This window comes from Corynebacterium sp. HMSC074A09, from assembly GCF_001811545.1.
In the GTDB taxonomy this organism is placed as follows: Bacteria; Actinomycetota; Actinomycetes; order Mycobacteriales; family Mycobacteriaceae; genus Corynebacterium; species Corynebacterium hiratae.
In genome coordinates this window covers 1-55,479 of record NZ_KV805124.1, presented here as the reverse complement: position 1 = coordinate 55,479, position 55,479 = coordinate 1, and the positions used below count along the sequence as shown (strand labels likewise).

The following is a 55,479-nucleotide window of genomic DNA, read 5'->3' as shown; positions in this document are numbered from 1 at the left end:
ATAAGGTCGCCTACTTTCCCGCGTGGGAGACGTTGCCGCATGAGCGGCTGTCGCCGGCCCCGGATATCGTCGGCAAGCGCGCGCGTGTGCTCGACCTAGTGGGGGCGGGCAAAGCCCAAGTGGTGGTGACCTCTGCCCGCGGGTATTGCCAGCCTATCCTGAGCAAAGTGGAAGGCCGCGAGCCCATCTTCCTGAAGGAAGAAGCTGAGCACGAGCTCTCACATATCCTTTCGGAGTTGGAGTTTCGCGCCTACAAGCACGTGGATATGGTGGCCAAGCGCGGCGAGTACGCCACGCGCGGCGGCATCCTCGATGTTTTCCCCACCACCTCGGACTACCCGGTGCGTGTGGAGTTCTGGGGCGATGAGATTACCGATATCCGCCAGTTCTCCGTGGCGGATCAGCGCGCCATCCCGGAGATTGAGGTCGGCGAGGTCGCCATCTATCCCGCTCGCGAGCTGCCGATTACTAATGAGGTTGCCGCACGCGCCCGTGAGCTGGCTCAGAAGTTTGGCGGGAATGCGGCTCTGGCAGAACTGCTGACCAAGGTAGGCGAGCACATCCCTGCCGACGGTATGGAGGCGTTGCTTGCCGTGCTAGCCGACGACCCCTTTGTCACCCTCCCCGAACTCCTCACGGCGGGCACGCACGTGGTGCTCGTGGCACCGGAAAAGATCCGCACGCGCATTGCGGACCTGGAATCCACCGATGCGGAGTTCTTGGCTGCTGGCTGGGAGGCCGCCGCGATGGGCGCGGATGGTCCGCTGGCTGCCGAGGGCTTGGATACCTCGGCGTCGAGTTACCGCTCCTATGAGTCGCTTGAGGCGACGTGCCGGAATATCGAGGCCCCGCTGTGGACTTTTGCCCCGCCGGGGATGTTCGCCGCCGCTGAATCGGAGACTCTGCCGCTGGATTTTGAGCCCGGACCTACCCCACGCGGTGATATCTCAGAGATTGATGCGATGATGGCGCAGCTTCTAGCGCACACCACCGCCGGTGGGCGGGCTGCGTTTATTGCTCCTGCCCAGGGTGCGATCAAGCGCATGGTGGAGCGTTTCGCGGAGAAGGGGATTCCCACCAAGGTGGCCACGCCTGGGTGGGAGCCGAGCCCCGGCGAGGTCACCCTCTATCAGGCCTTGTCCCATGCGGGTCTGGTTTTCCCAAAGGTGCGCAAGCTGAAGGATGCTGAAGCGCTGCCGCTCGTGGTTATTACGGAAACTGATCTGACGGGTAACCGCGTCGGTGATATTGCGGGTGCGAAGCGTCGCCCAGCAAAGCGCCGCAACCGCGTGGATCCCCTCGCCCTGAAGCAGGGGGATTACGTGGTGCATGAGACCCATGGCATCGGCAAGTTCCTCAAGATGGCCGAGCGCACCGTACAGTCCGGTGATGAGACGTCGCGCCGCGAGTACATCGTGCTGGAGTATGCGGCGTCCAAGCGCGGTCAGCCGGCCGACCAGCTGTGGGTGCCCATGGATTCGTTGGATCTGTTGAGCAAATACACCGGCGGTGAGGCGCCGACGCTGTCCAAGATGGGCGGCTCGGATTGGAAGAACACCAAGAAGAAGGCGCGTGCCGCGGTGCGTGAGATCGCCGGTGAGCTGGTGGAGCTTTATGCCAAGCGCCAGGCAGCCCCTGGCCACCAGTTTGGGCCCGATACGCCGTGGCAGGCGGAGATGGAGGATAATTTCCCCTTCGTCGAGACTGAAGACCAAATGCTGGCCATCGATGCCGTCAAGCAGGATATGGAATCCACGGTGCCGATGGACCGCGTGGTCGTCGGCGATGTGGGCTATGGTAAGACCGAGGTTGCGGTGCGCGCGGCCTTCAAGGCCGTGCAGGACGGTAAGCAGGTGGCGGTCCTCGTGCCCACGACTCTGCTGGCGCAACAGCACGCCGATACCTTCCGCGAGCGCATGCAGGGCTTTCCGGTGGATATTGAGGTCCTCTCGCGCTTTACCTCGGCCAAGGAGTCCAAGGAGATTCTCGCCGGCTTGGCGGATGGTTCCGTGGACATCGTCATCGGCACCCACCGCCTGCTGCAAACGGGCGTGCAGTGGAAGAACTTGGGCCTCATCGTGGTGGATGAGGAGCAGCGCTTCGGCGTGGAGCACAAGGAGCACATCAAGGCGCTCAAAGCCAGCGTGGATGTGCTCACCATGTCCGCGACACCGATTCCACGCACCTTGGAGATGTCCATGGCGGGCATCCGTGAAATGTCTACGATTTTGACGCCTCCGGAGGACCGTCACCCGGTCCTGACCTATGTGGGCGCGTATGAGGATAAGCAGGTGGCAGCGGCCATCCGCCGCGAGCTGCTGCGCGACGGCCAAGTTTTCTTCATCCACAACAAAGTCGCCGACATCGAAAAGAAGGCCCGCGAACTGCGGGACCTGGTGCCGGAGGCGCGCATCGTCGTCGCACACGGCCAGATGAACGAGGACGTGCTTGAACGCACCGTCCAAGGTTTCTGGGACCGCGAGTTCGACGTGCTGGTATGTACCACCATCGTGGAGACCGGTCTGGATATCGCTAATGCGAATACCCTCATCGTGGAAAACGCCCACCACATGGGTCTATCCCAGCTCCACCAGCTGCGCGGGCGCGTGGGCCGCTCCCGCGAGCGCGGCTATGCCTACTTCCTCTACCCGAAGGGCGCCACGCTGACGGAGACCTCCTATGACCGTCTGGCCACCATCGCCCAGAACAACGATCTGGGCGCGGGCATGGCCGTGGCCATGAAGGACCTTGAGATGCGCGGTGCCGGCAACGTGCTGGGCGCGGAGCAGTCCGGCCACATCGCCGGCGTGGGCTTCGACCTCTACGTGCGCCTTGTCGGTGAGGCGGTGGAGACCTTCAAGGCGCTCGCGCGTGGGGAGACCCCCGTGGTCACGGACGAAGGGCCGAAGGAAATCCGCATCGACCTGCCGGTGGACGCCCACATCCCGGAGTCCTATATCAACTCCGAGCGCCTGCGCCTAGAGGTTTACCGCAAGCTCGCAGCCTCCAAAGACAACGCGGACCTGGCACACGTGGTGGAGGAAATGCAGGACCGCTACGGCCCCGTTCCGGAGCCGGTGGAACGCCTTCTCGCCGTGGCCCGCCTGCGCCACCAGGCCCGCCGGGCTGGGGTCAGCGACATCACGGTGCAGGGCACGCGCATCAAGGTCCACCCGGTGGAGCTGGCGGATTCGAAACAGGTACGCCTCAAGCGCCTCTACCCGGGCTCCAACTACCGTGCGGCGGCTAAGGCCATCCAGCTCAGCTTCCCCAAGGCAGGACGGAATGTCACAGACCCCAAGCTGCGTGACATTGAGCTGCTGCAATGGGTGGCGGATTTCCTAGCGTCGATGTTTGAACTCGAGCACGTTGACGTCAGTGGTGCTAAGACTAAGAAAAACGTCATTAGCGTAGGAGAGAAGTAATGGACGCCGCGAACAACCGCCTTGGCTATCCTCGGGCGAATCAACGGATCGTCATGGTGGCGGTGTGGATGTTCGCGGCGTTGATCAGCATCCCCGTCTCGCTGGTCATAAAGTTCAGCGGCGAGAACGGTGGTTGGCTCACCTTCATGTTGATGATGTTTGGGGTAATCCTGGTTGGTGTCTGGGTGTTGCTTGGGCTGCTGCCGCTCTTTATCCGCAGTGATTACGAGAGCAAGCTGGAGTGGGCGTGGGTGTCCATGGCCCTGGTGTTCATCGGCTTCATCCTGGGCAACGCCAACCTGCCGGATTTTGGAGATATCGGACCGGCCACCGTACCGACGTGGTGGTTTGGCAACGAGGAAGCGGCCACAATCACCGGCGGCATCCTCCTCGTTATCAGCGGCATCGGCCACGTGATGTGGCTCGCAAGCTGCATCACGTACGCGGTGCTCTCGCACCGCTCAGCACCTGAGGTGTTCTAGAGAACGAGACGCCCAGTGCCCAAGCCCCACACCGCGGCGACAGCGCCGACGATCACCAGCGCCACAACGCACCATTCGAAGGTGTTAAACACGCGCTCCTTCTTGTGCAAGCGTGTGGCCACGTAAGGGATCATGCTCGGGACCACAGCCAGCGCGCCAAGCAGCACGTAGACCGGGTCGGCGGCGTAAATGAGCCAGACGGAATAAATGAAGGCGACGAGGCCGATGTAGAGGTGGCGGCGGTTCTCACGGCGGCTCACCTCCGGGCCAGACAAGTCGAAGCGCACCCCGGCGTGCGGGTGGGTTAGCCCCTTGCCGCGCACCGCCAAGAGCACCAGGTACAGCGAGGAGAAGATGTAAGGCAGCAGGTACATGATGGTGGCCAGCTGCACCATTGCGTTATAGGACGTCTCGTTGAGGAAGAAGACGATGACGAAGAGCTGAATCGTCAGCGTAGAAATCAGCTGCGCAACCCAGGGCGCGCCGGCGATGTTCACGGTGCCGATCTTGCGGGGGAGAAGACCATCGACAGCCATCATGACGATAGGCTCCGCGCACAGCATCTGCCAAGACACATAGGCACCAAGCACGGAAAGGCACAGGCCGAGGGAGATGAGCGCGCCGCCCCATTCACCGACCGCTGCGGTGAGCACGGAGGCCATCGAGTTATCCGGAAGCGCTGCGAGCTCTTTCTGGGTAAGGACGCCGAAGCTCAGCGTGGACACGGAGACCAGCAGTGCCAAGACGCTGATGAAGCCGATGACGGTGGCGCGGCCGACGTCGGCACGCGTGCGAGCCTGCTTGGAGTAGACCGAAGCGCCCTCCACGCCGATGAAGACCCACACGGTGAAGAGCATGATTCCCTGCACCTGCTCAAAGAGGGACTTATCAGAAGCCTTGCCCCAGATATCCAGGGTGAACTTGTCCCAGCTAAATCCCACGAAAGCGAGGATGACGATGAAGGCCAGGATGGGCACGATCTTGGCCACGGAGGTGACCATGTTCATGATGGCCGCCTGCTTAATACCGCGGGCCAGCACCGCAAAAATACCCCACGACAGCAAAGACACCGCAATGGCGGAAACCCAGCGGTGGTCGGCGTCAAAGAGGGGGACGTAGTGGCCGATGGTGTTGAAGAACAAGGTGGCGTAGCCCACCTGGGCCATCACGGAGCCCAGCCAGTAGCCCCAACCGGAGGTGAAGCCGATGAAATCACCTAAGCCGGCGCGGACATAGGAGTACACACCGGAGTCGAGGTGCGGCTTGCGGTGCGCCAGGATTTGGAAGACGAAGGCGACGGAGAGCATGCCCACGCCGGCGATGAGCCAGCCGATGAGCATGGCGCCCGGGCCGGCGACGGAGGCGATATTTTGCGGGAGAGAGAAGATACCCGCGCCCACCGTGGAACCGATGATGAGCGCGACAAGCGTCCACAGCGTCACGGAGTGCGTGCGCGGCGATTCGGTGAGATTGGAAGTGGTCATTGGTTAAAAATACCCCTTAAGGCGGGCTTTTGTGCAACTGCAGCGAAAGCTCATGGAGCCCGGGACCTATACTCGTTGCTTATGACTGTCCTGTTGTTAGATCCGCGCTGGCCCACCCTAATCCCTCTAGAGGCCGTTGGAAAACTGCAGGGACCTGTTGTTTTTACCGATGAAGTACCGGTGAAGGTGCGGTGGAATTTCGACCAGCTCCTGTGCGGTGAGGATCCGGCGGGCCACGGTGTTGTGGTGAGCACAGATCCGTCCCACCCGCAGGTGCGCGCGCTTATCGACGCCCACGCGGAGCTCATCCTTGCCCCCTCCCTGGAGGAGCCGATGTGGCAGGCGCGCGAGGTGATGACGCGGGCCCGGCGCATCGGGGAGTGGGAGCGCGATCAAACCCATGAGAGCTTGCTGCCGTATCTGGAGGAAGAGTCCGCGGAGTTCGCCGAGGCGGTGCGGGAGCGCGCCTCTGACGCCGAGCTGCTCAAGGAACTCGGTGATGTTTTCTTACAAGTCCTTTTCCATGCCGAGATAGCGGCGCGCCGCGGAGCTTTTAGCCTCGATGACGTCGCCATGTCCTTCGTCAACAAAATGCGCTCCCGCGCGCCCTACCTTTTTGACGGCACGGAGGACGTCGTGGAGGTAGGGGAGCAGGAGCGCCTGTGGGCCGAAGGCAAGGCCCGAGAAAAGGACTAGCCCTTCTGGATAATGGAGGACAGCAGGGGAGCGTAGTCGGTGAGCGTGGAGGACAGGCCAGTGCCGCCGGTGGCGATGGTGTCTTCCTTGACGATCTTGCACTCGAGGGCGCGGTCAGCGGTCTGGCCGGAGTACTTCACAGCGGCGAGGGCCAGCGCGCCGAGATCCTCGGAGTTGCCCAGAGCCATGAGGTTCTTCGACAGCTGGTTGCGGGTGGTGTCCGGGCCGAGCAGCTCGCCCTCGGTCGCCTGATCCATCAGCGTCAGGGTGCTGCGGAGGGTGTTGCAGTCAGCATTCTGGATGCCTTGGGAAAGGAAGCCGCCCAACTCCTCGAGGGATGCGGCGGACGCGGTGGCGGGCACGACAGCACCCAGGGTGACAACAGCGGCAGCGGTGGCAGCGATACGGCGGATGAACATGGAACTCCTTGAGATTGAAGAAAGGGCGTTGAAAGAACGTGCAGGACCGGCGTAGGCGCGGCGGACCGTTCATCGGTGCAGTGTAGCGCACAATGTTACGCATGGGAATACTTTGACATAATTACTCAAAATATTTTTGCTTAGCTAGGTTCCTTTCGTCGCCAAGCGGCGCCCTCTGTGTCGGTCTAACCCACACGTGAAACCGTCTGTAGTATTCACCTTTATGACACAGGGGCTACGGAGGATTGGGGGCTGTGGCCTCGGCATTGTCTTGGCCATCATTCTGATCATTTCCCTGGTGGCGTGGAGTCTTTCCTTCCTTGATAAGCCTTCCCCGTTCCGGCAGCTGTCCCCCGTTCCGGAGGATCTTCCACCCGTCGGTGGGGCAGAGGTGCCCAATATTGATGTCGAAGCGCCAGGGCGCACCGCGGACAAGTTGACGTGGTGGTCTGATCAGCTTGCCGACGCCACCAGCATCCCCGCCCAAGCTTTGCGGGCCTATGGCAACGCCGAATTGATCGCGCGGCAGTCGTGGCCGAACTGCAATCTGCGCTGGAATACCCTCGCCGGGATTGGCTGGGTGGAAACCCGTCACGGGACCTATAACGGCAATATATTCCACCGTTCTTCACTCGATGAGAACGGTCACCCCGAGCCGCCCATCGTGGGTATCCCTCTCGACGGTACGAACAACACCACCCACGTTCCGGACAGCGATGGCGGCGTGTTTGATGGCGATACTGAGTTTGATCGGGCGGTAGGCCCCATGCAATTCATCCCGTCTTCGTGGGAGCATTTTGGTCGCGACGCCAACGGTGATGGCGTAGCCGATCCAAATCAAATCGATGATGCCGCGCTGGGCGCTGCCGCCTTGTTGTGTTTCGGCGATAGAGACCTTTCGACGCCGGAAGGCTGGCGCTCAGCCATCCTCAATTACAACCAATCCGAGGATTACCTGCGTAAAGTGGCCGCTGCGGCGAATTCCTATGCCATCGAACAGCCTGCGACGTCCTAGCGCCTTTCTAGATCTTTATCACGTTGTCCGTTTCCGCCCGACACGTTCCGAAGTTTTCTGGAACAATTGGCTGCAGGTGGTTTGGGAGCCCCTCCCAGAACACGAACCCAAGATCAATTTGGCTCTATAGGAGTGAAAGCAGCATGGCTGACATCATCCACGTAATGGCACGCGAAATTCTTGATTCCCGCGGTAACCCCACCGTTGAGGCTGAAGTATTCCTCGACGATGGAGCACGCGGTGTGGCCGGCGTTCCGTCTGGCGCTTCCACCGGTGTTCACGAGGCTCACGAGTTGCGTGACGGTGGTGACCGCTACTTGGGCAAGGGTGTTCTCAAGGCAGTTGAGAACGTCAACGAAGAAATCGCTGATGAGCTTGCCGGCTTTGAGGCCGATGACCAGCGCCTGATCGACCAGGCCCTCATCAAGTTGGACGGCACTGATAACAAGTCCCGCCTCGGCGCCAACGCCATCCTGGGCGTCTCCATTGCCGCTGCCAAGGCTGCTGCCGAGTCTGCTGGCCTGCCGCTCTACCGCTACGTCGGTGGCCCGAACGCTCACGTCCTGCCCGTTCCGATGATGAACATTCTCAACGGTGGCTCCCACGCTGACTCCGGCGTGGATGTCCAGGAGTTCATGATTGCTCCGATCGGCGCGGAGTCCTTCTCCGAGGCGCTGCGTCAGGGTACCGAGGTCTACCACGCCCTCAAGAACGTCATCAAGGACAAGGGCCTGTCCACCGGTCTGGGTGACGAGGGCGGCTTCGCTCCGTCCGTCGAGTCCACCAAGGCTGCACTCGACCTCATCGTTGACGCAATCAAGAAGGCCGGTCTGAAGCCGGGCGAGGACATCGCCCTGGCACTCGACGTTGCTTCTTCCGAGTTCTTTAAGGACGGCAAGTACCACTTCGAGGGCGGCGAGCACACCGCTGAGGAGATGGCTAAGGTTTACGAGGATCTCGTTGCCAACTACCCGATCGTCTCCATCGAGGACCCGCTGCAGGAAGATGACTGGGAGGGCTACACCAAGCTCACCGCAGCCATCGGTGACAAGGTCCAGATCGTGGGCGATGACTTCTTCGTCACCAACCCGGCCCGCCTCCAGGAGGGCATCGAGAAGAAGGCAGCCAACGCACTGCTGGTGAAGGTTAACCAGATCGGCACCCTGACCGAGACCTTCGACGCCGTCGAGCTGGCTCACCGCAACGGCTACCGCACCATGATGTCCCACCGTTCCGGCGAGACCGAGGACACCACCATTGCTGACCTCGCGGTTGCCCTCAACTGCGGCCAGATCAAGACCGGTGCCCCGGCACGTTCTGAGCGCGTGGCCAAGTACAACCAGCTGCTGCGCATCGAGCAGGAGCTCAGCGACGCAGCCGTCTACGCCGGCCGCTCCGCATTCCCGCGCTTCCAGGGCTAATTTCTAGGAGTAGCCGGGAACCGGCCACTCGCTGAGATAGCGTCGAAGCGAAAGGTGTCACAGGAAACTGTGGCACCTTTTTTCGTCGGGGTGGCCTCCATAGCGCTGTGGCGCATGTTATTTCTGAGACACGACGCGCGCCGCGCACTACCTGGGCTGTAGCGGGATACAATGACTTCCCGATGGCACGCACTACTTCTTCCCGCACGAAGCGCCGGAACACCGTTCCGGTCCACACGCGTGCCCGCGACGCTCAGCGCACCAAGCCGAAGAAGAATCCGTCCCAGCCTAAGGGGCTCGACATTCTGGGAGTGGGCGTCATTATCGCCGTCGTGCTCATAGTCCTCTTATCCATTGCCGTTCCGCTGCGCAATTACTACCATGGCCAGTCGGAGATAGCGCGCCTGGAAAGCTCTATTGCCGCCAAGCAGGAGCAAAAGGAAAACCTCCTCACCGAGATTGATAAGTATCGATCCGAGGAATACGTCAAACAAGAAGCACGTCGTCGCTTCGGTGTGATGGATGAAGGAGAAACCGCGTTCCGCATCATGGATCCGCGGATGGACTCAGGCGATACGGTGACCTCGGAACGCCGCGAGGACGTCGACGAGCGCGCGTGGTACACGGTGCTGTGGGATTCGGTGTCACAGGATGCTGAGACCCCACCGAACACTGAAACCCCACCGGAAGCGGAGAACCCGCCGGAAGACTTAGTCGAAGCTCCTGCTGAATAGGACGCACCCGCGCCTCCGTGTCACAATGGTTCCTATGACCGTGACCGATGCTGATCTTGAAGTCGTCCGCGAACAATTGGGCCGCACTCCGCGCGGCGTCGTGGACATTGCTTACCGCACCCCCGACGGAGCTCCTGCCGTGATTAAGACGGCGCCTAAGCTTCCCGACGGCACTCCGTTTCCTACCCTCTATTACCTCACTGATCCGCGCCTGACCGCCGAGGCATCGCGCCTTGAAGTTGCCCACGTCATGAAATGGATGGAGCAGCGTCTCGCGGCGGATGAGGACTTGCAGAAGGACTACCAGGCAGCGCATGAACACTACCTGGAAACCCGCAATGCCATGGAGGATTTGGGCACTGATTTTTCCGGTGGCGGCATGCCTGAGCGCGTTAAGTGCCTCCACGTGCTTATTGCTTATGCCTTGGCAGAAGGCCCGGGCCGGGTCCGCTTTGGCACCGAGGCCGTCGCGATGGCTGCAGAACACGGTAAACTCCGGGGAAGCGCCATCCCGGAGGATTGGCCCACCGTGGGGGACCTGGGCATTGATATGACCCAGTTTGATTTTTCTAACGCCGGTTAAGAGAAAGGCTAGCCTTATGACTCGCGTCGCTGCTGTCGACTGCGGAACCAACTCCATCCGCCTGCTCATCAGTGAGATCCAAGAGGATGGCAAGATTCGGGATATCTCCCGCACGATGGAGATCGTCCGCCTCGGACAAGGCGTCGACGCCACCGGTGAATTCGAGCCAGAGGCACTCGCGCGGACTCGTGCAGCCCTCGAAGAATACGTCAAGCAGATGAAATTTGAGAAGGTTGAGCGCGTGCGGATGGTGGCAACCTCGGCAACACGTGATGCCAAAAACCACCGCGAGTTCTTCGATATGACCGAGGAGCTTCTTGGTCAGGTCCAGCCGGGTGCCCGCGCGGAGATCATTTCCGGGGAGGAGGAAGCACTGCTGTCCTTCACCGGTGCGGTGGGGGACCTGCGCTCTGAGAAGGGGCCCTACTGCGTCATCGACTTGGGCGGCGGTTCGACGGAGTTCGTCGTCGGGACAATCGACGGCGAGATTCTCGGCTCCCACTCTGCGCAGATGGGGTGCGTGCGACTCACTGAGCGCATGATGCGCAACGATCCGCCTACCGAAGCAGAGATTGAGATCGCTACTGATTACGTCGCTGAACGCATGGCTGAAGTGGAAAAGATCGTGCCCATCGACAAAGCCCAAACCTTTGTCGGCTGCGCCGGTACCTTCACGACGCTCTCGGCGCTGGCTCAGGGCATGGAACGCTACGATGCTGACTCCATCCACGGATCCGAGCTGCGCTTCGACGCTCTGCGGGTACTCACCCGGCAGATGATCGGTTTGTCCTCGGACGTGAGGGCCCTCAACCCCGTCATCCACCCGGGCCGCGCCGATGTCATCGGCGGCGGCTGCGTGGCCGTGGAGGGCATCATGACGATGATTGAGCGCAACAGTGATGCTCGTTCCTTCTTCATCAGTGAGAAGGACATCCTCGATGGCATCATTAGCGGCCTTGTCGCAAACTAAGCGAACTAGGCCGGTACCGTCCCGCGGACCGGCACAGTTCTACGGTTGCCGACCCTATTTTCGGCATGTGTCCACCCGTGCCCTAAGATAAGTGGGCACGGTTTGGCCCCCATAGCCCAATCGGCAGAGGCAGTCGACTTAAAATCGATTCAGTGTGGGTTCGAGTCCCACTGGGGGCACCACTGGGGGCACCATGACCAGCGGAAACGCTGGAGAAGATCGCCAAAAAGGCGCGAAGGTGTCCAAAAAGTGTCCAAAAATTACGCGGACATGTTGGCTCAGACACTGCTTGTGTAGGGGTACGTGTGGATTGGCCCCAAAGCAGACAAGCGTGGAAGCCGACTACAACTTCCAGCCCTGTCTGTCGGATTCCTAGTTCAGTTCTTCCCGACACTGCTCTTTGGTCTTCCCTGATTCGAGGCAGTTAGCCCAATCAATTTGGCCTTGTACCCACGGGCTTGGTTGCTTTAGCTGCTGTTCTTCGGATGGGACTAGTCCGGCGTTTCGCTCGTCTTCGAGATACTGCTCACCACCACGCGTATCGAAGCACCACTGGGAGTAGGAGACAGTGCCGTCTGACCATCGTGCTGGGCCAGGGGTGCCCTCAAGGCATTCCACGACGGTGGGTTCCGCGGGTACTTGTTCTACTGCTACAGGAGCGTCGGATGCGAGAAGTTCTGGGTCAGGTTGTGCCTCTTCCACGTGGGACTCTGGTTCCGTGGATGTGGAGGCGTCTGCGGGGGAGGTACTGGACGGGCTTGTGCTTGGTGGCGCCTCGTCGGGCCCAGTTTCGTTGTTGCTAGTACTCGTTGGGCTTGGTTCAGGTGCGGGCCCGGTGCTGCAACTGCCGAGGGCAAAAGCAATAGCAGCAACCGCAAGGCTAAATTTCTTCATGCTGCTTGCTGCCTTCCATTGAAGTGATAGTGAATGAAAAGAACCCTAGCCTCTTCGCAGCGTCCTTGGACGAGGAGCGGGGAGAAGACCTCACAATCCTTAGCCAAGGACACAGTGTGCTACCTCAGCGCAGCGGAGCTTCCCGACGTTTCGTTGACACGTGTGGACAATTTTGCGAATTTTGGGATTTTTGGGAACTTCCTAGCAATGGGGCACGTTGATCCCAGTGAAATGACAAACACGGCACCCCCTCCGGGGCTGCTTTTAGAGAAAGACTGTGAAAGGAATCGGGATTCGCGTGCGTTCTAGTAACCCCGTGATGAGTTCCCTCTCGTCCAGCCAAAGCCAGACCCAGGGTAATCCCTACGGGCAGAGTGACAATCCATTCAGCCAAGAAAACCGCAGCGCTGATCGTCCGCTGACGGTTGATGATGTCGTGACCAAGACTGGCATCACCTTGGGCGTCATTATCGTTATGGCCGTACTCAACTTCGCTATTGGTGAGTTGATCAACCCGGGCATCTCAATGATTCTTACCTTGGTTGGTGCGCTGGGCGGTTTCGTTACTGTTCTGGTCTCAACGTTTGGTAAGAAGTTCGGATCTGCTGCGGTGACGTTGATCTACGCAGTGTTTGAAGGCCTTTTCGTGGGCGGATTCTCGCTCATGTTTGCCGGCGTATCCTTCGGTAACTCCGATGGTATGGCGCTTATCGGCCAGGCCATCATGGGCACCGTTGGCGTATTTATCGGCATGCTGATGGTCTACAAGACCGGTGCAGTCAAGGTCACCCCGAAGTTCAACAAGATTATGTTCGGCCTCATCGCCGGCGTGGCTGTGATGGCGCTGGGCAACTTCCTGGGAGCTATCTTCTTCGGCTTTAACCCGCTGCGTGATGGCGGCATGCTTGCCATCATCTTCTCCTTGGTCTGTATCGTTCTGGCCTCCCTGTCCTTCATGACGGACTTTGATCAGGCTGACCGTCTCATCCGCCAGGGCGCTCCGGCTCAGTATGCTTGGGGCATCGCTCTCGGCTTGGCTGTGACCCTGGTCTGGCTCTACACCGAGATTCTCCGTCTGCTGAGCTACTTCAGGGACTAGCCTCGGCACCGCCTTTAAGAACCGGCGGCCGGCACCCACAACGACTTCTGGGTGCCGGCCGCCGGTTTTCTATGTCCAGTTCGCTTGCAACTACAACCCCCGTGGGGAAGCAAGGCGCTCAGTGCTGCGCGATAGGTGGCGATGTCCTAGGCATGAGAAGAGTGCCTTCCCCATTGTTAGTACACGTGTGCCAGGGGTCTTGCGATTATTTGTGTGCCTCAATTGGCAATTTCTCACCTTGCCAGGCGGGGCGCGAAGAGAAAGAAACAAGCCTTGCAAAAAGTGCAAATCGGCGAGAAGATGCCGTTGTCTTGGGAGAAATGTTCGATCACCCAAGTCGGAAAAACGGATGGAGAATCCCGTCCACGGTGTTCCGGAGTGAACTTTGGCAGCAGTACGGCGTGTGGCCTGGATTCACTTTCTACGACTGGTTGCCACCCTTCTCCATGGAAGTTGTGCAAGGTTACAGGTGGTTTTATGGACAGTTGCGTGGATGAAGCTGGCTCTTACTTCCGAAACGCGTGATGGGGTCGTGCCTGCAGGGTGAAAAACGACGAACGAATGTTAACAGTGTTGTAATTAGGGGGCACCTGCATGGTCATAATCGGCAGCGCAGGCACAAGAGTCTCACGGCGCGCACCCACAATTCTTACAGGCGACGACCAGCACCTATTTATGAACCTTTTATCACTCGCATCTAATACATCATTATCTGCAACCCATTGAAAATGGACTATGTGGGGTTGGCGCGACATATTGCGCATTCTCGTGCATTCTGGTCGCAGAAGCCGCTCGCTGAGCTTGGCTCTGGTGAGGGGCTTCTGATAGTCAGAAAAGTTGGTTGAAGGGAAACCATGAAGCGAATCGGGGGCCTTGCGTTGGTGGCGGTTTGTATAGGGGTGCTTTCAAACTGTGCAGCTCCGCTGGGCCTTAGTGCTCGCGACAATGGTAAAAACTCGGGGGGCTTTAGCAACTTTTCTGGCGACATGTCCGGCGGTGGCTCAGTGGACTCGGGGGTCGCTGAAGCCACCGCCACGAAGGTGCGAGAGTCTCAAGCTTCAAGCAGTGAGTCTCGTGCGGGCGGTGGGGTACTACCGCCACTTGGTGAATTTGATCGTACGGAGCCTGGCTTTCAGGTGTTTGATCCATGTAGCGAAATTGCGGGGATTGATTTAGAAGAAGCAGGTTTGGACACGCGCTTGGAGTCGAGCGTACGAGAATCCGGCTTTTCTCACTGTGGGTTTGAAGCTGAAAACTCAGATGGTCAGACCGCCTTTGTCGGGTTGGGGGTAACGGATATTGGTATTGAACAACTGGAAAGACAATCTGGGGGCCGAAGGATTTATGAAGGGGAGAAACTACCAGTTATTGCCCTCCAGGATCCTACTTTTGGACGGCTATTCTGCACCGTATATCTAGAGACAGTTAGGGGAACCCTAGTACTCGAATTCAGCGGTTTTGGTGCATTTCAGGGGGACGAAGAGCGCTGCGCTCTAGGGGAAGAAATTCTTTACACGCTTGCTACATAAAGGAACAAATATGCAAATTAACTTGTCAAACTTGTTCAATCAACTATCGGAAATAAATGGACTATCGGCACAGCTCAAGGGTATCGCGGATAAAGCGCACTCTCCGCTTAACAGTGGGTTTTCTCCTGTTACGGGAATAAAGGAGGTTGGGGGTATTCATGAACGAGTGCTTACTCATGATCCAGGTTCCGCCCAGCGTTCATTGCAAGGCTTTAACACGCAACTGGCATGGTTAGCAGAGGCGCTCCAGACCGAGCTCGCCGGCTTCGAATCACAGGATGAGCTCAACAGCAGAGGGCTGGATGTCGCAGACGCCGGTGGCGGGGGCGCGGCGGAGGCGATGCCGATCGTGTCGCAACCAGATCCGGGATACAGCCCATTTGGGTTTACGGTTCCCATCGTTGACACCGGTGCATCAATCATGGGACTGGCATCCAACTTGTTCAGCACCCGTTTCTGGGATGTCTCGGAAGCGAATGCGCGGTGGGGAGCCTTGAGTGGAGAAGTCGCCGATATCGTAGCGGGGCTGGAAAACTCGGCCGCGTCGTTGGAGGAGGAGAATGATAGCGAAGCCACCACGCGAGCGGCCCAGAAGATTCGTGAAGTTGCGAAGGCGGGCACACACTTCATTGCCAATGCCGAGGTCATGCAACAAAAGCTGTTCGGCTTCCAAGCGCAGCTAATGAATGTGCAGCCAGAGGCAATCGCCTTGGCCTTCGAGGTAGCAGCAATTCCAGATCCCGTCGCACGCGAGGCCGCAGAACAGGCGGCGTTGGGATATATGCAGGGCGTGCTTCAACAGCAGGTTATTGCCGCCATGCCCTATCAGCACGCGCTCATGGATGCGGCACCACCCAGCGGTGGTGGGGATGTCAGTACCCAATTCGGCGCGGTCGCAGGTGATGGATCCCGCTACACCACGGAAGGCGTTGCCTGGCCGCAGCAGATTGCTGAGGCGATGGAAAGCGGCGCCGTCGGGCCAGGTTCCTTCGGCGTTGCAGACGGTGAAATCCAGGGGCTTGAAAGCGTTGGGATGGATGCTGGTGACATCGCGAAGTTTCATAGCGCATTGCATGATCGTGGACGCACGATCCTCAGCGAGTTGGGTTTCGGAGATTCGTTGGCACCCGTTAGTGCGGCGGACGTGAACACGTCGGCCGCGAGCGCAGGCGTAGGAACACTGAACCCGTCTCATGCTGGTGTTCCGGGGACGTCGGCAACTCAGATTGGTGCGCCGAACATTGGCGCTGGTCTGAGTGGACTAGGAGGCCTAGGCAGCGGTGCCGGTGGGCAGGGACTTGGCGCCGTTGGCCTTGCGAATGCGCGCGGCAACGCGCTACCTGGGGGTGTTGCCGGACTCAGCGGCCGGGGGCTGGGCCGGTTACCGGAGATGTCGGCGAATCCGACGACTGCAGCGGCGGGGCTAGGCGGCTTCGGTACTGCGCCCAGCGGACCGCAGACGGGTACGCACCCGGTTATCGGTGGCCTTCCCGGGGCCGTAGCGGGGAGTGGACTGCAGAGGGACGGAAGGGCGTCGCTAAGCGCAGGCAGTATGGCCGGAGGAGGAGTGATCGGTGGCGCTGGTGGAGTTGGCGGCGTCGGCGCCGGCAGCGCCGGTGGTATTGGTAACGCTGGCGGTACAAATAGTGTCGTAGGTGCCGCTGGGGGAGCAGGCGCCGCGAAGGCTAGCGGCGGTCAAACCCGCGGCGCGGGTATGCGGATGATGCCCATGATGGGCGGAGCAGCCCGCGGCGGTGAAAGCGAAAAGAGGATCAAATCCGTCACCACGCAGGTTGAACGCGATCCGAACCGCCGAGATCTCCTCGGTGAAGCGCCCGCGGTGCTGCCCGGAGTCATCGGCGAGTGGGCCCGGGAAGAAAACTAGGGGCCGTGGGTGAGGGATATTCTCTCATAACCTCATAACGCGAAAAGCGGCGCCCGAATAACGGGACGCCGCTTTCGCTTTAAGCTGACGGTGAGCCTACTGCTGAACCGGAGCAGTGGTGTACTCGGCCGGAGCAACCTCAGTCTCAGCCGTGGCTTCAGTCTCAGCCGTTGCTGCGGTGGACTCGGATGCACCAGCACCCGGCGCCTCACCGGTGAAGGTGGCACCGGTGTCGACCTTCTCAGTGGAATCCTGCTCGCTCGGCGGGTGGCAAGCAGCCAGGGTGAGTCCAGCGGAGACAACCAGACCAGCGGCAGCGAAACGAGTGAACTTCTTCATGTGATAAAACTCTTTCTCAGAAAAACGATGACCTAAGAGCAGTATAAATTAGGACTTGCGCGGAGTTGCGGCCTTTGCGGAATCATAAGGTGCCGCGGAGACCACGGTCACCGACAAGGTCTTGCCGTTCGGCGCGGTGTACTCGCGGGTTTCGCCCTCAGCAGCACCCAGGAGGGCAGCACCCAGCGGGGACTGCTCGGAGTAGGTCTCCAGATCCTTGTTATCCGATGCCGCAGCGCGGGTACCGATAAGGAAGGTCTCGCGGTCTTCCTTGTCACCGTTGTAGTAGACATGGACGACAGAACCGATGTGGGCAACGCCTTCCTGGACGGCGGTGCGCTCGGTGGTGGAGTTAGCCAGAACCTCGGAGATCTGCTTGATGCGGGCCTCTTCCTGGTCCTGCATTTCGCGGGCGGCGTCGTAACCCGCGTTCTCCTTCAAGTCACCTTCCTCGCGGCGCTCATTAATCTCGGCGGCGACGACCGGGCGGTGGTCGATGAGGGCCTGCAGCTCGGCCTCGAGCTTGGCCTTGGTTTCCGGGGTGATGTACTGCTTCTGCTGCTCAGCCATAGTGCAACCTTCCGTTGACGGTTCCTGATGAACGGTTTTATTTCTTAAAGACTGGGCCTAAAAGCGCAGGTGGCGCGGCCCATTCAGAACGCTCAACATACTAGCATAGCTGGGCTTTTACTCGGCGTTTGCCTCACCCGCAGAATCCATGGTGCTGATATCGAGGTAGGAGGGGATATTTCCGGAGCAGCCGTAGACGCCACCGGCGACGGCAGGGTGATTGGTAGGGATGTCCACGGCGACGCGCTGGGCGGCTTCGCCGCCAGCCGGCACGGCAATTTCGCGGCGGCCCACCTCTGCCTTGGAATAGTCAAAAGCCTGCACGATGCAATAGGCAGGCTCCTCCACGCGGTTGCGGGTGATGTCTACCCACACGCGGGCGGTATCGTCGGAAAGAATCTCGTGGGTGACATAGGAGATGTCCGCGTTAATTTTCTGTTGGCTGCGCACGTACTGCACGCCAAAGACGACGGCCGCCACCAGCATGCCCAGGAAAATCAGGACTAGGGCCCGATTGGTCCAGGATTTCCCCGTGCGAGCAGAGGAGGACGAGGAACCGTAGCGAGACCGTGCGCGTGCGGAGCGAGAAGCAGGTTGGGCGTCAGACATGAGTCTGATTCTATCCAACGGTCGCTACGAAGTTACTATCCACTAGACTGGGCCTCTGTTTAAAGAAGCGATGTAGGGAGATGTATCACCCAGTGAGCACAAAGCGCCTTTTGGCTATTCACGCGCACCCTGACGATGAATCCTCGAAGGGTGCTGCGACGACCGCGAAGTATGCCGCGGAGGGAGCGGAAGTCCTCGTCGTGACCTGCACCGGCGGTGAGCGGGGGGATATCATCAACCCAGCCATGGACCGTCCCGGCGTCCTCGAGAACATGGGCAGTATTCGTCGTGAAGAAATGGCGAAGGCCGCCGCCGCCTTGGGAGTACAGCACCGGTGGCTCGGGCACGTGGACTCGGGCCTTCCGGGTAATCCGCTGGCCCCCAATATCAAGGACCTGCTGCCTGAGGGCTGCTTTGCTCTCAAAGAAGATGATGATGTGGCCCAAGAACTCGTGGAGATCATTCGGGAGTTCCGCCCCCAAGTCATCATTACTTATGACGAAAACGGCGGCTACCCGCACCCGGATCACCTCATGGTCTACCGTGCTTCTATGTTGGCGTGGGAGAAGGCGGGCGATGCCGCCTACCACCCAGAATTGGGAGAGCCGTGGGAGCCGCAGAAGCTCTACTACACGCACGGTTTCGTGTACCAGAGAATGAAGATCTTTCACGACCTCCTTGTAGAAGAGGGAAAGATTAGCCCCTATGAGCCGATGCTGGCGCGCTGGGACACCGCTTTTGGTGACATCATGGCGCGCGTGACCACGCAGGTAGAGTGCGCGGATTACTTCCAAAACCGGGAGGACGCCCTGCGCGCGCACGCCACCCAAATCGATCCGGCTGGTGCTTTCCTCGCTACGCCCGTCGCCGTGCAGCAGGAGCATTGGCCAACGGAGGAGTTCGAGTTGGCCAAGACCCGTGTCTCGTCCTCACTGCCAGAGGACGACCTGTTTGCGGGAATCCCGGAAGTAGGGGAATCTTAAAGTATGAACGCTTTGTACTTCGCGGCGCATGACGTCGCCCTGCTCGCCCAAGGGAGCCAAAGCGGGCCGGTGGGACCGGAGTTCGGTAAGGCCTCGCCCATTGGTTTGCTGATCCTCGTTCTCATGGGAGTGGCCGTCCTTTTTGCAGGCTGGAACTTTCACCGCCGCTATTCGCGCTTCCGCCGCCGCACCATGTTCGCGCAGGATCATGGCATCGATCCTTTTGATGATGAGGCGGTCGATGCGGCAATGAAGGAAGCCGGCATCCTCGATAACAGCAAGAAGTCCATCTTTTAACGCAGAGGACGTTTCTCCACCGTGAAGTTCCTAAGCCAGCTCCTATACCCCCTCTATGAGGCGCGCCTAACGCGTGAGATTAAAAACAAACCGCAACCACGCCACGTGGCAATCATGGCGGATGGCAATCGCCGCTGGGCGCGCGAGGCGGGCTTTACGGATATCAGCCACGGCCACCGGCAAGGCGCGCGGAAGATCAGTGAGATGATTTCGTGGTGCCAGGGCACCGACATTGAAGTCGTCACTATCTACTTGCTGTCGACGGAAAACTTGAAGCGCAGCGAGCAGGAAGTGCAGTTGCTTTTCGACATCATCTCGGATGTCGTCACGCACCTCTCCCAGGGTGACTTGGATTGTCAGATCCGCCTGGTCGGGCACCTAGATCTGCTCCCCGAGCAGGTCACAGCCAAGATGCAGAGTGCGGCTGAGGCTACCGAGGATCACCAAGGTGTCATCGTCAATATTGCGGTGGGCTACGGCGGGCGCCAAGAAATTGTGGATGCCGTACAGAACTTGATCCGTAGTGAAGCACGCAAGGGGCTGAGCGCTGAAGAAATCGCGGAGAACGTGACGGCGGAGGCCATCACGGGCAACCTGTACACCAAAGGGTTGCCGGATCCCGACCTCGTCATTCGTACCTCCGGTGAACAGCGGCTGTCCGGGTTCCTTCTGTGGCAGGCAGCCTATTCCGAGATTTGGTTCACGGATACCTACTGGCCAGCATTTCGCCGGGTGGATTTCCTGCGTGCCTTGCGCGACTATTCTCAGCGCTCGCGCCGCTTTGGGCGCTAGCCGGGTTACGCCGCCTAGAGCTTGCGCATCCTGACCTGTTCCACCAAATGGTGTGATCCTTTGCGCAGAACCAGGGAAGCGCGCACCCGGGTGGGCAGAATATTCTCAATGAGGTTGGGCAGGTTGATGGACTGCCAGATCTCACGTGCCTGCGCGTAGGCTTCCTCATCCGTCATGTCCGCGAAGGAAGCGAAGTGCGCGCCCGGCTCGCGGAAGGCAGTGTGCCGGAGCTTGAGGAAGCGGTCGATGTACCACTTCTCAATGTCGTCCACGCGGGCATCGACGTAGACAGAGAAGTCAAAGAGATCTGACACCATGAGGGTTGGCCCGGTCTGCAGGACGTTGAGGCCTTCCAAGATGAGGATGTCCGGTTGCCGGACCTCTTGGAATTCATCGGGGACGATGTCATAGGACACGTGCGAATACAGCGGTGCGGTAACCAGTGGTTTGCCGGATTTAACGTCGGTAACAAATCGCATGAGCGCGCGGCGGTCATAAGACTCCGGATAGCCCTTGCGCTGCATTAGCCCGTGCTCTTTGAGGTAGGCGGTGGGGTAGAGGAAACCATCGGTGGTGACGAGGTCGACCTTCGGGTGGGAATCCCAGCGTTCCAAGAGCACTTGGAGCAAGCGCGCCGTCGTCGATTTGCCCACGGCGACGGAGCCGGCGACGCCGATGACGAAAGGCACGTGCGTCGGTGGGTTACCCAAAAAGGCCTCGGTGGCGGCGGTGAGTTTCTGGCGGGCCTCCACCTGCATGTGAATGAGACGGGATAGCGGCAGATAGACTTCCGCCACCTCGGTGAGATCGATGCGGTCACCAATACCACGGAGTTTTTCCACCTCGGTGGCCGTCAACACCTGTGGCATGGATTTACGCAGGGCACGCCACGTATCGCGGTCAAAATCGAGGTACGGGCTCGCATCGGTCATTCGCGCCATGCCGACTATTGTCGCACTGCATCCGGCGCCTCGTGCAATTGCCCCGAATGAAAAGATTCTTAGAGGCCCCCGCGCGGGGGATAGGGGCGTTAGGATGTAGAACTAGCTTCGGCGATTTCTAAAGCCGGTGGTGTTGTGCTGCGAGCGGGCGCTGCTGGCTATTTTGACCATCTGTAGGAAGGGACACCACGCTTTCATGACGACTACGAACAATTCAGACGTGCGCTACCAGGAGATGCGAGATCTTGACCCCGAGGTCTTCGATGCTATTTCTGGTGAGATCGCTCGTCAGCGCGATACCCTCGAGATGATTGCTTCGGAGAACTTCGTCCCCCGCGCCGTTCTGCAGGCGCAGGGTTCTGTTCTCACCAACAAGTACGCAGAGGGCTACCCGGGGCGCCGCTACTACGGCGGCTGCGAGCACGTTGATGTCGTGGAGGACCTGGCTCGCGATCGTGCCAAGGCGCTTTTCGACGCCGAATTTGCCAACGTCCAGCCGCACTCCGGTGCCCAGGCCAACGCTGCGGTGCTGGCGTCGTTGATCCAGCCGGGTGACAAGATCATGGGCCTGTCCTTGGCGCATGGCGGCCACCTGACCCACGGTATGAAGCTGAACTTCTCCGGCAAGCTTTACGACGTTGCCGCGTATGAGGTTGACCCGGAGACCATGCGCCTCGACATGGACAAGGTCCGCGAGCAGGCTCTGGCTGAGAAGCCGCAGGTGATCATTGCTGGTTGGTCCGCCTACCCGCGGACCATCGACTTTGAGGCCTTCCGCTCCATCGCCGATGAGGTCGGCGCCTACCTGTGGACGGATATGGCGCACTTCGCGGGCCTCGTGGCCGCCGGTCTGCACCCCTCCCCGGTGCCGCACTCCGATGTTGTGTCTTCCACCGTGCACAAGACGCTTGGTGGCCCGCGCTCCGGAATTATCTTGGCCAAGCAGGACTTTGCCAAGAAGATCAATTCCAACGTCTTCCCGGGCCAGCAGGGTGGTCCGCTGATGCACGTCATCGCGGCAAAGGCTATTGCTCTCAAGATTGCGGCCACCGAGGAGTTCAAGGAGCGACAGGAGCGCACCCTGGAGGGCGCTCGTATTCTGGCTGAGCGCCTAACCGCTGAGGATTGCACCAAGGCGGGCGTCGACGTTCTCACCGGAGGCACCGACGTGCACCTCGTCCTGGCGGATCTGCGCAACTCTGAGCTCGATGGCCAGCAGGCAGAGGACCTCCTCCACGAGGTCGGCATCACCGTGAACCGCAACGCGGTTCCGAACGATCCGCGCCCGCCGATGGTCACCTCCGGCCTGCGCATTGGTACCCCGGCCTTGGCTACCCGCGGTCTTGACGCGGCGGCCTTCACCGAGGTGGCCGATGTTATCGGTACCGCGCTGGCAAATGGTAAGAACGCGGACGTCGCCAAGCTGCGTGCCCGCGTGGAGAAGGTCGCCGCGGACTTCCCGCTCTACGACGGCCTTGAGGACTGGAAGCTGGTCTAAGCTTCCTTGCGCTCCTCAGCGTGAGCTTTCCGGGCGGCCTCGAGCCACTCGGGCATTGCGCTGAGGAGCTCTTTGATTTCTGCGGTGGTCAGAGGGCGGTCCATCTCGTTCTTCTTCAGCGCGGTCACGGAAATGCCCAATTTCTGTGCCACCACCGGGCGCGGGTGCGGGCCCTCGCGGCGTAGGGTGGCCAGCCACTCCGGTGGGTTCTCCTGCAAGTCGCGCAATTGCGCGTGCGTTACTGCATTGGCTTGAAACTCCTCCGGGGCGGCCGGCAGGTAGATGCCCAGCTTTTTAGCTGCGGTTTGCGCGCGCATGGCGGTACCGGAAGGCTGCTGGGTTTCGTTGGCTGGGGTTTCATTATTCGGGGTATCAGTCACGCTCACCACGCTAGCAGCACCGTAGTATGAGGTGCATGCTCCGCCTTGTCTTTTGCACTGGTACAGAACCCGGTAAATGGTTTCGCCGCTACCGTGACTCGCATTCTCTCGAGTCCCTGGTGACCGCCGACGCCGATGATGCGATGGCGGCTCTTCTTGCCCAGGAAGCTGACCTTGCTCTGACCCGCCTGCCAGATCCGCGGGTCGATGACAGCTTTCATGTGGTTCGGCTGTACGAGGAAGCGCCTGGGATCGCAGTTCCGAAGGATTCCGTGTACGCCGAGGTAGGGGAGGACATTACATCGGAGGATGTAGCCGAAGAGATCGTGAATTACCGGATTGCGCAGGATGGCAGCGTCGACGTCCCTGCCCTGCGTACCGCTCTCCAAGTTGTGGCAGCCAACGTGGGCGTGGCCATCGCACCTCGACCTCTGCTGAAGGTGCTCAGCAAGAAGCAAGTAGTGGCTCTAGGTCTGGAGGATCCCACTGTTGCGCGCACGGAGATCGCTTTGGTGTGGCGCCGAGCAGACGATGGTGACGAGATTCAGGATTTCGTCGGCGTGGCGAAGGGAAGGACGCGGAATTCTTCCCGCAATGTTGCTGAGAAGCGCAGTGCCCGTGACAAAGCAAAGGCTAAACAAGCACGCAGAAAGTCGCAAGGAAAGTCTCACAAGGACTCGATTTCCAAACCGTTATCGAAAAGATATAGGGGGTCTCAGCAGCGGAAACGTAGATAAGGAAGGCTCTTTGTTGTCAAATCATAGGTGCATCGGTGGCGGGGCGGCCGCGGCCGAGCCTACGGTGGACTTCGTTCCCAACAAAAGTACTTAGAACAGTGCTCAACAAAAGAGAAAGGTTTAGATAATGAAGAAGATGACTCGTCGTTTCGCTGCTGGTATCGCCGCTGCCACCCTGTCCCTGGGTGTCGTTGCCTGCTCCGATGCCGAGGACGCCGCTAAGGACGCTGGCGACGCTGCACAGTCCGCCGCGTCCGACGCTACCGATGCTGCCGGTTCCGCTGCTAATGAGGCTAAGGACTCCATCAACGGTTCCGAGTCCGCTGAGGCTTCTGATTCTGAGGCTTCCGATTCCGAGGGTGCTGATTCCTCTGAGGCGGAGTCCTCCGACGCGGATTCCGCTGATTCTGAGGGTGCCAAGGGCGATAAGGAGAGCGTCTCCACCGCTAACGGCGAAGTAGAGGTCCCTGCCGACTTTGCACAGGCCATCAAGGACAAGGCCGCCGAGTGGGGCGATCCGGAGTCCATCGAGTCCACCGATGCCGGTAGCGTTGCTACCTTCGCCAAGGACAAGCTGCTGGCATTCAGCGAGGACGATGGCTCCCAGCCGATCATCGGCAAGATCGCTGAGACCTGGACCGAGGAAGGCGGCTTGGACAGCAAGGTTGGCCTGCCGACCGCCCCGGAGAAGGCCGAGGGCAACGGCTGGGTACAGGAATTCACCAACGGCACCATCTCCTGGATGCAGGGTGAGTCCGGCGAGTACGAGGCCACCATTAACTAAGAGGGCTCACAATAGAGCCAGCTTTCTAAGAAATGCTCCGCACTGTAAAACCAGTGCGGAGCATTTCTTTGTGGTTTGTGAGGGAGCGAGCCGACTGGTGGGGATGGTGTGGCTCTGGGGATTGTCGTTTTAATACTGTTCATCTTGCACCCATGTAATTTCAACCTTTGCTCTCTAGCGTGGACGGTGTCCGGAGGTTCACAGGGACGTCCGGACAGTTCGAAAAACCACCAGCTTCACCATGCCCACCCAGGTCGTTGAGTTGGGGCGGGCATAACAAGGGAGAACCCTGCCGCTATGACCAATCCTTCCGTCCTGACCGAGCAGCCGCACGAGGCCGCTGTGGTTACCAAGACCTATGTCATCGATACCTCCGTCCTCCTCTCCGACCCCTGGGCGTTGCGTAAATTCGCAGAGCACGATGTGGTGCTGCCCATCGTCGTTATCTCTGAGTTGGAAGGAAAACGTCATCACCCGGAGCTTGGCTGGTTCGCCCGCCAAGCTCTTCGCTTTTTGGAGGACCTCCGCGCTACCTATGAGGCGCTGGATCAGCCTCTTCCCGTCAACGCCGCGGGCGGAACGCTGCGCGTGGAGCTGAATCACCAGGATCAGTCCTTGCTGCCAGCGGCCTTCCGTGGGCCGGAGGGAGACCACCGAATCCTGGCCTGCGCGCTCAACCTGCAGCACGAGGGCAAGGACACCGTCCTGGTGACCAAGGATGTTCCGCTGCGCGTTAAGGCGGGCGCCGTGGGCCTGCAGGCAGATGAGTACCACGCGCAGGACGTTGTGCTCACGGGATACACCGGTATGGCTACGGTGCAGACCACCGCGGAGGTCATCGATGAGCTCTATGGGGAAGGCGAGGTGCTTATCGACGGATCAGTGACCACCGCCGGCACCCGCGTCGAGGACCTTCCGGTGCACTGTGGCGTGACGCTGCAGGCAGGCGGGCAATCAGCGCTGGGCCGCATGACAGCCGAGGGCGCAGTGCGCTTGGTACGCGGTGATGCGAATGTCTTTGGTCTCCAGGGGCGCTCGGCTGAGCAGCGGGTAGCTTTGGATCTGCTGCTGGATCCTTCCGTGGGCATCATGTCCATTGGAGGCCGTGCAGGTACCGGTAAGTCTGCGTTGGCCTTGTGCGCCGGTCTAGAAGCTGTGCTGGAGCGTGGGGAACACCGCCGCATCGTGGTTTTCCGCCCGATGTATGCGGTGGGTGGGCAGTCCCTGGGATACCTGCCTGGCTCCGAGAGTGAGAAGATGAACCCGTGGGCGCAGGCGGTCTACGACACGTTGGAGGGTCTCGTATCGGAAAACGTCATGGATGAAGTCCAAGACCGAGGCCTCTTGGAAGTTCTCCCACTGACCCATATCCGCGGCCGCAGCCTGCACGATTCCTTCGTCATCGTCGATGAGGCCCAGTCGTTGGAGCGCAACGTGTTGCTGACTGTCTTGTCCCGTTTGGGCCGCGGATCGCGCGTGGTACTGACCCATGACGTGGCGCAGCGAGATAACCTGCGCGTGGGCCGGCACGACGGTGTGCAGGCAGTCATTGAAAAGCTCAAAGGGCATGAGCTCTTCGCTCACATCACGTTGCAGCGCTCTGAGCGCTCTGCCATTGCGGAACTTGTCACCGATTTGCTGGAAGGTGAGAACTAACTCGTTCGCGAATGGCGATCTTGTAGGGGTCTGCTTGGCATTGGTCGTGCGTGCTCAGTAATAATTGTCCTATGAGCGACAACGCGAAAGACAAGAAGAAGGATTTCCGCATCCGTCCATTCACTGCGGCGGACTACCCGCAAATGCGCGAAATCTACGAGCAGGGCCTCAACACCGGCCACGCTACCTACGAGACCCGGTCGCTGACCTTCGAGGAGTTTAAGAACGTCAAGATCATGTCGTCAGTCTTCGTTGCGGTGGAGGCGGACGATGACTCGAAGGTTCTCGGCTGGGTCTGCGCTGCGCAAGCGTCTACCCGCACCGTGTTCCACGGCGTGGTGGAGGATTCCATTTACCTGAGCAAAGAGGCCCAGGGCCGCGGTATTGGCGGCGCCTTGTTGGATCAGCTCATCGAGGTATGCCGTGACCTGCACAAGTGGGCCATTCACTCATGGATCTTCCCGGAGAACGAAGGTTCTGCCGGGCTGCACAAGTCCCGCGGCTTCGTCAAGGTGGGCACCTACTCCCACATGGCAAAGATGACCTACGGCGAGCTCGCCGGCCAGTGGCGCGATACCGATGTATACGAGTTGCTTCTGCCTAAGCCGGAGGAAAAGAAGGCAGCAGCCAACGAGAAGAGGAAGTAATTATCTCACTTTTCTAATACCAGGGCAGGAGTGGGGATAGAATAGAACCTGTTCTCATCCACTCTCTATCGAAGGCGAATCATGTCTTTCCGCACCTCTGTGCTTGCCCTTTCTACCGCCGTAGCCGTGTCGACCGGTGCTTTTGTAGCGCCCGTTGCCACGGCTGCTGAGTTTCCACCTGCTGGCTCCGTTCCTGTAGCAGAGCTCAACGTTAACTATCCCGATGGCGCTCTGGCATATGTCTTTGCCGAGCCGGTCATGCAATCCGACATTGACTTGGTTACCCGCCAAGTTCGTCAGCTGCGCGGCAAGGCTTGGGATGCGAATCTTCCCTTCGACGGTGCAACGCTGCAGCAGGCAGCTGCCGCTGCGGGCTATCACACCCGTGAAGAGTATATGAATGCGATTTCTTGGGATCGTGGCCTTGAGCACGCGGTTTTGCAGCGCGCTGCGGAGGAGAATTTGGATTTCAACCACGAGCGGCTCCCTGGGGTAGGGGCCTTTGGGGTCATCGATAATCTGTTGGCCGGAGAAAATCTCACCACGGCAGACATGCCGGGCGCTATTGCATCGTGGTCGACGGATAGCAACCAAGGCTCCAGTGAGTGGGAACAGCTTGTTCGTGCAAACGGACAAAGGAATCCACAGAATGGCCACTTCTACTCGATCATTGATCCCGTTCACGTAACTTTTGCTCAGGCACAGGTAGGAAAGGTCACCGCAGGCTTCTTCTCCAATCGCGATATGCCGGGTGAACCCGCTCGCATCACCGGCCGCCACGCATTCCCCATCGCTGTGCCGGAAAGTGCAGTCAATGATGCCGAACTGATGACGACTGGAGGCACCTCGGTGGGAAGCCAAGGCAGCCTGGGCTTGAGCATCGATGGATTCTGGGGAGCGAAGCTAGGGGTGCCGGTGGCGTCGCCAAGCTCAAGCGATCCTGAGGTTCTTAAAGTCAACGAGGACGGTACCTACGAGGCTAAGTCGGAGGGAACCGTGACCGTCACCTTTAACACCTATGTGGTGCGCAATGGTCAGCCCCAGTTGTCGGACAACCAAGTCACCAAGATCGTGCAGGTGACCAAGAAGTCTCTTGCTGGAAACCTAAGCTCCGGTGGTGCGGATGCTGGAACCATCGTGGTCATCATTGCCGGCGTGCTTGCGCTCATTGGTGTAGCTGCCCAGGTGGCGCGCCAGTTGGGAATTCTGCGTTAAATACTCTGGTATGAAAAATCCTCGCTACGTCATTGTTCGTAGCGAGGATTTCTTGTTGTTGAGCGGGGACCGACGTCCTAGTCGATGGTCTCCTTGAGGTGCTCCTCCCGCACCGGCAGGATGAGCAGGAGAGCGATGATCGCCATCGGGACCATGAGCAGGATGACCGGGGTGAGGCCGTCGTTGTAGGCGTTGAGGATGACGTCGCGGATGGGGTCCGGAAGCTGTGCCACCATCGACGGGGTCAGGCTAGAGGAACCGCCGCCCTCAGCGCTGAACTTTTCTGCAAAGGGCGCGCCAGCCTTGCCCATGGAAGCAATGGCGGCAGGCATGTTGGCGGCCAACTCATCCTTCATGTTGTGGATGAACAGCGAACCCACCAAGGAGGCACCCATAGCTGAACCGATCTGGCGGAAGAAGTTGTTGGCCGCCGTTGCGGTGCCCACCAGCGCCACGGGGAAGGAGTTCTGAACGATGAGAACGAGCACCTGCATAACGAAGCCGAGGCCGATGCCGAAGACGAGGAACTCAGCGCCAAGTTGAGTCAGGGAGGTATCCACAGTCAGCTTCGACATCCAGAACAGCGCGCCTGCCGTAATGGCGAGACCGATGATGGGGTAGCGCTTGTAGTGGCCGGTTCGGGCGATGATGAATCCCACTGTTGTAGAAGTGCCGATCATGCCGAGCATCATCGGGATCATCATGAGGCCCGCCTTGGTCGGCGTCAGGGTATGCACCATCTGCAGGTAGGTCGGCATGTAGCCCAGCACACCGAACATAGCCAGGCCTAGCACCATGCCGGCGGCCGTCGTGAGCACCATGTTGCGGTTCTTAAACAGCAGAACTGGGATCAGAGGCTCCTTGGCCCGCTTCTCGACGAAGACCGTGATGACAGCACCGATCACAACGATGACGGCCAAGGTGAGAATGACGGGATCCGACCACTCATACTGGGTGCCGCCCCAGGTGGTCATGAGGATGAGCGAGGCGGTCGTGATGGCGATGAACGTGGCGCCCAAGGCATCAAACTTGCGCAAGTCAGTATCACCAACGCGCAGGTGCAGAACGAGCACACAAACGGTCATGGCGAGAAGACCGAGGGGGATATTCATCCACAGGCCCCAGCGCCAGCCGGGACCATCAGTGAACCAGCCACCGAGGACTGGGCCGAGGACGGAGGACAAGCCGAAAACGCCGCCCATGATGCCCATGAACTTGCCGCGCTCACGAGCCGTGGTGACCTCAGCAATGATGGACTGGGAGGAAATCATCATGAATCCAGCGCCGAAGCCCTGAATCGCGCGGCCGATGATGAGCAGGTTCATAGAGTTGGCGAAGCCGCCCACGGCGGAACCGATGACGAAGGTGGCAATGCCGCCGATGTAGAGCCACTTGCGGCCCATCATGTCACCGAGCTTGCCGGAGATGGGCATAGCGATGGTCATGGTGACCAGGAAGGCGGAGATAACCCAGCTCATGTGGTCGACGCCGCCGAGCTCGCCGACGATGGTGGGCAGGGCGGAAGCGAAGATCATCTGCCCCAGGGAGCTCATCAACATGGTGAGCACGAGGGCAGAGAAGACGAGGGCAAGGTTGTTTTCCGGCTTGCCGGTGTCAGTGTGGGCCACTGGCGGTTTCGCGGTAGCTACCATGAAAGTCCTTTCGAATAGTTGTTGATGAGCATGAGTGCGGAATCAAAGCGCTGCTCAAAGGGGATGTCGCAGCTGAAGTCTGGGGAGGTGGTGGCCAACCAGAAAGCCTCACGGATGGTGACAGCAATGAGGAGTGCCTCCGTGTGCGGGGAGACATCCGGCATGGTCTTTAATGCTGGCTCTTTCTCCAGCCGCTGGGTGAGTAGCTCAAGGACTTCGTTGGACTTGGCACGCTTTCTGCTTAAGGACGCCGCCGCTGCGTCCGCATCGCGGGAGATACGGCGGCGTCGCTCAGCAATCTCCCTGTTGGCGTGCTGTCCAATGAGGTGTTCCTTGATGAGGTCTACGGCCAGCTTGAAGAGGTTCTCCGTGGGGGTTTCGAGCAAATAGCTCTTCTGCTCCTGGGAAAATTCTTGGCTGGGGTTGCCCAGAACAGCTGAATCCTTGGAGTCGAAATAGTTAAAGAAAGTACGCCGGGAAATACCGGCCTTCTCACAAATCTCCTCCACCGTAACTGCAGCAAAGCCGTGCTCGTCTACCAAGAGGGTGGCAGCATCCTCTATGCGTAGGCGAGTTTCTAGACGTTTTTGCTCGCGTAATGACAATTCTTCTTGCACAGAGTGCAATCCTACACTCAGTGCAAGTTTGCACCAAGTGCAATGCTGGTGATTCTCATGATGGCGGGACGATCTTTATGGCGCAGCGCACAGGAAAGGAGATAAGAACAGCAACCCCATCCTTCGCGCCCACCGGCAGCGTGGACTGTGGCTGGTTAAGGCTCGCCGTGAGCGCGAAGGGCGCGAAGTGATGGCTAGGAAAGAAACTCTCAAGCCTAAAACTGCCCTAGTTGACGAAGTTATTGCCAGATCTTGAGGCGGAGGCTATAACTTTGGCAGGACGGGCAGTTTGGCTACCCCGACCCTGCTGTTGGCCCAGCGGGGTGGATGGGAAAACGGCGAAGCCGCCCTCCCGAAGGAGAGCGGCGGCGTGGGCGAAAGCGAGCTTAGAAGTTGTCGCGGTCGCGGTTGGTCATGGTGAGAACGTTGAGGCGCTCATCGAGCTCTTCCTCGGTGAGGTTCTCGCCGTCAACGAAGCCGAGGTCGATGACTGCCTCGCGGACGGTGATCTTCTCGTTCAGCGCGTGCTTAGCTGCCTTGGCGGCGTTCTCGTAGCCGATCTTGGAGTTCAGCGGGGTGACGATGGAGGTGGAGGACTCCGCAAACTTCTTCATGCGCTCCTCGTTGGCCTCGATGCCGTCGATGCACTTCTCGGCGAAGACGCGGGAGACATTTGCCAGCAGGCGGGAGGACTCGAGGACGTTGCGGGCCATCATCGGGATGTAGACGTTGAGCTCGAAGTGGCCGTTGGAGCCGCCGAAAGCAACAGCGGCGTCGTTACCGATGACCTGGCTGACCACCATGGTGGCGGCCTCGCTCAGGACCGGGTTGACCTTGCCCGGCATGATGGAGGAACCCGGCTGCAGGTCCGGGAGGTGGATTTCTGCCAGACCGGTCAGCGGGCCGGAGCCCATCATACGAATGTCGTTGGCAATCTTGTTGAGGGAGATAGCCACGGTGCGCATGGCGCCGGAGAACTCGACGAGGGCATCGCGGGCAGCCTGGGCCTCGAAGTGGTTCTTGGCCTCGGAGAGCTGGTCAATGCCGGTGAGCTTCTTGAGCTCCTCGGTGACCTTGCCGCCAAACTCAGCGTCGGTGTTCAGGCCGGTACCGGTAGCGGTGCCGCCGATAGCCAGTTCACCCAAGCGTGGCAGGGTGGCCTCAACGCGCTCGATGCCGAGCTCGATCTGGCGAGCGTAGCCGCCGAACTCCTGGCCCAGGGTGATCGGGGTGGCGTCCATCAGGTGGGTACGGCCGGACTTGACCACGTCAGCGAATTCCTTGGCCTTGGCCAGAAGAGAGTCGTGGAGCACCTTGAGGCCCGGGATGAGGTCATTGACGGCAGCCTCAGTTGCCGCAACGTGGGTTGCGGTGGGGAAGGTGTCGTTGGAGGACTGGCCCATGTTCACGTGGTCATTCGGGTGGATCTCCACGCCATTGTTGTGGGCGATGGAGGCGATGACCTCGTTGGTGTTCATGTTGGAGGAGGTGCCGGAGCCGGTCTGGAAGACGTCAATCGGGAAAGCGTCATTGTGCTTACCCTCTGCGATCTCGGTGGCGGCGGCGATGATGGCGTCAGCCTTCTCCGCATCGAGCTTGCCGGAGTCCTTGTTTACCTGGGCGCAGGCAGCCTTGAGGAGGCCGAGTGCGCGGATCTGAGCATCTTCGAGGCCGCGGCCGGAGATCGGGAAGTTCTCCACGGCGCGCTGGGTCTGGGCACGCCACAGGGCGTCGACCGGAACCTTTACCTCGCCCATGGTGTCGTGTTCAATGCGGTATTCAGTCATGAATTCACCTTTTCTGTGAAATGAGTTTTGTTGGGTTCTTTATGTGTGCCGTGGCACGGCATTCATGGCCACCGTAGCACTCTTCCTGGGAAAGTGGACTAGCTTTCCTGATCGTGGGGGTTGGTGTAGTCCACCACGGAATATTCCTGCAGCTTAGCCAGCTTATGGATGGAGTCGACGTAGCGGATGGTGCCGGACTTGGAGCGCATGACCAGAGAGCGGGTGGTGGCGCCGTTCGGTCGGTAGGAGACACCACGGAGCATATCGCCGTTGGTCACGCCGGTAGCGGCGAAGTAGCAGTTCTCGGAAGAAACCAGATCGTTGGTGGTGAGGGCGCGGTCGAGGTCGTGGCCAGCCTTGCGGGCCTTCTCTGCTTCCTCCTCATCCTTGGGCCACAGCTTGCCCTGGATTTCACCGCCCATGCACTTCATGGCGCAGGCGGTAATGATGCCCTCCGGGGTGCCGCCAATGCCCATCATGAGGTCGATGGAGTTGCTGTCCTGGCAGGTGGCGATAGCGCCGGCAACGTCACCGTCCATGATGAGGCGAACCTTGGCGCCAGCTTCACGGATCTCGCGGATGAGGTCATCGTGGCGGGGGCGGTCGAGCACGACGACGGTCAGGTCAGCCGGCTTGATGCCCTTGGCCTTGGCCACGGACTTCACGTTCCATGCCACCGACTCATTGAGGTCGATGGCGCCGACCGCCTCGGGGCCAACAGCAATCTTCTTCATGTAGAAAACAGCGGACGGATCGTACATGGTTCCGCGCTCGGCAGCAGCAATGACGGAAATAGCGTTCGGGCGGCCCTCAGCCATGAGGCGGGTGCCGTCAACCGGGTCGACGGCGATGTCCATCTCGGCGCCCTGGCCGGTGCCGACCTTCTCGCCGTTGAAGAGCATCGGGGCCTCATCCTTCTCGCCCTCGCCGATGACGACGACGCCGTTCATCTCGACGGAGTTGATGAGCTTGCGCATAGCATCCACCGCGGCGCCGTCACCTTCATTCTTCTGCCCACGGCCAACCCAGCGACCCGAGGCGAGCGCTGCTGCCTCGGTGACGCGCACCAGCTCCATGGCTAGGTTGCGGTCGGGGATATAAGACGTGTTATCAGACATGTGTGATTAGTCCCTTTCTTTTCAGGTGGCTCGGCCCGGGGTGGGGGACAACCCGGAATACAAATTCTATTCTTCCACTTTTCCTGCCCACTCAAGCCCGAATGCCTCCCCCAGAAGAGGGGCGGGGGTGCACCACCTACCGAAAAGGCAGGTGAGAGGGCGCTGTCGCGTGTGTCGGAGGCGTCGTGCCATACTGGGCGGGTGGCATCTGAAGATAAACCAAAGATTTTTGAGGACGCGCGTGATATCACCCTGACGGTGGGCATCATCCTCATCATGATGTTCCTGGCCGTCGGGGCAACGGGACTGTGCTCGATAAATCCGGAAAAGTCCGGGCCTGTGCAGAATGTGGATGCCGCTACCTTCCTGGAGATGGAAGCGCGCGGTAGCGGGGCGGTCATTCGCGAACCTGTCATGCCGGAGGGCTGGCAGCCGACGGCCGCGCGGCGCAAGCAAGTGGGCAGCGAGTCCGGTGCCGTTGTGAGCTGGCTGACCGCGAATGAAGGATACGTTGAGTCGGCACAGACCCAGCTAGCGCTTGAGGATGTCCCCACCGCTTACGATTCCAACTATCGAGCCAACTCCGAGCGGCGTGAGGTAGCGGGTCAGGACGTGGAAATCCTGAGCAGCGACGACAAGGACGTTCGCCCCCTGTGGATCACGGACTTGGGCGATGCCCGCCTTATCCTTACCGGCTCTGCCTCCGACGCGGATTATGAGGCGGCTTTGACCGCATTTGTCGAGGCCAAGCCGCTCCAGATCGCTGAGGACGGCAGCGTCATCAGCGAGTAACTAGTCAGCGAAACGTCACGCTCTGCAGCGCGCCGTCCCATTCCACCTCGACCGCGTCGCCAGCAGCGCTGCGCAGGGTCTCGGGGTCCAGGCCGCTCAGGCGGGTCTTGCCAAGGTAGATATCCACCTTTTCGTGCTTGGACTTGCCTGGGAATAAAGAGACCTCGCTGAGTTTCCCTTCGGTGAAGCGCAAGACAATGGAGCCGGAAAAGTAGCTGATTTCTTCGCCGTTGTCGGTGTGCGGGGTGCCGAAGAATTCCTCGGCGAGCTGGCGCGGATCACCAAAGACCATGGCCCCTGCTCCGCCCGACTTGGAGACGAAGTCGACGCGATCTCCCGGGTAGCCGTAAATCTTCATCTAAACCTCTCCTGTTTCCGTTTGTGCTTCTGCGTTGTCCGGGCTGTCCGCATTCTTGCGGAGGGCTTCTTCTACGCGCTTGGAAGCGCCGTCGAGGTGTGCCTCGCAGGCCTTGGCTAATGCCTCGCCGCGCTCCCAATATTTCAGGGACTCGTCCAAGCCCATCTGCCCGAGCTCGAGGATCTTCACGGTTTCGATAAGTTCGTCGCGTGCCTGCTCATAGCTCAGCTCCTCGACGGGCGGGAAAGCGTCTTGGCCGGGCTGGCCGGCGCCAATCGTGTCAGTCATGAGGGATAATGCTTCTTTCTTACTGGTTCTGTATAAAGCGTTCTGTTTAATCCGCAGCCTGGGAGGCCATGGCGGCGGCGGTGATCGAGCCATCACCCACACGGATGCGCAGTTGCGAACCCGGGGGCGATTGCGTGTAGCTCGTGACGACTTCCGGCCCGCTGCCATCGCGCGGAAGGACCTGCACAATGGCATAACCGCGCTCGAGAGTGGCCGAGGGACCCAAGGCGGAGACCCGCGCACGCAACGAGGCTACCTGGTTGCTTTCGCGGTCCAGCTGATGGGTAATGACTCGCCGGATCGACGCAACGTGGCGTTCGAGTTCCTCGCGGCGCGCGGTGATCGGCACCATGGGGTCTGCGAGGACTGGGCGGGAGCGAATGCTCTCGAGCCCGCGGCGCTCCCGTTCCACCCAGCCGCGCAGCGCAGCCGCCATGCGGGAACGAGCTTCGGAAATCACGGCGTATTCCTCGGCCGCAGAGGGCACGACGCGCTTGGCCGCGTCGGTGGGGGTGGCGGCGCGGAGATCGGCGACGTCGTCAAGCACCGGGTGGTCCGGCTCGTGGCCGATGGCGGAGACAACCGGGGTGCGGGCGGCGGCTACTGCGCGCTGGAGAGCCTCCTCGGAGAAGGGGAGCAGATCTTCCACCGACCCGCCGCCGCGGGCGATGATAATGACATCGACCTCCGGGTCTGCGTCAAGGGTCTGCAGCGCGTCGATGACCTGGGTGACTGCCGTGGCTCCCTGCACCGCGGTGTTGATGACCTCGAATTGGACCGCCGGCCAGCGGTCTTGCGCCACGGAGAGGACATCGCGCTCAGCGTGTGAGCCACGGCCGGTGATGAGGCCGATCTTCTTCGGCAGGTAGGGAAGCGGCAGTTTGCGGGCAGGATCGCACAGGCCCTCCTGGCGTAGGCGCTGGCGCAGCATCTCTACTCGGGCGAGGAGATCGCCGATGCCGACGTGACGAATCTCAGTAACCCACAGGGAGAAGCTACCGCGCCCAGCGTAGAAGGCTGGCTTGCCGTAGACCACGACGCGGTCGCCGTCTTTGAGCGGCGAGGGAGCATTCCGGATGAGCGACGTGTTGCAGGTCAGCTGGACGGATTTTTCCTGTTCTACGTCACGCAAGGTGATATAGGACAGTTTCCACGTCGGCTTCATGTTCAGCTGGGTGATCTGACCCTCCACCCAGAGGAAGCCGAGGCGCTCGATCCAGCCTTTGACTTGGTCATTGACCTTGCCGACGGGCCACGGTGTCTCCGCGGAATTGGCCGGTTGGTTCACGCGCAGTCCTTTCTCTTGAGTGGTCTGTGCTTCGGGGCGTGTTCCGTCTAGTGTATGGGGCGCGCCGGACATCGGGTGTCACCGGTCACCTGCGGCGGGCGAGAATGGGCGAGAACTACAGTATGTGGGCAACTTTAGATACTCTGGTTGGCATGACTGAAACTGCAAAGAAGGTGCTCCTCGCGGCTCCCCGCGGCTACTGCGCCGGCGTGGATCGCGCTGTTGAGACAGTGGAAAAGGCACTGGAAAAGTACGGCGCTCCCATCTACGTGCGCAAGCAAATCGTGCACAACCGCTTCGTCGTTGAATCCCTGGCCAAGCGTGGCGTCATCTTTGTGGAAGAGGCCTCCGAGGCCCCCGAAGGTGCTCACCTGGTATTTTCTGCGCACGGCATCGCGCCGAGCGTGCGCAAAGAGGCCGAAGAGCGCAAGCAGCTAACGCTGGACGCCACGTGCCCGCTGGTGACCAAGGTGCACAAGGAAGCCCAGCGTTTTGAGCGCGACGGCTACCAGATTCTGCTGATCGGCCACGAGGGCCACGAAGAGGTCGAAGGTACTGCCGGCGAGGCCCCAGACGTCACCCACCTGGTGGATGGTTTGGAGGGCGTCGACAAGCTGCCGGACTTCCTACACGAGGAAAAGCTCATCTGGCTGTCCCAGACCACGTTGTCGGTGGATGAGACCATCCAGATCGTCAACAAGCTGCGCGAGCGCTTCCCGCACTTGGAAAACCCGCCGTCAGACGATATTTGCTACGCCACACAGAACCGCCAGGAGTCGGTCAAGGCCATCGCCCCGAAGTGCGATCTCATGATCGTTGTCGGTTCCCAGAACTCCTCCAACTCCAAGCGCCTGGTCGAGGTTGCCCTGGAGGCAGGTTCGAAGACTTCTTATCTGGTGGATTTCGCCTCAGAGATCGATGAGGCCTGGCTTGAAGGCGTGAACACCGTTGGCGTCACGTGTGGTGCCTCCGTGCCTGAGCTGCTGGTGCGTGAAGTGCTCGAATACCTGGATGAGCGCGGCTACAGCGACGTTGAACAGGTGACCACCTCCACGGAGACCATCACGTTCTCGCTGCCGCGCGATCTGCGCCCGGCACGTACTGCGCGCTAGTCCTCGTCGTAGAGGTTTTCCTCGAGCGGCTGGGGGGACCGCTGGGGGCGCCGTGCATTCTCCGCTGCTTCAGCGGCGGCGCGGCGGAAATCCTCCTGCACGTCGGTCTCGGGGGACGCGTGGCGGAGCTGGGCGCGCTCTTCGGCCTGCAGGCGGCGGCGTTCCTCACGGTTGCGCTCCCGTACCCGCCCAGAGCTCGTGTTCTCCCGGGCAATGAGCTCTGCCACGGAGAGCCGCTCAGAGCGGTTGCGGCGGTCGGAGGCAGCGTCGGCACGGCGCTTCTTTTGTGCTTCCGCTTCTCGGCTCTTCGCGTGGTTGTTGCTGCTCCATATGCGCATGACCGCGAGCAGCGCACACGCCAAGACCGTGACGATGAGCACCGGGAAGTGCTGTATCAGTGGGAAGGCCGTGGTGAGAAGCGCGGTCTTGGAAAACGGAGAGGCGCCTTCTGGCAAGGCAGCCGTCGAGTTAATGAACCCGCCGCCTACGGTTCCTAGCGCGTAGAGCAGCGGCAGGGTAATCACCAACAAGTAGAGCCCGCGGATCTCCACCAACCAGGTGAGAGCGAGCGAGCCAAGTCCAAAGATCAGGGCGAACGGCAGGGCAACCTTGCCGAGCACACCTGAGACTGCCAAGGCCACAAGCGTCACGACGAGCGCGACGAGGAGCGCTCGGGTAAGCGGCATCCCACGGCGCGGAGGGCGGCGACGATTTTTGGCAACAGACACGACCAGAGAGCTTACCGGGATTGGTGACCAAAACGTTATTCATCGTGGGCGCGCCGCGGCCAAGAACCGACACTGCGCGGCTCCACCGGTAGGCGGTCTACGCGAGCGGGCACATCTAGTTCCTTGAGCCGCCGCGCGGTGACCCCGACGCGGGAGTCCAAGCTGGCTAAACTCGCGTTATAAGCCTCAACTGCGCGCTCGAGGCCGCGGCCGACCTTGTCATAGTGCTCGTTGAGGGTATTAAGGCGCGTGTAGAGCTCACGTCCCAAGCGCTGTACCTCGCGGGCTTTGTCGGAGATTTCTTCGTGCTGCCAGCTCACCGCCACGGTGCGCAGGAGGGCGAAGAGGGTGCTCGGCGTGGCGATGACGATGTTGCGCTCGAATGCGAACTCGAGCAGCTCGGCATCGATGGAGAGCGCGGCGTCGACGAAGGTATCCGCGGGAACGAAGAGGATCACAAACTGCGGCGTGGGGGAGAAAGCCTCGATATAGTCCTTAGAAGCCAGTGCTTGGACATGTGAGCGCATCAGGTGCGCGTGGCGCCGGAGATACCCTGCCCTTTCTTCCGGATCCTCAGTCTCCATGGCGTCGAGGTAGGCGCTGAGTGGAACCTTGGCGTCGACCACAATGCTGCGCCCACCCGCCAGGTGAACGACGAGGTCAGGGCGGACTACCGAACCGTTGATGCGAGCGCTGACTTGGGAGTCGAAGTCCACATGTTTGCGCATGCCGCCGAGCTCGACCACGCGTTCCAGCTGTACCTCACCCCAGCGCCCGCGGACGTTCGGCGAGCGCAGCGCGCCGACCAACTTGTCGGTGCGATCGGAGAGCCGAGTCGAGGTGCGCGTTACCGCTTGAACTTGGCTGCTGAGCGCGGCGAGCGATGTCGCGCGATCCTCTTCAATTTCCTGCAATTGCAGGCCCAAGCGGTCCATGGCCTTTTCCAGCGGGGCAAGCTCTGCTTGGCGGCGTTGGGATTCTTGCAGCGCGCGGTGTTCTTCGGAGGGCTGGGAAGACTGCGCGGAATAGGCGCGGGCCAGCCAACCGAGGGCGGCGCCAATGATGAGGCCGAGGAAGAGGAGCAACACGGGAAGGGTAGACGTCATGTCTGTCATCATGACATGCGCCCCGGACACGCCCCGCTAGTTCTTGTCCTTCGACTGCAACATCTGTTCGAGAGCGCCGATGGCGCGCTTGATTCCCGCGCGGGCGCCGCTATCGCGCTCGCTGAGTTCCGCGTCAACATCGACCTTGCGGTCCAGCGGGCTCGTGCCATCGCTGGCGACGTCTTCCGCCGCGCCTTCCGGTGCAGCGTGGTCCGGGACGGACAGCCATTGCTCGCGTTTGTGGTCACCCTGCTGTTGGGTATAGCGCCCGATGAGGAAGCCTGCCACGGTAGAAAACTCCAACTCCTCGGCGGTTCTCTCGCCGGATTGGAGCATCACCATGTCTTGGAAGTAGCGGTAGACCACCGCGATGGTGGCGGCAACCGGCACGGCGAGGAAACCGCCGATGAGGCCAAAGAGCGCGGAGCCGACGGTTACAGAAATCAGCACGATAACCGGGTGCAGGTTCATCGCCTTCGACTGCAGCCACGGGGAGAGCACGTTGCCCTCGAGCTGCTGGACCAGCAGGACCAAGCCAAGCACCAGAAGCGCCTTGGTGAAGCCCAAAGACACCAGCGCGATGGTCACGGACAGTGCGCCGGCCACAATTGCGCCGACAAAGGGGATGAAGCCGGCGATGAACGTGATGATGGCCAGGGCCATGGCCAGGGGAACACCGATGAGGGCGAGGCCGAGGCCGATAAAGACGGCGTCGACAAGCGAGACTATCGCTTGTGCCCGCACGAAGCCGCCCAGCGTGGTCCACACACGGGTTAGCAGCTCAGTCAAGTGCCAGCCGGTGCGGCGGCCCGTCGCTTGGCGCAGCCACGGCAGGAAGTTGTGGCCGTCCTTAAGGAAGAAGAAGGTCAGCACCACGATGATGAAGAGCGTGACCACGATGGAGGTGGCCGTGCCGATTCCGGTGAACACGGAGCCCGCAATGGAACCCGCCTGGCGCTGCAACCACAGGGCGATTTCATCGATGTAGCCGCCGATCTCATTCGCGTCGAGGTTGAGCGGCGGGCCCTGTGCCCATAGCTGCAAGCGTTGAATTCCCTCAACAGTCTGCAGATACAGTGTTTGGGACTGCCGCGCGAAGTCCGGTGCAATGAACATGAAGAGGGTGCCCACCGCAGTAAAAGACACCAGAATGGTCACTGCCGCAGCGAGGGCTGACGGCAATCCCTTTCGCCGCATGGCGCTCGCAATGGGGGCCAGCACGGTGCAAATAATCAGCGCGATGAGGACGGGCAGGATGCCGCGCCAGAAGTTGCCCAGCATGCGGAATGAGGCATAAAGAAAGACGCCAATGATGGTCAGGCGCAGTGCCCACAGTGATGCGGACTTGATGACCTCGCCGACCACCACGGAGCGATCCACTTGATTGCCTGGCGGGTGTGCGGAGACAGCGTTCAGCGAGGCAGCATCGACGGAGTCATCGAAGCGCCCGCCAAGTGCTGCCTCTGCTGCGGCAAGCTCAGGCGAGGATGCATTGGGGGATAGCTGATCAGAACTCACCCCACCATCTTGCCTTAAAAGATCCGGGGTGCGTTAGGATTGGCCCCGTGAGTCTTACACTTGGAATCGTCGGCCTGCCCAACGTGGGCAAGTCCACTTTGTTTAATGCCCTGACCCGTTCCGACATCTTGGCGGCGAACTACCCGTTTGCCACCATTGAGCCGAATGTCGGCCTCGTTGAGCTCCCCGATTCCCGCCTGAACCGCCTCGCGGAAATCTTCAGCTCCGAGCGCATCCTCCCGGCCACCGTGTCCTTCGTGGACATCGCCGGCATTGTCGAAGGCGCTTCCAAGGGTGAAGGCATGGGCAACGCCTTCCTCGCCAACATCCGTGAAGCTGACGCCATCTGCCAGGTGGTGCGAGCCTTCGCCGATGAGAACGTGATCCACGTCGACGGTGAGGTCAACCCGGCGCACGACATCTCCGTTATTAATACCGAGCTCATCCTCGCGGACCTCCAGACCATCGAGAAGGCCCTGCCTCGTCTGGAAAAGGAAGCCCGCAAGAACAAGGACCTGGCAGAGACCGTGGAGGAGACCAAGAAGGCCCAGGCCATCTTGGAAGATGACCGCACCCTCTTCGCCGCTTCCAAGAGCAACGAGATCGACCTATCCCTCCTGCGTGAGCTGCACCTCATGACCGCGAAGCCCTTCCTTTATGTCTTCAATTCGGATGAGGCCGTGCTTACCGATGACGCCAAGAAGGAGGAGCTGCGCCAGCTCGTCGCCCCTGCGGAATGCGTCTTCCTCGATGCCCAGACCGAAACCGACCTCCTTGAGCTCGATGAGGCGGAGGCACTCGAATTGCTCGAGTCGGTGGGGCAGGAGGAGCCTGGCTTGGCGACGTTGGCCAAGGCCGGCTTCGCCACCCTCGGCCTGCAGACGTACCTGACCGCAGGCCCGAAGGAAGCTCGCGCGTGGACCATCAGGCAGGGCTCCGCAGCACCGCAGGCCGCGGGTGTAATTCACACCGACTTTGAGAAGAAGTTCATCAAGGCCGAGATCGTCTCCTTCGATGACCTGGACGCCGCTGGCTCCATGGCGGAAGCCCGCAATGCTGGCAAGGTGCGCCAGGAGGGCAAGGAGTACATCATGCAGGACGGCGACGTTTGCGATTTCAAGATCGGCGGCTAACTCGTGCGCTCATAGCGCGTAGGCTGTGGGTATGAGTATCGCCCACATCCTCGAACGCGCAGCAGAGGCCACGCAGTGGCAGGAGGCCCTTTACAAGGATCTGCACCAGCATCCTGAGCTCAGCATGGAGGAGGAGCGCACCCGCGGTGTTATCGCGGATAAGCTCCAGGATTTTCCAGGAGTTGAGGTGCTGGAATTCGGCGGGGGAGTCGTCGGCATCCTCCGCAACGGCGAAGGCTCGACCGTCTTGGAGCGCGCAGATTTCGACGGCCTGCCCATCACCGAGGACACCGGCCTGGACTACTCCGCTACGGGTGAGGCAATGCACGCCTGTGGGCACGATGCCCACGTGACCGCCTTGCTCGGCGCCACTGAGGCACTGGCGAAGGCCACTGACGCGTGGTCCGGTACCTTCATCGCCCTTTTCCAGCCGGGTGAGGAAACCGCCGAGGGCGCGCAGTCCATGGTGGACGCGGGACTCACCGAAAAAGTCCCCACGCCTGATGTGGCCTTTGGCCAGCACATCTTCATTGATAAGGATGCCCCCGCTGGCAGCGTACTCATCGCACCCGGCCCGGTCTTGTCCACGGCGACCTCACTCACCGTCACCGTCTATGGTCACGGTTCTCATGGCTCGATGCCGCACCTCAGCGTTGATCCGGTGGTGCTCGCTAGCTCCATCGTTCTGCGGCTGCAAACAGTTGTCTCCCGTGAAGTCGATCCGCACCACTTCGCCGTATTGACCGTTGGCGCACTGCAGGCGGGTTCGAAGGCCAATATCATTCCGGATTCGGCGACCTTACGCATCAACATCCGTGCCTATGACGAAGACGTCCGGGCTCAGATCGTCGAGGCGATTCACCGCATTGTTAAGGCGGAGTGCTGGGCAGCGATGTCCCCGCGCGAGCCGGAGTTTGTGCAGAGTGATAATTACCCCCTCACCGTCAACGATGACGACGTGACCGACAAGGTGCGCGCGCAGCTTATCGACGTCCTAGGTAGCGACAACGTCCTCGACATGGAGCCGTGGACTGCCTCGGAGGATTTCTCTCGCATCCCCGATGCCTTCGGCACTCCCTATTGTTTCTGGGGCTTCGGCGGCCGTACCGATGGCGCATCAATTCCCAACCACAACCCGCGCTTCGCTCCGGAGCTGCAGCCGACGCTCACCACGGCGACGCAGGCTCTGATAGCCGCTGCTTACGCCTACGTGGGTAATTAATCCTCCATCGCCGATTGCACCACGGAGAGTACCGTGCGCCGCGCCGCGGAATCATCGAGGTGGGAATCCACCAGCGTGACGAGCGCCTCCAAAACCAGCAGGAAGGCCACTCGGGAGGCATCCTGCAGCTCCGCGCGAAACGTCCCATCAGGGGAGGGGATGACTAGCGTGTAGGAGGCGAGCTCCGCCAGGGGCGAGGAGGTAAACGAGGTCAGCGCGATGAGCTGTGCACCCGCTTCGAAGGCTGCGGTGGCGGCGTTGAGCGTGAGTGTGGTTGACCCGGATCCGGAGACCACGAGGCACACACTGTCTTTATCTAATTGCGTCGCCGCGATGTGCTGGCCCATGGCCTCCGCCACGAACTCGGCTGGGCGCCCGATGCTTGTGAGGCGCAGCGCCATGGTCTGCGCCAAGGGAGCAGAGAGGCCATTGCCCACGAGGAGAACACGCTTGGCCTGCGCTACTGCCTCCACTGTCGCGGCTAGCTCATCCTCGTTGAGCAGGGCAGTAAGCCCATGCAGGTAGTTGCTGAAGGAGGCAATCTCGGCACTCATGCGGCCGACGTGGGTGGAATCGGCACCCGCCGGCGGGGTGGGGCGCTGCGCAATCTCCTGCGTGAGCGCCACACGCAACTGCTGGTACCCGTCGTAGCCCAGCGCTTTCGCGGTGCGGATGACGGAGGTACGGGACGTGCCTACCTTAGCCGCCAGCTGGTCCGCGGTGGCGTGTAGGACAAAGTCCATGTCCTCGAGTATGGCCTGGGCTACGCGCTGTTCGATGGGCTGCAGGCTCGGCATGCGCGTAGTGATGTGTGCGGACGGTGGGGCAGTATCAGTCATAGAGTCTGGGGATTTGTTTAGGTGTACTTAGCTGCCACGATCCGGCGGCGAAGGGCGCCGGAGATGGCGTCGATGGACATGGTGATGACGATGACGACTATAAGCAGCACACCCACGACGTCCCACTGTCGGTACTGCGTATAACCGGTGAGCATGTCGCCGATACCACCCACCCCAATGAGGCCGAGGACGGCGGAAGTACGCACGTTGATCTCAAAGCGATAGAGCGCCAGGGATGCTAATTCAGGCTGGACGATGGGCCACGTTCCCCAACGCACCATTTCTGCGAGGGTGCCGCCAGAGGCTTTGACGGCCTCAGCCGGGCCGGTCGGCGCGGTTTCGATGGCCTCATAGGTCCACTTGGCATGTGTACCGATGCCGCCGATCGCCAAGGCAAGCGCACCTGTAAAAGGAGTGAGCCCAGTGACCGTCAGGATGATGATGGCGATGATGATCTCCGGGACCGCGCGGATGATGGCGAAGAGCGCGCGCAGCGGAAGGCATACCCAGCCAGGGGAGACAGTGTTCGCAGCGAGGACGCCGAGGATCGTAGAAAGCACTACGCCGAGCAGCGCGCCGATCCACGCCATGGCCACGGAGCGCCAGGTTTGCAGGAAGGCCTCGCCGAGTTTGGACCAGTCCGGGTTCGAAAACATGAGTACGAGGTAGTGCCAGATGTTGGCGGGCAGGTCTTGCAGAGCAGTCAGATCGACCCGGATGTAGCCAAAAGACAGCGTCAGGATAAGGAGGATGACGGCCCAGGCAGCATAGATGCCCCAACGACGGGAGCGGGCAGGCAGGGGGTGAGCGGTGCTCATCGGAATAGCGCTCATCTCAGCCTCTTTCGCAGGTTGACGGACACGATTTCCAAGGCGATGACGACGGCGAGCAGTTCGAGCACGATGGCAGAAAGCGCATCGTAGCGGTAGAAGCCGCGGACCTCGTCGATGAGCAGGCCAATGCCACCCGCGCCAACGAGTCCCAATACCGCGGAGATACGGACGTTGAGTTCGAGAGAGTAGATGACCTGGCTGGCAAAGGCGGGCCAGGTTTGTGGGAGAGCAGTCACGCGATTGATCTGATTCTGCGTGCCGCCGGCCGCGCGGCCGGCCTCCATGTAGGAGTCATCGGCGGAGTCGATGGCTTCGGATACGAGCTTGACCACGATGCCGACGTCGAAAAGCACCAGCGTAATGATGCCCGGGAGGGAACCCACACCGAGCATGGCGACGAGAATGGTGGCGTACACGAGATCGGGCACCGCGCGGATAACGTTGACGATACCGCGCACGAGTGTGCGCCACGGCGTCGACGGATTCGTCGGGCGCGCGGCCCACAACGACAGCGGAAGGGCAATCACCGCGGAGATGGCGGCACCCACCACGGCCATGGCTAGGGTTTCGAGCAGAGGCTCCCACGTGCGCGGAAGGATCGACCAATCCGGGGTGAACATCTGCGCGAGCCTGTCGGCACCGTTGCGCCAGTTGCGTGCGATGTGACCCAGGTTGATGTCAATTCCGCCCCAGGCGGGGATGCACGTGGCGATGGTCAGCGCGATGAACGCGGCGAGCCCACCGAGAATGCCGGGCCAGTTGCGCTGACGAGGAGGAAGCACGGCTGTCATACTGCGCTCCCTTGGCTCCCCAGCTGGTCCTCCTCGCGGATCCGGCGGCCATAAATGGCCTCGAAATCCTCCACCGTGGATCCCTGGGCGGGGCCATCGAAGACGATCTTGCCGTGGCGAATGCCGATGATGCGGGTCGCGTAGTCCTGGGCTAAGTCCACAAGGTGCAGGTTCACCAGGGTGGTCAGTTCCCGCTCGGTATTGATGCGGCGGAGATCCTTCATCACGGAGTGCGCGGTGGGCGGGTCGAGGGACGCCACGGGTTCATCGGCCAACATAATGGCCGGCTTCTGGGAGAGGGCACGGGCAATGGCCACGCGCTGCTTTTGACCACCAGACAAGGCGCCGGCCTTGTTCCACGCCTTGTCGAGGATGCCCACGGATTCCAACGCCTCGGCGATAATCGCTTTGTCCTCCGACGTGGAGATGCCCAACAACGTGCGCCAGCCAGGGTTGTGGGAGAAGCGGCCAACGAGCACGTTGGCGAACACACTCGCGCGATCTGCCAGGTTGAACTCCTGGAAAATCATGCCGATGCGGCCACGGAGCTTACGCAGCTGGGAGCCTTTCGCGGCGGAGATCTCGTGGGGACCAACGAAGATCTTTCCCGACGTCGGCTTAACGAGCCCGTTAATGCTGCGGATGAACGTGGACTTACCGGAACCCGAGAGACCGACGATGGCGACGAATTCACCGGGGGCGATGTCCACGGAGACGTCGTCAAGCGCCAGCGTTCCGTTGGGGTAGCGCACCGAGACATTCTCGAACCGAATGCCCCACGCTTTCTCCTCCGTCATGGGGAACCTTTCTGAGTGGGAACTGGGCAGTGGAGGAGCGCGGACCTACTGTGCGAAGCGCTCGTTGACCTTGCGCGCCATGTCAATGGATTCCTTCTTAGCCGGAACCCAGTCGGTGATGTCGAAGATGGCGGACATGGTGTCCGGGTCAACCTCGGAGAAGCCATCCATGAGGTCGGTGATTTCCTTGCGCCGCTCTTCTGGGACATCGTCCGAAATGACGACGCCGCCGTTGGGGTACATCTCGGTGTACCCGAAGACGACGAGCTTCTCAGCCAAGTCAGGAGCCTCGGACGAGTCGATGGTGGAGCGTGCGTCCCAGAAGCTAAAGCCCACCTCAGCGTCGCCGTTGTAGACGGCCATGATGGAAGCATCGTTGGAGGTTACCGGGACCTTCTTGAGGCTATCGACGTCGATACCCTGGGACTCCATCGCCATGACGGGCAGCTGGTAGCCGGCCGGGGAGGTAGCACCGAGCATAGCGACAGTGGTCTTACCATCGATCTTCTTCAGCGCCTCGAGGCCTTTCGGGCCCTGGCCCTTGTTCTCGTCTGCGGTGGCGGTGCCGTTGCAGTAGAGGTACTCGGCGCCGCTGGCAGCGTAGGTGGACTTGACTGGCTCGTCTTCGCAGTACTTGTCGGGGTTGTTGGTGACGAACTGGCCGGCGTAGGAATCCGCGCCGAAGCGCTCGTCCTGCAGCACAGCGTGGGCGTCGTACATGTCTTCAGCGGAGGCCAGCTGTGCGGCGGAGGCGATGGCGATGTCAGCCTGGCCGGAGCCGATGGCCTCGACGGCGGCCTGGTAATCCTTGGTCACGACACCCTCAACCTCCACGCCGAGCTCCTCAGAGAGGTAATCGGTCAGCGGCTTGGCGGTGGTGACGAGATCGTTGACCTTCTCGTTTGGGATGAGCGCGAGGGTGAGCTTGTCATCGGATCCCTTGGCAGAATCGGAACCGTTATCGGAGTCGGAAGAGCAGGCGGTGAGGGAGAGGGACAAGGTAAGTGCGGTGGCGGCAAGAGCGGTGAAACGGCGCATAATGAATGTCTTTCTGTGCGTGTGGGTTAAAGAGCGGAGGTCAGTTCTGGAAAGATGTCGGTGACGCGGGTGACGCGCCACGTCGGGTCAGCCTCAGGGGAGGTTGCGAAGGGGGAGTCAACGAGCACGGTGCGTCCGCCTACGGCGGCCACGGGTGCGAGGTCGAACTCCCAAATATCGCCGAAGGCGATGAGGTGAGTCGGATCCGTGTCGGCGAGATCGGTGTTCAGGATGCGGGTCAGTCCTTCGGGTTTGCCCACCCTGGTGTAGACGGTGTCGAAGGACCTGTCGAGGCCCAGTGTGTGAAGGGCAGCGCTAAGACCAATCTCTGGAGAGTTCGTCGCCAGAATGGCGCTGCCGGGGTAGGAGGCAAGGAATTCGGCAAGCCCCTCAGGGGCGGTGATGCCGGTGTCGGCGAGGTTCTCCCGGGAAGCCATATATGCCTCCTGGCAGGTCTCTTCCGGCACGTCGAGTTCGGCGGCGAGAGTGCGGACGAGGTGGTAGCCGTCGCGTGCTGAGCCGACGTTATCGGAGTTCAGCAGCGCTTCGGCGTCTTGAGCAATGGATGGGTGCCCGGCTTTCTCTGCAATGAGGCGCGCATAGGCCAGAACGGGGCCGTGGCCAAGGCTGACGGTCCCATCAAAATCGAAGAGAAGGACTGGGCGAGTTATGTCTGTGGACATAAAGTACAAACTAACGGCGGTTTATGTACTTCGCGACCGCACGCGGTAAACATTCAGTGAACAGTGCGTGCACATCCGGCTTTGGTAGTCTAAGGGGCTGTAGAAATCTCTTCTCGAAGGCCGACATTATGTCTCTTCCCACCGAGCAGTTGCTGCTCGAACGCTTTATGAAGCTCTCCATCGCTACTGCAGTGGCCACGATCGCGCTCAAGATTGTCGCTGCTGCGGTGACGGGATCGGTGGGCTTTCTTTCTGACGCCCTCGAATCTGGTGTGAACCTCGTCGCCGCCGTTGTAGGTTTTGTGGCTATTAAGATTGCGGCAAAGCCAGCGGACGCAAACCACCAGTTCGGCCACGGCAAGGCCGAATATGTTTCCGCGCTGGTGGAGGGTGCAATGATCTTCGTCGCTGCGGCGATGATTATCTACACGGCCATTCGCCGGCTTCTGGATCCGCAGCCACTGGAGCAGCCAGGGCTCGGACTCTTACTATCGCTCGTGGCATCCCTGCTGAACCTGGGCGTCGGTTTTCTGCTTGTGCGCGCGGGTAAACAACACCGTTCGGCCACCTTGCAGGCGGATGGAAAGCACTTGCTTACCGACGTCTGGACCTCCGTCGGCGTCATCGTCGGTATTGGGGCAGTGACGTTGACAGGCTGGCTGTGGCTGGACCCCATCATCGCGTTTGCCGTGGGCCTCAATATTTTGTGGACTGGCTACAAGTTGCTCAAAGAATCGTTGAGCTCCCTGTTGTCGGAGTCCTTGCCGAAGAAAGAACACGGGCAGCTGGATGCGCTTCTCAATGAGCTGGAGGACCACCACCAGGTCTCCTTTACCTCGCGCCGCACAGTGGCAGCGGGTCGCCAGCGCCTTGTCTATCTCACCATGGACGTACCCGGCGAGTGGACGGTGCTGCACTCGCACACCATCGCCGACCGCATCGAAGACGCCATTGACGAGCTTTTCCCTGGCGCCGAGGTATTCATCCACGTTGAACCTGCCGGCACGGTTCATCGCCGCATTTTGCGAATGCCGTAACGCTTGCAGCTAACGCAAGCTGGCCACGCCGCGTCCGCCCTCCATGACCCACGGCCAGCTGAGGCCGTTCCTGGTCAGGACATCATTGCGGATCTCATCGGGAACGATCCATTCCTTGTGTGCATACCCCAGAAGGTACTCATCAAAGGCGGGGAGCTCGAGGCGAATTTTTAGGGCCTTCTCGATCTCGCTAGACGTGACATCCTCCTGCCAAGTGGCCATCCAGAAGTCCTGACCTTCGTGGAACACAGGTTGAGCAACCGTCGATGTCAGGGCCTTGGTGGCCTGAGATTTACTGAGCTTGGACCATGCTTGGAGGTCGGCTGCGGATACTGGCCCGTGCCCTTCGACATAGCGCTGGGCCAGCTCAGCAAGCGGTTCCTCCGGCTCGCGCTGGACGGTAGGTAGCGCGTCTACGTGGAGGAAAGTCTCTTGGTTGCCAGCTTTCGGGCCCTGCACGAGGTCACCGGCACCACCAAAGGCGCGGAGTAGGTGGGAGCCCCTGCCTTCAGTGGGATCAACACCAGCTTCAGCGAAAATCTCGTAGACTTCCGTGCGGCTCAGGGGTTCGGTCGCAGCGCTGTGAAGCGCTTCCGAGGCAGCTGCCACCATGTCTTCGCTCAGCCCCAAACTCGGCCGCCGAGATTTCTGGCTGGAAGCCATTCGTGGATAGAGGAGGCGGGACATCCAGCGGACGTCGGCAGCCGGCATGAAGTGCAGCGTGCCGCGCTGCGGCCAACAGCGCACCACGCGAAAGCGTGCTACGTCTTCGAGTACCTTTTGCTCATCGCAGCCGGCGCGAAGAGCAAGTGCTCTGATACCGGCATCGTAGGTCTGGCCCTGGAGGGCGAGCAGATGCTCGGCAACATCGAGGGCCGACGCCAGAGTCGGCCGCGCCGCCGATGGTGTAAGGCCTTGAGCAATGAGCCGACGAGCGAGAAGCTCATCGCGGGTAAGTTCCTTCATTGCTGTTTAGGTTAGAGTCGGAAGGTCTTCATCAGCTGCATGCCGGTGGACACCAGCTGACGGAAGCGCTCCGGGGAGATGTACTCCGAGGGCGCAAGCGGGTGTAGGCGTTGCTCGGCCACGGTGCGCTCATTGGCCCACAGGCGCATGCCGGTAATGCCGTGGCGGTGATTGAGGCCAGACTCCTTGACGCCGCCACCGGGTGCGGCGATGGAACCATACGCGGCGGCGAAGCCTTCGTTGATGTTGACCATGCCGGCCTCCAGCTGGGAGGCCACCTTCCATGCGCGGCGGGAATTCCCGGACCACACCGATGCGGATAGGCCGTAGGAGGTGTCGTTGGCGCGCTGGATGGCTTCCGCATCAGAGCTGACCGGATAGACAGCGAGCACTGGGCCGAAGGTTTCGGTGGCATAGAGATCCATCTCTGGGGTCACACCAGTCAACACGGTGGGTTCATAGAAGTAGGGCCCAAGGTCCGGCCGGGCCTTTCCGCCGTAGACCACGGTGGCGCCCTTGGACACGGCATCCTCCACGTGGGCTTTAACGGCATCGAGCTGGCGTTGCGAGGTCAGCGAGCCGATGGTGGCGGCATCGGAGAAAGCCGCGCCCAAAACCTGCTGGTCTAGGGCGTTCGCGAGTTCGACGAGGAACTCCTCAAAGACGCTCTCGTGCACATAGGCGCGCTCGGCGGACATGCACAGCTGGCCGGAGGAAGAAAATGCAGTGCGCACCGCACCTTGGGCGGTGGACTTAAGGGGGGCGTCGTCAAGCACCAGCATCGGGTTCTTTCCACCCAGCTCCAGCATGGTGGGGATGAGGCGTCCGGCTGCCTGCTCGGCGATGGACTTGCCGGCCTTGGTGGAACCGGTAAAGGAGAGGCCATCCACCAGCGGCACGAGGGCATCGCCCACCTCCGCACCGCGGCCGGGAACCAGCTGCCAGGCTGCCTCCGGCAGGCCCGCCTCGATGGCTAGGCGTCGCAGCAGAATCGCCGTCAGCGTCGTCTGAGAATCCGGTTTGTGCACCACGGCATTACCAGCCGAGAGGGCTGCCAGAACATCGCCTACACCGAGGGACAGGGGATAGTTCCACGGAGAGATTAGCCCCACCACGCCCAGCGGGTAATGCTGGGTGCGGGTCTTAGTCAGCACGGGAAGCGCGCCGGGGTGGCGGTCAGCGCCGAAAGCTTTGCGGATATTGACCGCGTAGAAGCGCGCGCAGTTATACAGATCCATCAGCTCGTCATAGGCATGGGAGCGGGACTTGCCGTTTTCTGCCTGGATGAGATCGAGGATGAGCTCCTCATTCTCGTGAACGAGGTCGTGCAGGCGCAGCAAGATGGCGGCGCGGTCACCTTGGCCAACGCCGGCGCGCGCATAGTTGACGGCCTTCTCGACGTCCCCGGCGGTGGCGACGGGGAAGCTAAAGAGCTCCTCACCGCTAAAAGGCGCGTGAGCCTGGTGCTGCTCACCCGTGCCGCAAACATCGCGGGCGGGATCCGTGTCTAAGAAATTGAGCACTCGCTGGGGCAGACGGGTCTGAGTGAAGGTCTTCATGCGGTCTATTGTCCCAAAAATATGCGATGGCGCTATAGATTTTTCGAGATTTGTCTCACAAACTAAATTAATCGTGGTTAGGATGACGCTATGCCAATCCTCGCGACCACTCCACAGGCCCAGGTACGCGCGGCCGTCGAGCCGCTCGTCAGATCTGGAGAAAGCCCAGCGCCCGTAGGCGTCATCGACCTCGCTGCATTCGACTACAACGCTGCACAGATGCCGGCCCGCTCCGGGGGACTGCCCATCCGCGTGGCCTCGAAGTCAATACGCAGCGTGGCAGCACTTCGCCGTGCCCTCGAGCACGAGGGCTACCGTGGCATCCTCGCCTATTCCGTTCCGGAGGCGCTGCATCTGGTGGGAGAGGGTTTTCGTGACATCGTGGTGGCCTACCCGAGCGTCAACCGCAAGGCTCTGCGTGAGCTCGCAGCGGATGACACCGCGCGCGAGGCTATCACCATCATGGTGGATAGTGCTGAGCTCTTAGACCTGCTTGAGGGCTCCCTGCGTGTGGCCATCGACATTGATTGCACCCTCCACTTGCCGGGCGCGGTTATCGGCCCGCGGCGCTCACCCGTGCGTACGCCGGAACAGGTCTCGGTGCTTGCGCGCGAGATTCTTCGGCGCGGGCACCGGCTTGTCGGTCTCATGGCTTATGAGGGGCAAGTGGCATCCGTTGCGGATGGCCTGCCGGGTCCGGTGGGAGCGGTCAAGCGCTGGCTGCGCACCAAGTCCATGGCGGACTTGGCCCCGCGACGCCGAGCCTGCGTGGAGGCCGCGCGGGAGGTGGCGGACATTGAATTCGTCAACGGTGGTGGAACGGGTAGCCTCCAGGAATCCGCGGCCGAGGGAACCTTGACCGAACTGGCCGCTGGCTCCGGTTTCTACACGCCGGCGATCTTCGATGACTTCACAGGCATCAACCACAAGGCGGCCGCGTTCTTCGTCTGCCAGGTTTCCCGTGTGCCCGCGCCGGGCTGGGCCACGGTCAACTCCGGAGGCTGGATCGCCTCCGGGCCGCCCGCGAAGGATCGCGTTCCGGTTCCGGTGTGGCCGGCGGGCCTTAGCTACTCCAGCACGGAGGGTGCCGGTGAGGTGCAGACACCGCTGCATGGGGCCGCTCTGAACGTCGAGGATCTGGTGTGGTTCCGCCACGCCAAGGCCGGCGAAATGACAGAAAACGTCGACCGACTTTTGGCTGTTGGAAATGACGGCGTTGATGTATGGGACACCTATAGAGGACAAGGATGGACACTCCGATGACAACGTTTAGCAACTGGGCAGGATCGGTCACTACGAAGCCGCAGGAGTTTGTGCAGCCCTCCCGAATCGATGAGATTCCTGGCATCATCAGCCGCGCCCGCAGCGTGCGCGCGGTCGGTGCGGGCCACTCCTTCACTCCCATCGCAGCGGGGGAGGAGACCATGCTCAATCTCGATCACGTGAGTGGTCTGGTGAGCGTCGATAAGCAGCGCAAACGCGTCCGATTCCTGGCGGGCACTCGCTTGCGGGACGTGCCTAAGCTCCTGCGCCCCTTTGGTCTTGCCCTGGCCAATCAGGGGGATGTGGACCCGCAATCGCTAGCGGGCGCGATTTCCACCTCGACCCACGGCACCGGCATCAATTACACGGGCTTTGCGGGCACGGTCACTGGGCTGACGCTTATCGACGCCGACGGCAACACCCGCTCCTATTCCATCGACGAAGACCCAGAACTCCTTCGCCTCGTGGTCGTCAGCGTGGGCGCGCTCGGCGTGGTTGTCGAAGTCGAAATGCAGTGCGTGGATGCCTTTGACCTGCTGGCTGAGGAGTCCGGCATTGCCTTCGATGAACTGATGGACAACTGGGAGGAGCTCTCCCGCGGCGTCGACCACTTCGAGTCTTACTGGTTCCCGCACACCGACCGCGCCATGGTCAAGGCCAACACGCGCCTCGAACCGAACGGGGAGCGCCGCTCACGTCTCAAGGCGCTTATCGACGACGAGCTCATCGGCAATGGCGCCTTCGCCGCCGCCCTGGCGTTGGGACGTCTTATTCCGGGGACGATTCCGACGCTCAACAAGTTCGCCACATCGGTCATCTCCAATAACCGCTACCGTTCCGCCGCCCACGACGTTTTCGTTAGCCCGCGCCGGGTTCGCTTTCATGAGATGGAGTACGCAGTGCCGCTTGCCGACGGCCCCGCCACCGTCCGCGAAATCCGCCGCTTCATCGACGAGCAGGATTGGCGCATCGGATTTCCGATGGAGCTGCGCACGACGGCAGCGGATGACGTTGCACTCTCGACGGCATCGGGCCGCGAATCGATGTACATTGCTTTCCACATTCCGCGTGCGCTCAACCCGCAGGATTACATGCCGAAGCTCGAGCCCATCTTGCGCGCAGCGGGCGGGCGCCCGCACTGGGGCAAGATGAACTCCCTGTCTCGGAGCGACTTTGCTCAACTTTATACAAGATTTGATGAGTTCTGCGAGCTGCGTGAAAAGATGGACCCTGATTGGAAGTTCGGCTCGCCCTACCTGCGAAAACTGTTCGGATAGGGACGTCGTCAAGCGTGGTACGACCCTGAGGATGGATTCGAAAGTATCTCTGAGCTTTGGTAGCGTGTGGAAGTCTTAATTCCATAACACTGCTGAAGAAGGTGTCTCAAACGTCCTCTGAATCCCAGTCCCTCATTACGCCGACATTCGTGTTTGCGTGGTTGGTGAATTTCGCCCAATTTACGGTCTTCTATCTGCTTGTGACCATCATGGCGCTCTATGCCGTCGAGCAGTTCCAAGCTTCGGACACGGCGGGCGGGTTTGCCTCAAGTGCCTTCGTGGTGGGGGCGACGATTGCTCGCCTCTTTTCGGGCTACATCGTGGATGCTGTTGGGCGGAAGCGCTCGCTGGTTGTCTCCCTCATCGTGGTCACTGTGGCGATGGCGCTGTATTTCCCAGCTCAGTCTCTGCCATTGCTGTTTGCTGTCCGTATCTTGCATGGCTTTGGTTATGCGGTTGCCTCGACGGCTGTGATGGCCGTGGCGCAATCGGTGATTCCTGACCATCGCCGCGCTGAGGGAACCGGCTACTTCGCCTTGGGGACGACGCTGGCTACCGCTTTTGGTCCGGCGGCAGGTCTTGCGATTGTCCACAATGCTGGCTATAACACCGTGTTTCTGGTGGCGCTGACGCTGACGGTAGTGGCCATGGGCTTGGGGCTCGTCGTCAAGGCACCGGCGGAGGAGCGTCGCAGTGTGACCTTCTCCTTAGGGAATATTGTGCACCCGGCGGTGGCGCCGTTCGGCGTCTTCATCCTTTTGGTCGGTGTTGCTTATACGGGCATCATTACCTTCCTGAATGGCTATTCCGCTCACGCCGGTCTGGAGAAGGGCGCTAGCTATTTCTTCTTGGCTTATGCGGTTGTGAGTCTCATCCTGCGCTTTGTGCTGGGCAGGCTGCAGGATCGGCGCGGTGACAACATCATCATCTACTCCTCGCTCGTCTTCTTTATCGCTGGCTTGGCTGTCCTGGCTTCGGCTAGTGCCGATTGGCAGATTATTGTCGCGGGTGCTTTGGTGGGCATCGGATATGGATCTATCCTTCCGGCTGGTCAGGCAATCGCTGTGCGCCTGGTGCCGATGTATGAAATGGGTGCGGGGATCTCGACCTTCTTCTTGCTGCTGGACCTAGGCATCGGCTTCGGTCCGATTCTGCTGGGGCAGGTTATCTCCGCGACGGGATACTCCGCCATGTACTGGATGCTGGCGGCTTTGATGCTGGTTGCTTCTGTGGTCTACTTCATTGTTCATGGGCGCAAGGACGTTGCACGTGGTGACGTGCGCTACGAATAGATTCCACGTTGGTGGGATTTTTCGTTGGTTGGCGTCGAATGTCCTGGCTAACCCATGGTGGCTACCCCCGTTTATAGTAACGACTTGACGGGAATTTACCACAGGCTATAGCCATGTGTGGCGGTGGCCGCTAGGATTATGGTTAGAACACTTCTTCTAACACAGGTTTATCTCGGGGGAGATACCCATGACCACCACCGCTACACGCCCGCCTACCTTTTTCTTTTCCACCACCAACCCTAATAACCCACACGCCATAGCCCGCTCCAAAGCCCGCCGGGCCACCTATAAAACCTGGGTC

The 55,479-nt window shown here is 60.7% G+C and carries 53 protein-coding genes and 1 tRNA gene (1 of these 54 only partly in view); 29 read left to right on the top strand and 25 right to left on the bottom strand.

Features of this window, described 5'->3' with window-relative positions:
- Window positions 1-3,425: the 3' portion of a transcription-repair coupling factor gene (gene mfd / locus HMPREF2807_RS02610; protein WP_070510324.1), read on the top strand. It extends 214 nt beyond the left edge of the window; only the last 3,425 of its 3,639 coding nucleotides appear in the window; its start codon lies off the left edge, out of view; it ends in the stop codon at window positions 3,423-3,425.
- Window positions 3,425-3,907: a hypothetical protein gene (locus HMPREF2807_RS02605; protein ID WP_046648319.1), complete on the top strand. Its 483-nt coding sequence runs from the start codon at window positions 3,425-3,427 to the stop codon at window positions 3,905-3,907. Before mfd ends, HMPREF2807_RS02605 begins: the two co-directional genes overlap by 1 nt.
- On the opposite strand, the gene HMPREF2807_RS02600 is transcribed toward HMPREF2807_RS02605, so the two are convergent.
- Entirely contained in the window at window positions 3,904-5,391 is a 1,488-nt protein-coding gene (locus HMPREF2807_RS02600; protein WP_070510322.1) for an amino acid permease, read from the bottom strand. The two genes, HMPREF2807_RS02605 and HMPREF2807_RS02600, sit on opposite strands and share 4 nt — an antisense overlap.
- A gap of 81 nt (window positions 5,392-5,472) precedes the next feature.
- Here HMPREF2807_RS02600 and HMPREF2807_RS02595 point away from each other — a divergent pair, with 81 nt between their 5' ends.
- Window positions 5,473-6,087: a MazG nucleotide pyrophosphohydrolase domain-containing protein gene (locus HMPREF2807_RS02595; RefSeq protein WP_070510320.1), complete on the top strand. Its 615-nt coding sequence runs from the start codon at window positions 5,473-5,475 to the stop codon at window positions 6,085-6,087.
- Here HMPREF2807_RS02595 and HMPREF2807_RS02590 read toward each other — a convergent pair.
- Window positions 6,084-6,506, bottom strand: a complete 423-nt coding sequence (locus HMPREF2807_RS02590) for a hypothetical protein (protein ID WP_070510318.1) — start codon at window positions 6,504-6,506, stop codon at window positions 6,084-6,086. The genes HMPREF2807_RS02595 and HMPREF2807_RS02590 overlap by 4 nt on opposite strands.
- A gap of 223 nt (window positions 6,507-6,729) precedes the next feature.
- Here HMPREF2807_RS02590 and HMPREF2807_RS02585 point away from each other — a divergent pair, with 223 nt between their 5' ends.
- The 9 genes from HMPREF2807_RS02585 (at window position 6,730) to HMPREF2807_RS02550 (ending at window position 16,636) form a co-directional block, all read left to right on the top strand.
- Window positions 6,730-7,521: a lytic transglycosylase domain-containing protein gene (locus tag HMPREF2807_RS02585; RefSeq protein WP_049155526.1), complete on the top strand. Its 792-nt coding sequence runs from the start codon at window positions 6,730-6,732 to the stop codon at window positions 7,519-7,521.
- Between the two features lie 143 nt (window positions 7,522-7,664).
- Window positions 7,665-8,942, top strand: a complete 1,278-nt coding sequence (gene eno / locus HMPREF2807_RS02580; protein ID WP_049155525.1) for a phosphopyruvate hydratase — start codon at window positions 7,665-7,667, stop codon at window positions 8,940-8,942.
- Between the two features lie 182 nt (window positions 8,943-9,124).
- On the top strand, window positions 9,125-9,676 hold the full coding sequence (locus HMPREF2807_RS02575) for a septum formation initiator family protein (protein WP_070510315.1): 552 nt from the start codon (window positions 9,125-9,127) through the stop codon (window positions 9,674-9,676).
- 34 nt (window positions 9,677-9,710) lie between these two features.
- Complete coding sequence (locus HMPREF2807_RS02570) at window positions 9,711-10,259, top strand: DUF501 domain-containing protein (protein WP_046648324.1); 549 nt, start codon at window positions 9,711-9,713, stop codon at window positions 10,257-10,259.
- A gap of 16 nt (window positions 10,260-10,275) precedes the next feature.
- Window positions 10,276-11,229: a Ppx/GppA phosphatase family protein gene (locus HMPREF2807_RS02565; protein WP_070510312.1), complete on the top strand. Its 954-nt coding sequence runs from the start codon at window positions 10,276-10,278 to the stop codon at window positions 11,227-11,229.
- Window positions 11,230-11,334: 105 nt separating this feature from the next.
- Window positions 11,335-11,411: transfer RNA gene (locus HMPREF2807_RS02560), tRNA-Leu, on the top strand.
- 1,010 nt (window positions 11,412-12,421) lie between these two features.
- Window positions 12,422-13,222: a Bax inhibitor-1/YccA family protein gene (locus HMPREF2807_RS02555; protein WP_070510309.1), complete on the top strand. Its 801-nt coding sequence runs from the start codon at window positions 12,422-12,424 to the stop codon at window positions 13,220-13,222.
- A gap of 854 nt (window positions 13,223-14,076) precedes the next feature.
- Window positions 14,077-14,751, top strand: coding sequence for a DUF3558 domain-containing protein (locus HMPREF2807_RS13855; RefSeq protein WP_158010522.1), 675 nt, complete (start codon window positions 14,077-14,079; stop codon window positions 14,749-14,751).
- Between the two features lie 166 nt (window positions 14,752-14,917).
- Window positions 14,918-16,636: a hypothetical protein gene (locus HMPREF2807_RS02550; RefSeq protein WP_369816133.1), complete on the top strand. Its 1,719-nt coding sequence runs from the start codon at window positions 14,918-14,920 to the stop codon at window positions 16,634-16,636.
- A gap of 96 nt (window positions 16,637-16,732) precedes the next feature.
- Here the strand turns inward: HMPREF2807_RS02550 and HMPREF2807_RS02545 are convergent, their stop codons facing one another.
- The 3 genes from HMPREF2807_RS02545 to HMPREF2807_RS02535 form a co-directional block, all read right to left on the bottom strand.
- Entirely contained in the window at window positions 16,733-16,975 is a 243-nt protein-coding gene (locus HMPREF2807_RS02545; RefSeq protein WP_046648328.1) for a hypothetical protein, read from the bottom strand.
- Window positions 16,976-17,023: 48 nt separating this feature from the next.
- The gene (gene greA, locus HMPREF2807_RS02540; RefSeq protein WP_046648329.1) at window positions 17,024-17,545 is read right to left on the bottom strand and encodes a transcription elongation factor GreA; all 522 of its coding nucleotides are present in this window, start codon (window positions 17,543-17,545) and stop codon (window positions 17,024-17,026) included.
- A 117-nt stretch (window positions 17,546-17,662) separates the two neighbouring features.
- Window positions 17,663-18,154, bottom strand: a complete 492-nt coding sequence (locus HMPREF2807_RS02535; protein ID WP_046648330.1) for a DUF4307 domain-containing protein — start codon at window positions 18,152-18,154, stop codon at window positions 17,663-17,665.
- 92 nt (window positions 18,155-18,246) lie between these two features.
- Here HMPREF2807_RS02535 and mca point away from each other — a divergent pair, with 92 nt between their 5' ends.
- Genes mca through HMPREF2807_RS02520 form a run of 3 tightly spaced genes read left to right on the top strand, consistent with a single transcriptional unit; the run spans window position 18,247 to window position 20,226 of the window.
- Window positions 18,247-19,137, top strand: a complete 891-nt coding sequence (mca, locus tag HMPREF2807_RS02530) for a mycothiol conjugate amidase Mca (protein WP_046648345.1) — start codon at window positions 18,247-18,249, stop codon at window positions 19,135-19,137.
- 3 nt (window positions 19,138-19,140) lie between these two features.
- On the top strand, window positions 19,141-19,434 hold the full coding sequence (locus HMPREF2807_RS02525) for a hypothetical protein (protein WP_046648331.1): 294 nt from the start codon (window positions 19,141-19,143) through the stop codon (window positions 19,432-19,434).
- Window positions 19,435-19,455: 21 nt separating this feature from the next.
- Window positions 19,456-20,226, top strand: a complete 771-nt coding sequence (locus HMPREF2807_RS02520) for an isoprenyl transferase (protein ID WP_046648332.1) — start codon at window positions 19,456-19,458, stop codon at window positions 20,224-20,226.
- A 14-nt stretch (window positions 20,227-20,240) separates the two neighbouring features.
- Here HMPREF2807_RS02520 and coaA read toward each other — a convergent pair whose 3' ends face one another.
- A complete protein-coding gene (coaA, locus tag HMPREF2807_RS02515) occupies window positions 20,241-21,167 on the bottom strand; it encodes a type I pantothenate kinase (protein WP_046648333.1) in 927 nt (308 codons plus the stop codon).
- A gap of 196 nt (window positions 21,168-21,363) precedes the next feature.
- Between coaA and glyA the strand changes: the two genes are divergently transcribed.
- A complete protein-coding gene (glyA, locus tag HMPREF2807_RS02510) occupies window positions 21,364-22,665 on the top strand; it encodes a serine hydroxymethyltransferase (protein WP_070510305.1) in 1,302 nt (433 codons plus the stop codon).
- Here glyA and HMPREF2807_RS02505 read toward each other — a convergent pair.
- Window positions 22,662-22,982, bottom strand: a complete 321-nt coding sequence (locus HMPREF2807_RS02505) for a DUF5997 family protein (protein ID WP_083299207.1) — start codon at window positions 22,980-22,982, stop codon at window positions 22,662-22,664. The genes glyA and HMPREF2807_RS02505 overlap by 4 nt on opposite strands.
- 98 nt (window positions 22,983-23,080) lie before the next feature.
- Between HMPREF2807_RS02505 and HMPREF2807_RS02500 the strand changes: the two genes are divergently transcribed.
- The 5 genes from HMPREF2807_RS02500 to HMPREF2807_RS02480 all read left to right on the top strand — a co-directional run bounded on the left by HMPREF2807_RS02500 (window position 23,081) and on the right by HMPREF2807_RS02480 (window position 28,084).
- Window positions 23,081-23,782 (top strand): LysR family transcriptional regulator substrate-binding protein, encoded by a 702-nt coding sequence (locus HMPREF2807_RS02500; protein WP_070510302.1) that lies wholly within the window; start codon window positions 23,081-23,083, stop codon window positions 23,780-23,782.
- A gap of 127 nt (window positions 23,783-23,909) precedes the next feature.
- Complete coding sequence (locus HMPREF2807_RS02495) at window positions 23,910-24,566, top strand: LGFP repeat-containing protein (RefSeq protein WP_070510299.1); 657 nt, start codon at window positions 23,910-23,912, stop codon at window positions 24,564-24,566.
- Window positions 24,567-24,863: 297 nt separating this feature from the next.
- Window positions 24,864-26,222: a PhoH family protein gene (locus HMPREF2807_RS02490; protein WP_046648336.1), complete on the top strand. Its 1,359-nt coding sequence runs from the start codon at window positions 24,864-24,866 to the stop codon at window positions 26,220-26,222.
- Window positions 26,223-26,293: 71 nt separating this feature from the next.
- Window positions 26,294-26,869: a GNAT family N-acetyltransferase gene (locus HMPREF2807_RS02485; protein ID WP_046648337.1), complete on the top strand. Its 576-nt coding sequence runs from the start codon at window positions 26,294-26,296 to the stop codon at window positions 26,867-26,869.
- Window positions 26,870-26,950: 81 nt separating this feature from the next.
- The gene (locus HMPREF2807_RS02480) at window positions 26,951-28,084 is read left to right on the top strand and encodes a hypothetical protein (protein ID WP_070510296.1); all 1,134 of its coding nucleotides are present in this window, start codon (window positions 26,951-26,953) and stop codon (window positions 28,082-28,084) included.
- A 77-nt stretch (window positions 28,085-28,161) separates the two neighbouring features.
- Here HMPREF2807_RS02480 and HMPREF2807_RS02475 read toward each other — a convergent pair whose 3' ends face one another.
- The 4 genes from HMPREF2807_RS02475 to glpX form a co-directional block, all read right to left on the bottom strand.
- Window positions 28,162-29,736 carry an MDR family MFS transporter gene (locus HMPREF2807_RS02475; protein ID WP_070510291.1) on the bottom strand — a complete coding sequence of 525 codons (1,575 nt, stop codon included), beginning with the start codon at window positions 29,734-29,736 and terminating at the stop codon, window positions 28,162-28,164.
- On the bottom strand, window positions 29,730-30,353 hold the full coding sequence (locus HMPREF2807_RS02470; protein ID WP_070510288.1) for a TetR/AcrR family transcriptional regulator: 624 nt from the start codon (window positions 30,351-30,353) through the stop codon (window positions 29,730-29,732). Before HMPREF2807_RS02470 ends, HMPREF2807_RS02475 begins: the two co-directional genes overlap by 7 nt.
- Before the next feature lie 386 nt (window positions 30,354-30,739).
- Window positions 30,740-32,140, bottom strand: coding sequence for a class II fumarate hydratase (locus HMPREF2807_RS02465; protein ID WP_046648340.1), 1,401 nt, complete (start codon window positions 32,138-32,140; stop codon window positions 30,740-30,742).
- 98 nt (window positions 32,141-32,238) lie between these two features.
- The gene (gene glpX / locus HMPREF2807_RS02460; protein ID WP_070510285.1) at window positions 32,239-33,258 is read right to left on the bottom strand and encodes a class II fructose-bisphosphatase; all 1,020 of its coding nucleotides are present in this window, start codon (window positions 33,256-33,258) and stop codon (window positions 32,239-32,241) included.
- Between the two features lie 201 nt (window positions 33,259-33,459).
- Between glpX and HMPREF2807_RS02455 the strand changes: the two genes are divergently transcribed.
- Window positions 33,460-34,050: a DUF4245 domain-containing protein gene (locus HMPREF2807_RS02455; protein WP_070510281.1), complete on the top strand. Its 591-nt coding sequence runs from the start codon at window positions 33,460-33,462 to the stop codon at window positions 34,048-34,050.
- 4 nt (window positions 34,051-34,054) lie between these two features.
- Here HMPREF2807_RS02455 and HMPREF2807_RS02450 read toward each other — a convergent pair whose 3' ends face one another.
- Genes HMPREF2807_RS02450 through xseA form a run of 3 tightly spaced genes read right to left on the bottom strand, consistent with a single transcriptional unit; the run spans window position 34,055 to window position 35,984 of the window.
- On the bottom strand, window positions 34,055-34,408 hold the full coding sequence (locus HMPREF2807_RS02450; RefSeq protein ID WP_070510278.1) for a hypothetical protein: 354 nt from the start codon (window positions 34,406-34,408) through the stop codon (window positions 34,055-34,057).
- Entirely contained in the window at window positions 34,409-34,696 is a 288-nt protein-coding gene (locus HMPREF2807_RS02445; protein WP_070510275.1) for an exodeoxyribonuclease VII small subunit, read from the bottom strand.
- A gap of 46 nt (window positions 34,697-34,742) precedes the next feature.
- Window positions 34,743-35,984 carry an exodeoxyribonuclease VII large subunit gene (gene xseA, locus HMPREF2807_RS02440; RefSeq protein ID WP_070510272.1) on the bottom strand — a complete coding sequence of 414 codons (1,242 nt, stop codon included), beginning with the start codon at window positions 35,982-35,984 and terminating at the stop codon, window positions 34,743-34,745.
- A 152-nt stretch (window positions 35,985-36,136) separates the two neighbouring features.
- On the opposite strand from xseA, the gene HMPREF2807_RS02435 reads away from it, so the two are divergent.
- Window positions 36,137-37,096: a 4-hydroxy-3-methylbut-2-enyl diphosphate reductase gene (locus HMPREF2807_RS02435; protein WP_070754977.1), complete on the top strand. Its 960-nt coding sequence runs from the start codon at window positions 36,137-36,139 to the stop codon at window positions 37,094-37,096.
- Here the strand turns inward: HMPREF2807_RS02435 and HMPREF2807_RS02430 are convergent.
- From HMPREF2807_RS02430 to HMPREF2807_RS02420, 3 genes are read right to left on the bottom strand one after another with little or no spacing between them, the layout of a single operon-like run.
- The gene (locus HMPREF2807_RS02430) at window positions 37,093-37,824 is read right to left on the bottom strand and encodes a DUF6542 domain-containing protein (RefSeq protein WP_232745399.1); all 732 of its coding nucleotides are present in this window, start codon (window positions 37,822-37,824) and stop codon (window positions 37,093-37,095) included. The genes HMPREF2807_RS02435 and HMPREF2807_RS02430 overlap by 4 nt on opposite strands.
- A 35-nt stretch (window positions 37,825-37,859) precedes the next feature.
- Window positions 37,860-38,930, bottom strand: coding sequence for a DNA recombination protein RmuC (locus HMPREF2807_RS02425; protein ID WP_070510515.1), 1,071 nt, complete (start codon window positions 38,928-38,930; stop codon window positions 37,860-37,862).
- Between the two features lie 36 nt (window positions 38,931-38,966).
- Window positions 38,967-40,448: an AI-2E family transporter gene (locus HMPREF2807_RS02420; RefSeq protein WP_070510266.1), complete on the bottom strand. Its 1,482-nt coding sequence runs from the start codon at window positions 40,446-40,448 to the stop codon at window positions 38,967-38,969.
- Between the two features lie 47 nt (window positions 40,449-40,495).
- On the opposite strand from HMPREF2807_RS02420, the gene ychF reads away from it, so the two are divergent.
- The gene (ychF, locus tag HMPREF2807_RS02415) at window positions 40,496-41,581 is read left to right on the top strand and encodes a redox-regulated ATPase YchF (protein WP_070510263.1); all 1,086 of its coding nucleotides are present in this window, start codon (window positions 40,496-40,498) and stop codon (window positions 41,579-41,581) included.
- 31 nt (window positions 41,582-41,612) lie between these two features.
- A complete protein-coding gene (locus HMPREF2807_RS02410) occupies window positions 41,613-42,803 on the top strand; it encodes an amidohydrolase (RefSeq protein WP_070510260.1) in 1,191 nt (396 codons plus the stop codon).
- Here HMPREF2807_RS02410 and HMPREF2807_RS02405 read toward each other — a convergent pair.
- From HMPREF2807_RS02405 to HMPREF2807_RS02380, 6 genes are read right to left on the bottom strand one after another with little or no spacing between them, the layout of a single operon-like run.
- On the bottom strand, window positions 42,800-43,642 hold the full coding sequence (locus HMPREF2807_RS02405; protein WP_070510256.1) for a MurR/RpiR family transcriptional regulator: 843 nt from the start codon (window positions 43,640-43,642) through the stop codon (window positions 42,800-42,802). The two genes, HMPREF2807_RS02410 and HMPREF2807_RS02405, sit on opposite strands and share 4 nt — an antisense overlap.
- Window positions 43,643-43,659: 17 nt before the next feature.
- Window positions 43,660-44,475 (bottom strand): phosphonate ABC transporter, permease protein PhnE, encoded by an 816-nt coding sequence (phnE, locus tag HMPREF2807_RS02400; protein WP_070510254.1) that lies wholly within the window; start codon window positions 44,473-44,475, stop codon window positions 43,660-43,662.
- On the bottom strand, window positions 44,472-45,266 hold the full coding sequence (gene phnE, locus HMPREF2807_RS02395) for a phosphonate ABC transporter, permease protein PhnE (protein ID WP_070510251.1): 795 nt from the start codon (window positions 45,264-45,266) through the stop codon (window positions 44,472-44,474). Before phnE (HMPREF2807_RS02395) ends, phnE (HMPREF2807_RS02400) begins: the two co-directional genes overlap by 4 nt.
- A complete protein-coding gene (gene phnC / locus HMPREF2807_RS02390) occupies window positions 45,263-46,063 on the bottom strand; it encodes a phosphonate ABC transporter ATP-binding protein (RefSeq protein WP_070510248.1) in 801 nt (266 codons plus the stop codon). Before phnC ends, phnE (HMPREF2807_RS02395) begins: the two co-directional genes overlap by 4 nt.
- Before the next feature lie 45 nt (window positions 46,064-46,108).
- The gene (locus HMPREF2807_RS02385) at window positions 46,109-47,101 is read right to left on the bottom strand and encodes a phosphate/phosphite/phosphonate ABC transporter substrate-binding protein (RefSeq protein ID WP_070510246.1); all 993 of its coding nucleotides are present in this window, start codon (window positions 47,099-47,101) and stop codon (window positions 46,109-46,111) included.
- A gap of 26 nt (window positions 47,102-47,127) precedes the next feature.
- Window positions 47,128-47,784, bottom strand: a complete 657-nt coding sequence (locus HMPREF2807_RS02380) for an HAD family hydrolase (RefSeq protein WP_070510242.1) — start codon at window positions 47,782-47,784, stop codon at window positions 47,128-47,130.
- Between the two features lie 128 nt (window positions 47,785-47,912).
- Here HMPREF2807_RS02380 and HMPREF2807_RS02375 point away from each other — a divergent pair, with 128 nt between their 5' ends.
- Complete coding sequence (locus HMPREF2807_RS02375) at window positions 47,913-48,821, top strand: cation diffusion facilitator family transporter (RefSeq protein WP_232751602.1); 909 nt, start codon at window positions 47,913-47,915, stop codon at window positions 48,819-48,821.
- Between the two features lie 9 nt (window positions 48,822-48,830).
- Here the strand turns inward: HMPREF2807_RS02375 and HMPREF2807_RS02370 are convergent, their stop codons facing one another.
- A complete protein-coding gene (locus HMPREF2807_RS02370) occupies window positions 48,831-49,787 on the bottom strand; it encodes a winged helix DNA-binding domain-containing protein (protein ID WP_070510239.1) in 957 nt (318 codons plus the stop codon).
- Between the two features lie 11 nt (window positions 49,788-49,798).
- Window positions 49,799-51,346: a succinic semialdehyde dehydrogenase gene (locus HMPREF2807_RS02365; protein WP_070510236.1), complete on the bottom strand. Its 1,548-nt coding sequence runs from the start codon at window positions 51,344-51,346 to the stop codon at window positions 49,799-49,801.
- Between the two features lie 90 nt (window positions 51,347-51,436).
- Between HMPREF2807_RS02365 and HMPREF2807_RS02360 the strand changes: the two genes are divergently transcribed.
- The 3 genes from HMPREF2807_RS02360 (at window position 51,437) to HMPREF2807_RS02350 (ending at window position 55,178) form a co-directional block, all read left to right on the top strand.
- Window positions 51,437-52,609, top strand: a complete 1,173-nt coding sequence (locus HMPREF2807_RS02360; RefSeq protein ID WP_070510233.1) for an alanine racemase — start codon at window positions 51,437-51,439, stop codon at window positions 52,607-52,609.
- Window positions 52,606-53,886: a D-arabinono-1,4-lactone oxidase gene (locus HMPREF2807_RS02355; RefSeq protein WP_083306542.1), complete on the top strand. Its 1,281-nt coding sequence runs from the start codon at window positions 52,606-52,608 to the stop codon at window positions 53,884-53,886. Before HMPREF2807_RS02360 ends, HMPREF2807_RS02355 begins: the two co-directional genes overlap by 4 nt.
- A gap of 101 nt (window positions 53,887-53,987) precedes the next feature.
- On the top strand, window positions 53,988-55,178 hold the full coding sequence (locus tag HMPREF2807_RS02350) for an MFS transporter (RefSeq protein WP_070510226.1): 1,191 nt from the start codon (window positions 53,988-53,990) through the stop codon (window positions 55,176-55,178).
- The last annotated feature ends 301 nt before the right edge of the window (window positions 55,179-55,479 follow it).

What these genes read in the sequence shown, in the direction of transcription:
- HMPREF2807_RS02605 (WP_046648319.1), top strand. Translation starts at nt 3,425, where the DNA reads ATGGACGCCGCGAACAACCGCCTTGGCTATCCTCGGGCGAATCAACGG.
- HMPREF2807_RS02600 (WP_070510322.1), bottom strand. Translation starts at nt 5,391, where the DNA reads ATGACCACTTCCAATCTCACCGAATCGCCGCGCACGCACTCCGTGACG.
- HMPREF2807_RS02595 (WP_070510320.1), top strand. Translation starts at nt 5,473, where the DNA reads ATGACTGTCCTGTTGTTAGATCCGCGCTGGCCCACCCTAATCCCTCTA.
- HMPREF2807_RS02590 (WP_070510318.1), bottom strand. Translation starts at nt 6,506, where the DNA reads ATGTTCATCCGCCGTATCGCTGCCACCGCTGCCGCTGTTGTCACCCTG.
- HMPREF2807_RS02585 (WP_049155526.1), top strand. Translation starts at nt 6,730, where the DNA reads ATGACACAGGGGCTACGGAGGATTGGGGGCTGTGGCCTCGGCATTGTC.
- eno (WP_049155525.1), top strand. Translation starts at nt 7,665, where the DNA reads ATGGCTGACATCATCCACGTAATGGCACGCGAAATTCTTGATTCCCGC.
- HMPREF2807_RS02575 (WP_070510315.1), top strand. Translation starts at nt 9,125, where the DNA reads ATGGCACGCACTACTTCTTCCCGCACGAAGCGCCGGAACACCGTTCCG.
- HMPREF2807_RS02570 (WP_046648324.1), top strand. Translation starts at nt 9,711, where the DNA reads ATGACCGTGACCGATGCTGATCTTGAAGTCGTCCGCGAACAATTGGGC.
- HMPREF2807_RS02565 (WP_070510312.1), top strand. Translation starts at nt 10,276, where the DNA reads ATGACTCGCGTCGCTGCTGTCGACTGCGGAACCAACTCCATCCGCCTG.
- HMPREF2807_RS13855 (WP_158010522.1), top strand. Translation starts at nt 14,077, where the DNA reads ATGAAGCGAATCGGGGGCCTTGCGTTGGTGGCGGTTTGTATAGGGGTG.
- HMPREF2807_RS02545 (WP_046648328.1), bottom strand. Translation starts at nt 16,975, where the DNA reads ATGAAGAAGTTCACTCGTTTCGCTGCCGCTGGTCTGGTTGTCTCCGCT.
- greA (WP_046648329.1), bottom strand. Translation starts at nt 17,545, where the DNA reads ATGGCTGAGCAGCAGAAGCAGTACATCACCCCGGAAACCAAGGCCAAG.
- HMPREF2807_RS02535 (WP_046648330.1), bottom strand. Translation starts at nt 18,154, where the DNA reads ATGTCTGACGCCCAACCTGCTTCTCGCTCCGCACGCGCACGGTCTCGC.
- HMPREF2807_RS02525 (WP_046648331.1), top strand. Translation starts at nt 19,141, where the DNA reads ATGAACGCTTTGTACTTCGCGGCGCATGACGTCGCCCTGCTCGCCCAA.
- coaA (WP_046648333.1), bottom strand. Translation starts at nt 21,167, where the DNA reads ATGGCGCGAATGACCGATGCGAGCCCGTACCTCGATTTTGACCGCGAT.
- glyA (WP_070510305.1), top strand. Translation starts at nt 21,364, where the DNA reads ATGACGACTACGAACAATTCAGACGTGCGCTACCAGGAGATGCGAGAT.
- HMPREF2807_RS02505 (WP_083299207.1), bottom strand. Translation starts at nt 22,982, where the DNA reads ATGCGCGCGCAAACCGCAGCTAAAAAGCTGGGCATCTACCTGCCGGCC.
- HMPREF2807_RS02500 (WP_070510302.1), top strand. Translation starts at nt 23,081, where the DNA reads ATGCTCCGCCTTGTCTTTTGCACTGGTACAGAACCCGGTAAATGGTTT.
- HMPREF2807_RS02495 (WP_070510299.1), top strand. Translation starts at nt 23,910, where the DNA reads ATGAAGAAGATGACTCGTCGTTTCGCTGCTGGTATCGCCGCTGCCACC.
- HMPREF2807_RS02490 (WP_046648336.1), top strand. Translation starts at nt 24,864, where the DNA reads ATGACCAATCCTTCCGTCCTGACCGAGCAGCCGCACGAGGCCGCTGTG.
- HMPREF2807_RS02485 (WP_046648337.1), top strand. Translation starts at nt 26,294, where the DNA reads ATGAGCGACAACGCGAAAGACAAGAAGAAGGATTTCCGCATCCGTCCA.
- HMPREF2807_RS02480 (WP_070510296.1), top strand. Translation starts at nt 26,951, where the DNA reads ATGTCTTTCCGCACCTCTGTGCTTGCCCTTTCTACCGCCGTAGCCGTG.
- HMPREF2807_RS02475 (WP_070510291.1), bottom strand. Translation starts at nt 29,736, where the DNA reads ATGGTAGCTACCGCGAAACCGCCAGTGGCCCACACTGACACCGGCAAG.
- HMPREF2807_RS02465 (WP_046648340.1), bottom strand. Translation starts at nt 32,140, where the DNA reads ATGACTGAATACCGCATTGAACACGACACCATGGGCGAGGTAAAGGTT.
- glpX (WP_070510285.1), bottom strand. Translation starts at nt 33,258, where the DNA reads ATGTCTGATAACACGTCTTATATCCCCGACCGCAACCTAGCCATGGAG.
- HMPREF2807_RS02450 (WP_070510278.1), bottom strand. Translation starts at nt 34,408, where the DNA reads ATGAAGATTTACGGCTACCCGGGAGATCGCGTCGACTTCGTCTCCAAG.
- HMPREF2807_RS02445 (WP_070510275.1), bottom strand. Translation starts at nt 34,696, where the DNA reads ATGACTGACACGATTGGCGCCGGCCAGCCCGGCCAAGACGCTTTCCCG.
- HMPREF2807_RS02435 (WP_070754977.1), top strand. Translation starts at nt 36,137, where the DNA reads ATGACTGAAACTGCAAAGAAGGTGCTCCTCGCGGCTCCCCGCGGCTAC.
- HMPREF2807_RS02425 (WP_070510515.1), bottom strand. Translation starts at nt 38,930, where the DNA reads ATGACGTCTACCCTTCCCGTGTTGCTCCTCTTCCTCGGCCTCATCATT.
- HMPREF2807_RS02410 (WP_070510260.1), top strand. Translation starts at nt 41,613, where the DNA reads ATGAGTATCGCCCACATCCTCGAACGCGCAGCAGAGGCCACGCAGTGG.
- HMPREF2807_RS02405 (WP_070510256.1), bottom strand. Translation starts at nt 43,642, where the DNA reads ATGACTGATACTGCCCCACCGTCCGCACACATCACTACGCGCATGCCG.
- phnE (WP_070510254.1), bottom strand. Translation starts at nt 44,475, where the DNA reads ATGAGCGCTATTCCGATGAGCACCGCTCACCCCCTGCCTGCCCGCTCC.
- phnE (WP_070510251.1), bottom strand. Translation starts at nt 45,266, where the DNA reads ATGACAGCCGTGCTTCCTCCTCGTCAGCGCAACTGGCCCGGCATTCTC.
- phnC (WP_070510248.1), bottom strand. Translation starts at nt 46,063, where the DNA reads ATGACGGAGGAGAAAGCGTGGGGCATTCGGTTCGAGAATGTCTCGGTG.
- HMPREF2807_RS02385 (WP_070510246.1), bottom strand. Translation starts at nt 47,101, where the DNA reads ATGCGCCGTTTCACCGCTCTTGCCGCCACCGCACTTACCTTGTCCCTC.
- HMPREF2807_RS02380 (WP_070510242.1), bottom strand. Translation starts at nt 47,784, where the DNA reads ATGTCCACAGACATAACTCGCCCAGTCCTTCTCTTCGATTTTGATGGG.
- HMPREF2807_RS02375 (WP_232751602.1), top strand. Translation starts at nt 47,913, where the DNA reads ATGTCTCTTCCCACCGAGCAGTTGCTGCTCGAACGCTTTATGAAGCTC.
- HMPREF2807_RS02370 (WP_070510239.1), bottom strand. Translation starts at nt 49,787, where the DNA reads ATGAAGGAACTTACCCGCGATGAGCTTCTCGCTCGTCGGCTCATTGCT.
- HMPREF2807_RS02365 (WP_070510236.1), bottom strand. Translation starts at nt 51,346, where the DNA reads ATGAAGACCTTCACTCAGACCCGTCTGCCCCAGCGAGTGCTCAATTTC.
- HMPREF2807_RS02360 (WP_070510233.1), top strand. Translation starts at nt 51,437, where the DNA reads ATGCCAATCCTCGCGACCACTCCACAGGCCCAGGTACGCGCGGCCGTC.
- HMPREF2807_RS02355 (WP_083306542.1), top strand. Translation starts at nt 52,606, where the DNA reads ATGACAACGTTTAGCAACTGGGCAGGATCGGTCACTACGAAGCCGCAG.